This is a genomic window from Bordetella sp. 2513F2, from assembly GCF_054642735.1.
The window spans coordinates 1,499,331-1,555,731 of sequence record NZ_CM137755.1; the positions used below are offsets into that span (position 1 = coordinate 1,499,331).

Genomic DNA, 56,401 nt, shown 5'->3' on the forward strand with positions numbered 1-56,401 from the left:
CGATCGCCTCCACCCATGCCAGCTTGATGGTGCCGCCGCGCTTGGGCGCACCTTGTGCGAGGGCCGGCATGCCCACCGCCGATGCCGCCAGCAGGCCTGCGCCCGCGGAGGCCGCCTTGAGAAAACTGCGTCGCCCGAAATCGGCGGCAAGCGCCTGTGCCAGGCGGGCTTTGTGGTCGATCGTCATTGCGGATTTCCTTTATGAGGAAGGTCGGGGAGGTACAGCGCGTGCCTGCAGGAACTGCATCAATTCCGGTACGGTGGCCCGTACGTGTTGCCGCATGGCGGCTTCCGCCGTGTCGGGGTCACCGTGGCGCAGTGCGTCCAGCAGGTCGACGTGGTCGCCGCGGGCGCTCAGGGGCTTGTCCAGCGAGTTGAACCACAGCCGCATGTAGGGCTCGATCAGCGAGTGCAGCGCGGCAATGTGGCGCAGCAGGCGAGGCTGCCGGCACAGACCGCACAGGTGCTCGTGCAGGCCCCGGTGAGCCGTCGCCCAGTCGGACACGTTATCCAGGTGGTCGTCCATGCGGTCGAGCATGTGCTCCAGCGTCGCAATGGTGGCCGGTGTGAGGCTGGGCAGGGCCAGGCGCACCGCCAGGCCCTCCAGCACGGCCCGCATCTCGAATACTTCCTGCATTTCCGGAAGGCTCAGCCCGCTTACGCGGGCGCCCCGGTTCGGCCGCAGGGTGACGAGCCCCTCGGTGGCGAGCCGCCGGAATGCCTCGCGCACCGGCATGCGGCTGGTGCCGATTTCCGCCGCGATGTCTTCCGGAACCAGACGGTAGCCGGGCGGATAGACACCGGCGCATATCGCCGCATGGATGTGGCGATAGGCTTCGGCTTCGGCAGTCGTGGCCAACGGGTCGGTGTAGTTCGCTGTCGTCATGATGACCTGGTCTCCTCGCGCAGCATTCGCTGTCATTTTGGATACACAAATACGTATATATCTAGTGTGTGCACTGCAACATGCACGGGCAATTCGGACTAACGCTGAGCGGGTTTTCCCGGCAACCTGCCCTGGGGCGGCGCCACACGCGATGTCCCAGGGGGCCGACGTGCCCGGATATGACCGGCGCCAGCTTCCCCCGACCGCAGGCCGAGGGCGAGGCGCGGATTTCGGTAAACTCTCGGCGGTTCGCCTTCCGGCAAGTCTCCCCGCCCGTCCCACTCCTCCATGCCCCTCACCCATCTGCTGCTGGCTTTGTCCGTTGTTTTCATCTGGGGCACCAATTTCGTCGTCATCAAGTGGGGCTTGGCGGACTTTCCTCCTTTTCTCTTCTCCGGCCTGCGCTTTCTGCTGTCCGCCGTGCCGTGGGTGTTCTTCGTGGCGCGCCCGCCCGTGCCCTGGCCCCTCCTGGCGGGGGTCGGCACCTTGCTTGGCGCGGGCCAGTTCGGGCTGCTGTACTGGGCCATGCAGCACGACATTTCGCCCGGCCTGGCCTCGCTGGTCATCCAGGCCCAGGTGTTCTTCACGATCCTGCTTTCCATGGCGGTCGCCAACGAGCGCCTGCGTCCGCTGCAGCTGGGCGCCCTGGTCCTGGCCGTGGCCGGCTATGTCCTGGTTGGCTGGCACAGCATGGGCGATCCCCAGGCAGCGGTGACGCTGACCGGGTTCGGCATGGTGCTGGCCGCGGCATTCAGCTGGGCCTGCGCCAATACGCTGGTGCGGCGCGCCGGCAGGGTCAACATGCTGGCGTTCACGGTCTGGAGCTGCCTGTACGCGGTGCTGCCCGTGATGGCGCTGAGCGTCCTGCTGGATACGCCGGCCGCGATCGGGCATGCGCTGTCGCATGCCAGCCTGGACGGATGGCTCGCCCTGTTGTGGCAGGCGCTCGGCAACACCACCTTCGCCTTCGGCGTGTGGAACTGGCTGCTGGCGCGCCATCCGGCTGGAACGGTGGCGCCCATGGCGCTGCTGGTGCCTGTGTTCGGCATCGTGTCTTCGGCATGGCTGGTCGCCGAGCCGTTGCCGGCATGGAAGCTGTCGGCAGCCGCGCTCGTGCTCGGCGGGCTGCTTCTGAACCTGTACGCCGTGCGGCCGGAGAGGCCCAGGACCGCCTGACACAGCCGCAGCATGACGTTGTTCGAACATGTGCTCTTCCTGGGCAGCGTGGCGGTGGCCACCGTTGCCCAGACCCTGACCGGCTTCGCCTTCGGCCTGGTGCTGCTGGGGCTCACCGGCATCTTCACGTCCGTGCCGCTGATCGACATGGCCAACGTGGTCAACATGCTCACGCTGATCAATGCCATGGTGGCCCTGCAGCGGGGGCGCAGCGCCATAGCGTGGCGCCTGATGCTGCCCGCTTTCGGCAGCAGCCTTGCAGGCGTCGTGGCGGGCGTGCTGGTGCTGGGCCGACTCGACGGGCATATGGTGCTGGTGGGCCAGGCACTGCTCGGCATCACGATCCTGGTGTGCGCGCTGTTGCTGGTGGTGCGCGTGCAGCCTCTCCCGAGGGTGTCGCCGCGCTCCAGCTTCCTGTTCTTCGGCGGCGTGGCCGGCATGATGGGCGGGCTGTTTTCCAGCTCAGGCCCGCCGATGGTCTATCACCTGTATCGCCAGCCGTTGCCGCTGGCCACGGTGCGCAACAGCCTGGTGGCCTTGTTCGCCGTCAATGCCCTGCTGCGCCTGGGCCTGGTGGGCGCCCACGGCGGGCTGCACGCATCGTCGCTGTGGCTCAGCCTGGAGGCGATGCCGGTGGTCGTGGCCGCCACCTGGCTGACGCGCCGTTATGCCCCGGTCGACTCGCTGCAGTGGATCAAGCGGGCCGTGTTCGTATTGCTGTGGGCCGCGGGCCTGGGCCTGCTGGGCCCTGCGCTGCACCACCTGTTCTGAATCCTGCCTCTCGTCATGCCTGGGGAGGCGCTGCCGAGGCGCCGGCCGGCGGGGCAGGCTCCTGGGGTGTCTTCTGCTCTTCGCGCAGCACCATGGTCGCCGGCGGGGCGATGTCGAGTCCGGCCTCGCGCAGGCGCTGCAGTATGTCGAACAGCAGGCGGCTGCGCACGCCATAGGCGGCGCGGGGCGAGCCCACGTAGCCCACTGCATTGAACATCAGGTGCTGCCCTTCGATGCCGTCGAGGTATACGTCGGCCTCCGGCGACTCGAGGATCTCGGGCTGCGCGGCAAACGCCTCGAGCAGCAGCGTGCGCGTCCGTGCCGCGTCCGTGCCGAGTGGCATGGGCAGGCGGACCTGCACCCGCCCCAATGGGTTGGCGTGGGTGACGTTGCGTACCGTCTTCGTGATGAACTCGGAATTCGGCACGATCACGGTGGAGCGGTCCGCCATCTGGATCTCCGTGGCCCGCACGTTGATGCGCTGGATGTCGCCCTCGATGCCTCCCAGCGAGACCCAGTCTCCCACCTTCACCGGCCGTTCGGCCAACAGGATCAGGCCGGACACGAAGTTCTGCACGACCGCCTGCAGGCCGAAACCGATGCCCACCGACAGGGCGCTGGCGATCCACGCCACGCGTTCCAGGCTCACCCCGAGCGCGGAAAGACCCAGCGCCACGGAAACCACCACGCCGGCATAGCCGAACAGCGTGGCTGCCGAGATCTGCATGCCCGGATCCAGTTCGGTGGTGGGCAGGTAGCGCTTGCTGAGCCAACGCTTGAGCAGGCGCACGATCACCAGGCTCAGCACCAGCACCAGTGCCGCCTGCAGCAGCATGCCGGGACGCAGCTGCACTTCGCCGATCTGCAGCCCGCGGTGCAGCTGCTCGAGCCTGCGTGCCAGTTCCGCCGGGCCTTCGCCGAAGGGGCTGATGAGCATCACTGCCGCGATGAGGAGCAGCAGCACGCGGGCCAGGGCCGACAGCAGCACGGCTGCCTGGACGCGCAGGCGTGGCTGGGCCGCCGCATCGTTGCGGTGGCGGCCGGCCAGCAGCGTGCTGAAGCCGTCTTCCACCAGCACTGAAGCAAGATAGGCGGAACTCAGCACGACGAGGGCCCATATCACCTGGGTGACCAGGAATGTGCCGAATGCCGCGTAGCCCACCAGCAGGCCGAGCAAACCCGCGATCAGCGTCGCCCAGGTCAGGGTGATCAGCGTGGAAACCCAGAAAGGACGGGCAGGCGCCCGCTCTTCGCCGGCGTCGCGCGCGGCCTGCCGGCGCAGCCGTTCACCGTGGACCAGCGCGCCCATCGCGGCGGCGCCCAGCGCGGCGGCAGCCAGGCTGTTGAGGGCGATGGTCGTCGTCAGGCTGGCATTGAGCTGGGAGGGCAGCCGGCTGGCCAGCCACATGATGGGCACCAGTATCCCCAGCGTGGTGGGCAGCCAGCGCAGCCCCGCAGCGACGGCGTCCGGCATGGACGGCAGCCGCCAGGTCGGCCGGTGTGGCGAGAGCAGCGCATTGCCCAGGCCCGCCACGTAACCCGCCAGGAACAGGATGCCGACCCACTCATCCAGCAGGCCTATGGTGGTGCTGTCCAGGCCGCCGCCGCGCGTCAGGCCTTCCTCCAGCAACAGCCCTGAGATCCAGGGGGCTGCCGCGCTCAGCGCCAGCAGCGCAACGGCAAGGAACGAGCGGCGCAGGCGGCCTGGCGGCACCCGGGTGGCGGTGATGCGCAGCAGCACCTTGCCTATGCCGATGCGCAGGCCAAGGACCACGGCGATGCCAGCGAACAGCAGCAACCATACCGGCAGCGGCGTCGCGGCGGCGGCCGTGCGCAGTTGCCCCAGGAGGCGTTGCAGGCGTTCCAGGTCGCGCGGCAGTTCACGGCGCCATTCGGCCCAGAAGGCGGGCGAGAGCAAGGTACCCCGGCGTTCCCCCAGGCTCGCCTGGAACTGGTTGCGGCGCAGGCCCGAAATCTGCTCGGCCGTCTGGACGGCCTCGACGGAGAGCAGCCGCGCCAGCTTGACCTGGGCGTCCAGGTTGCGGTTGGCCTTTTCCAGTTCGGCGCGCTGTTCCGCGATGTCCGGCGCCTCCTTCTGGCCCTCGGCCAGCGGCCCCAGCTGCTGCAGGCGCGCCGTCACGTCCGCCAGTTGCGGTTCCAGCGCTTCAGCGAGGCCATCGGCCTGGGCCTGGATGTCGAGGGCGGTGGTGCGCCACTCCACCAATTGCGCGTCCTCGGGTTCGGCGTCGAGCTGCTTGCGGATGGTCTCGATGCGCTGGCGGGCCTGAGTGAGCTGGGTATCGGCATCGGCCACGGATTCGGGCTGCGCCCAGGCAGCCGGACCGCCCAGCAGGACGGAGAGCAGCACCAGAGTGCAGCCCAGCAGCCATTTCCACAGCCAGGCGTTCCTGGGGCTCGAAATAGGGCACGTCATCATACGTACGGGGGCGTCGACAGGAAAGCGGGCAGCATACAGGCAGGCCTGTGGAGGGGTGCGACAAAATCTGTCGGTGCGCAAGTGCCGGTGGCTCAGGGCGTGGCCAGCGTTTCGGCGCAGACCGCCAGCCAGGCGCGCGCCGCGTACGACAGGTAGCGGCCCCGGGCCCACACGTGTCCGACCTCCCACTGTACGCCGGAGCGGGCCAGGCGCACCATAGCCAATCCGCGCGGACGCAGCTGGCGCACCAGCGGCTCCGGCAGTACGGCCACGCCCAGGTCGGCCGCCGCCATGGAAGCCAGGAAGTCCCAGTGGGCGCTCTGCGCCGCCACGCGCGGCTGGAACCCGGCTTCGGCGCAGGCCTGGTGCAGCCGGCGGGTCAAGGCAAAGTCATCGGTGGGCAGCAGCAGCGGCACGTCTTTCAGCGCTGCCAGCGGCAGCGCGCTGCGCCCTGCCCAGGGCGCCCGCTGCGGGCCCACGGCCCACAGCGCGTGGCGGCCGAAGCGCCGGGCCTCCAGCGGGGCGTCCGGGTCCAGTGGCAGCACCGTCGCGCCGATTTCGAGTTCGCCGGAGGTCACCAGCCGCTCCACGGCCTGACCGGTGCCTTCGCGCAAGCTGAGGCGCACGCGCGGATGTTTCTCGCGGAAACGCTTGACCACCGGCGTGAACAGCACGTTGATCATCGGTGGAATGCCGACTTCCAGTTCGCCGTGCTCCAGGTCTGCTGCGGCGCGGACTTCGTGCGACAGTTCGCGCAGCAGGCCCAGCACCTGCAACCCGCGGTTATAGACGATCCGTCCCGTGTCCGTGGGCCGTGCCGTGTGTCCGTCACGGATCAGCAGCTGCGTGCCCACTTCCTCCTCGAGCTGCCGGATCATCTTGCTCACCGTGGACTGGGTCACGAACGACGTGCGCGCGGCCTGCGTGAAACTGGCCGTGCGCACCGTCTCGACGAAGTAGCGCAGGGCGCGGAGGTTGCTGACGGGCATGGAAAATGATGGAGAAAACGACTTGATCTGATGAGTTTAAGTCATTTTCTACAACAAACCCGACGTGCCTATACTCGTCCACAGCGCCGGTGCGCAATGCCACCGGCTCCGCCCATCATCGATAAGCGCCGCCCCGATCGGCCAGGCATGCCCGTATTGCAGCCGCGCCGCCGGGCGCAGCATCACGGGAGACATCATGTCCATCGAACGTATCCGCCATCCCGGCCTGCGCGGCCGCATCATGTCCGCCACCGAGGCGGCCCGCCTGGTGCGTGACGGGATGACGGTGGGAATGAGCGGCTTCACGCGCGCCGGCGACTGCAAGTCGGTGCCGGCTGCCCTGGCTGCCCGAGCGGCGGGGGAACCCCTGCGCATCACCCTCATTACCGGCGCCTCGCTGGGGCACGATACCGATCGCCATCTGGCGGAGGCGGGCGTGCTGGCGCGCAGGCTGCCATTCCAGGTCGATACGACGCTGCGGCGCCACATCAACCAGGGCGACGTCGCCTTCATCGACCAGCACCTTTCCGAAACGGCAGAGCAGCTGCGCGCCGGTCATCTGGCGCCGGTCGACGTGGCCATCATCGAGGCGGCCGCCATCACCGAGAGCGGCGCCATCGTGCCCACGATGTCGGTCGGCAATTCCGCGACCTTCGCCCGGCAGGCCAGGCACGTCATCGTCGAACTCAATCTCAGCGTGCCGGCGGCCATCGAGGGCCTGCACGACATCTACCTGCCGGAGGGCCGTCCGCGCGAGCCCATCGCGCTCACCCGGCCCGACCAACGCATCGGCCAGGCAGCGATCCCGGTCGATCCGGACCGCATTGCTGCCATCGTCGTCACGGACGCGCCCGACAGCCCGTCCAATGCACTGCCGCCCGACGAGGACACTGCCGCCATCGCGGGCCACGTGGTGGACTTCCTGCGCCACGAAGTGCGGCAAGGACGGTTGCCGGCGTCGCTGCTGCCCCTGCAGGCGGGCATCGGGACGATTGCGAACGCCGTGCTCCATGGTTTTGCGGACGCCGGTTTCGAAGACATGACGATGTACTCCGAGGTGCTGCAGGACAGCGCCATCGCGCTGCTCGATCAGGGTCGGCTGCGCTGCGCATCGGCCTCGTCCATCACGGTGTCCAGTGACGTGCACGAACGCATCCTGGCCAACATCGAGCACTACCGCGAGCGCATCGTGCTGCGGCCGCAGGAAATCAGCAACGCTGCGGAGGTGGTGCGCCGCCTGGGCGTGATCGCCCTCAACACCGCCCTGGAAGCCGACATCTACGGCAACGTCAACTCCACCCACGCGGGCGGCACGCACATGATGAACGGGATCGGCGGCTCGGGCGATTTTGCGCGCAATGCGCACCTGGCCTTCTTCGTGACCAAGTCGGTGGCCCGCGATGGCGCGATCTCCAGCATCGTGCCCATGGTGCCGCATGTGGACCACAACGAGCACGACGTGGACGTGCTCGTCACCGAGCGTGGGCTGGCGGACCTGCGTGGGCTGGCGCCGCGCGAGCGCGCGCGAGCGATCATCGCGAACTGCGTGCATCCCGACTACCAGCCGGCAATCCGCGATTATTTCGATCGCGCCTGTGTCCGGGGCGGACAGACGCCGCACCTGTTGCAGGAGGCCTATGCCTGGCACCTGCGCTACCAGGCCACGGGCAGCATGCGCGCCCTCGAGGATTGCCTGCGGGCCGCCTGAGCGACGGTCCGGGCCATCTACCTGTACGAGAAAAAAGGGCCGCCGCGCGGCAAGGCGCGGCGGCCCTTTTTGTCGCAGACCTCGGTCAGGCCTGGTCCGCGCCTGTGTCGCGGAAGCGGCGGAACAGCGTGGCCGCCAGGGGGCCCGAGATGTTGTGCCAGACGCTGAAGATGGCGCTGGGCACTGCCGCGAGCGGGGAGAAGTGCGCCGTGGCCAGGGCCACGCCCAACCCCGAGTTCTGCATGCCGACCTCGATCGACAGCGTCTTGCGCTGGGACACGGGCAGCCTGCAGGCCTTTGCCAGCAGATAGCCCAGCACCAGCCCCAGGCCGTTGTGCAGCACGACCACGGCGAAGATCTGCAGGCCGGTGGTGGCGATGCGCGGCTGGTTGCCCGCCACGACGGCCGCCACGATGGCAACGATGGCCACCACCGACACCAGCGGCAGCGCCTCGACGAAGACGCGGATGCGCTGCCCCATCAGGTATTGCGCCAGCACGCCCAGCGCGATCGGCAGTATCACCACCTGCACAATGGACCAGAACATGGCGGACGCGCTCACTTCGATCCACTGGCTGGCCAGCAGATAGATCAGCGCGGGGGTGACCACGGGAGCCAGCAGCGTGGCCACCGAGGTGATGGCCACCGACAGCGCCACATCGCCGCGGGCCAGGTAGGCCATCACGTTGGAGGCCGTGCCGCCCGGGCAGCAGCCCACCAGGATGACGCCTACGGCGATCTCCGGCGGCAGCGCCAGCAGTTTCGCCAGCAGCCAGGCCAGGGCTGGCATGATGACGAATTGTCCCGCGACGCCGATGGCCACGATGCGGGGCCGGCGCAGTACCTCGCGGAAGTCGTCTTTCGACAGGGTCAGCCCCATGCCGAACATGATGATGCCCAGCAATGGGACGATGTAGGCGCCCAGCCATTTGAACTGAGGCGGGGCAAGATAGGCCAGGACGGCAAACAGGAGCACCCAGAGGGCGAAAGTGTTGCCGATGAAGCGGCTCAGGCGTGCAAGGGCCTGCATGATGAGAGTTCCTCTACTTATATATCGATGGCGCGAACGAAGCTGCCGGCCGTGGGCGCGCATGGAGGGCGGGCCGGGGTGGCCGGGAAGCGGCAGGGCGGCGAGGGTGGGCGTGGCCCGGCTATGGGTGTGGCCAGGCGCGGTGCGTGCGCCCGGGTGGGGTGCAGCGGCCCGAGCAGAAGCGCCGGGTAGGCGCCGGGATGCAGCCGAAAGCGCGGGATTTTACGCGGTGTGCGTGCCGGATTCTCCGGCGTTGACCTGTTCCTGGGTCTGGCGCAGTTCCGCGTGCAGCCAGTCGCGCAGCGCCCGGAGCGGCGGCCACGCCTGCAGTTCCGGCCGATACACCAGGTGGTAGTTGAGGGAATCTTCATAGGGGATGCTGAGGTCCGACAGTTTGACGAGACGGCCGCTGGCCAACGCGTCGGCGGCCAGGATCTCGCGAGCCAGGGCCAGGCCCAGGCCATGCTCCGCTGCCTGCAGCAGCATGCCGGCGTCATTGAACGTGGCCACCGGCATGATCTGTACGGGTACGCCGGCGGCGGCGAACCATGCCTGCCACAGCGCTTTTTCGCCCAGCAGCGGTTCGCGCGCCAGTTCGCCGGGGTCGGCCTGGCGCAGCCGCATGGCCACCTGTGGCGACGCCAACACGATCATGGGCAGGGGCTGCGCCAGGAGGGGTTCGGCGAGCAGGCCGGCCCAGGGGCCGCGGCCGAAGCGCAGTGCTGCGTGGAATCCGTCGCGGCGCAGATCCACGAGGTTCTGCGACGCCTCGATCTCGAGCAGCAGGCTGGGGTGGCGCTGTCGCCACCGGCCCATGCGCGGCAGCAGCCAGCGCTGGGCAAAGGAAGGCAATACGGACACCCGCAGGGTCTGGTCCGAACCTCTTGCCGCGGCTTCGGCCGCCTGCAGGCCGGCGTCCAGGGAGTCCAGCGCGGCTTGCACGCCGTGCAGCAGCGCGGTGCCGGCCGCATTCAGTGCCACGCCGCGCCCGCGGCGTTCGAACAACGGAAATCCCAGCCGGTGCTCCAGCCCGCGTATTTGCTGGCTGACCGCGCTATGTGTCAGGTGCAGGCGCGCAGCGGCCGCCCGCAGGTTCTGCAGTTCGGCGACGGTCCGGAATACTGGCAGGGTATTGAGTGGGATTCTGGACATGATCGGTAAGTTTTACTACCCATCGTGGCGAGAATAAAGCGATATTCATGGGGAGATTGGACAGATATCCTGGATTTTCTTTCCATCCCAGGGAGTTCATCATGTCCGATCCAACTTCTTCCTTCGCCATTCATGTCATGGCGCACCGGGGCGGGTTGCTGCAACGCGCGGGGCTCGCAATGCGTGCCGCATGGCGAGGCTGGCGTCAAGGCGGGGCGTCACGGCTATGCCTGTCGGACCTTGATGACCACATGCTGAGCGATATCGGAGCCAGTCCGGAACTGCGCAGTCAGGCATGCAGCTTGCGGGCCGCCGACCGGATTGCCCTGCAGTATCCGGGCTGGTGACCCCTGCCGGCACTGCGGCGGAACCTGTGCTATAGTTCGCCCCCTTCGCAGCGAGCCCGGTGTTTTGGGTTTTGCGTGCGGGGCCCGGAGGTGGTTTAGGCACGGGGTTGGATGCAGTGGGGTTGATACGGCCCTGTTTGCGAAGTCCAAGATATCTGTGCTATAGTTTCGGGCTCGGCGGTTGAGTCGAACACAGGGTAAACCCTGGGCTTTACGGCCCGGTTCCTGGGGCGACGAGGCGGTCGAGGCAAGGCGGTTATGCAAGGCAGGGCGCAAGCCCGGGCGGGCAGATCGGCGCGGGCGGTGAGTGAATGTTGCGGCCCACGATGATTTGACAGCCTGAAAAAATGTCTTCATAATCTCGCTTCTTCGCTACTGACACAGCGCTGCAACAACAAGCGGTGCGGTGGAAGTGGGGAAGGGAAGCGAATACAGCAGTAGGCAGTACCCCGTTCTTTAACAACGAAACAACCGATAAGTGTGGGCGCTTGATGCGCAGCCGCACGGGTCGATGGGTGGTCTGGATCTCAGGATCTAGGTTGTTCATGGATCCGAACGCGCAAGTATCAAGAGCTCACAGAGAAGTAAGGTTTGAGGTTTCCGATTTATCGGGGATCGCGAGCCCTGCTTCCTTTGAGTCATGCGAAGCGCGGCGCATTTATGTGCTGCGTGAATTAAACAGAGATTGAACTGAAGAGTTTGATCCTGGCTCAGATTGAACGCTGGCGGGATGCTTTACACATGCAAGTCGGACGGCAGCACGGGCTTCGGCCTGGTGGCGAGTGGCGAACGGGTGAGTAATGTATCGGAACGTGCCCAGTAGCGGGGGATAACTACGCGAAAGCGTAGCTAATACCGCATACGCCCTACGGGGGAAAGCGGGGGACCTTCGGGCCTCGCACTATTGGAGCGGCCGATATCGGATTAGCTAGTTGGTGAGGTAACGGCTCACCAAGGCGACGATCCGTAGCTGGTTTGAGAGGACGACCAGCCACACTGGGACTGAGACACGGCCCAGACTCCTACGGGAGGCAGCAGTGGGGAATTTTGGACAATGGGGGCAACCCTGATCCAGCCATCCCGCGTGTGCGATGAAGGCCTTCGGGTTGTAAAGCACTTTTGGCAGGAAAGAAACGGCTCTGGCTAATACCTGGGGCAACTGACGGTACCTGCAGAATAAGCACCGGCTAACTACGTGCCAGCAGCCGCGGTAATACGTAGGGTGCAAGCGTTAATCGGAATTACTGGGCGTAAAGCGTGCGCAGGCGGTTCGGAAAGAAAGATGTGAAATCCCAGGGCTTAACCTTGGAACTGCATTTTTAACTACCGGGCTAGAGTGTGTCAGAGGGAGGTGGAATTCCGCGTGTAGCAGTGAAATGCGTAGAGATGCGGAGGAACACCGATGGCGAAGGCAGCCTCCTGGGATAACACTGACGCTCATGCACGAAAGCGTGGGGAGCAAACAGGATTAGATACCCTGGTAGTCCACGCCCTAAACGATGTCAACTAGCTGTTGGGGGCTTCGGCCCTTGGTAGCGCAGCTAACGCGTGAAGTTGACCGCCTGGGGAGTACGGTCGCAAGATTAAAACTCAAAGGAATTGACGGGGACCCGCACAAGCGGTGGATGATGTGGATTAATTCGATGCAACGCGAAAAACCTTACCTACCCTTGACATGTCTGGAATCCTGGGGAGACCTGGGAGTGCTCGCAAGAGAACCGGAACACAGGTGCTGCATGGCTGTCGTCAGCTCGTGTCGTGAGATGTTGGGTTAAGTCCCGCAACGAGCGCAACCCTTGTCATTAGTTGCTACGAAAGGGCACTCTAATGAGACTGCCGGTGACAAACCGGAGGAAGGTGGGGATGACGTCAAGTCCTCATGGCCCTTATGGGTAGGGCTTCACACGTCATACAATGGTCGGGACAGAGGGTCGCCAACCCGCGAGGGGGAGCCAATCCCAGAAACCCGATCGTAGTCCGGATCGCAGTCTGCAACTCGACTGCGTGAAGTCGGAATCGCTAGTAATCGCGGATCAGCATGTCGCGGTGAATACGTTCCCGGGTCTTGTACACACCGCCCGTCACACCATGGGAGTGGGTTTTACCAGAAGTAGTTAGCCTAACCGCAAGGAGGGCGATTACCACGGTAGGATTCATGACTGGGGTGAAGTCGTAACAAGGTAGCCGTATCGGAAGGTGCGGCTGGATCACCTCCTTTAAGAGCGAAGCGTCTGCGTGTTGAAGCGTCCACGCTTATCGGTTGTTTGTTGAAGGTATATGGCTGCTGGATCGACAAGTTGATCCGAGAGTTCGAAGAGTCTGGGGTCTGTAGCTCAGTCGGTTAGAGCACCGTCTTGATAAGGCGGGGGTCGTTGGTTCGAATCCAACCAGACCCACCAAGTATTGCCGGGGTCTGGGGTTGGTTGAGGCTGTCGGGGATATGGGGGTGTAGCTCAGCTGGGAGAGCACCTGCTTTGCAAGCAGGGGGTCATCGGTTCGAACCCGTTCACCTCCACCAGTTCTTGGCGGTGGGTGCGGGCGAGAGAGCGGTGGTTGTCGTCGGTTGGGTGTTGTGGGTTGGGTGTATCAGGCAGAGCATAACGATGAATGCTGCGAGGCAGTGTTGATCGTTGGGTTTTGCCCAATGAAGCTATATATCGTTCTTTAACAATCTGGAAGAAGCACAACGTAAAGTGTTCATCGAACATCGGCGCGAGCCGGTGGAGATGGATACGGGTTGTGATTGCATGATTTTGTTCCAAGTCTCAAGACTGGTTAAGTGAAAGCTTTGCCAGATGCTTTGAACTTATGAACGGCACAAGCGCGAATGAACAGCACCTATAAGACTTAAGTGTTATAGGATCAAGCGACTAAGTGCATATGGTGGATGCCTTGGCGATCACAGGCGAAGAAGGACGTGGTAGCCTGCGAAAAGCTGCGGGGAGCTGGCAAACAAGCATTGATCCGCAGATGTCCGAATGGGGAAACCCACTGCGCAAGCAGTATCCCTGGCTGAATACATAGGCCAGTGGAGGCGAACCGGGTGAACTGAAACATCTCAGTAGCTCGAGGAAAAGAAATCAACCGAGATTCCGAAAGTAGTGGCGAGCGAAATCGGAACAGCCTTTACGATTTAGCTTATAACTTAGCCGAACGGAATGGAAAGTCCGGCCGTAGCAGGTGATAGCCCTGTAGGCGAAAAGTTGTAGGTGGAACTAGGCGTAAGAGAAGTAGGGCGGGACACGTGAAATCCTGTCTGAAGATGGGGGGACCATCCTCCAAGGCTAAATACTCGTGATCGACCGATAGTGAACCAGTACCGTGAGGGAAAGGCGAAAAGAACCCCGGAAGGGGAGTGAAATAGATCCTGAAACCGTATGCATACAAACAGTCGGAGCCTCTTTAAGGGGTGACGGCGTACCTTTTGTATAATGGGTCAGCGACTTACATTCAGTGGCGAGCTTAACCGGATAGGGAAGGCGTAGCGAAAGCGAGTCCGAATAGGGCGTCTAGTCGCTGGGTGTAGACCCGAAACCAGATGATCTACCCATGGCCAGGTTGAAGGCACGGTAACACGTGCTGGAGGACCGAACCCACTAGTGTTGAAAAACTAGGGGATGAGCTGTGGATAGGGGTGAAAGGCTAAACAAATCTGGAAATAGCTGGTTCTCTCCGAAAACTATTTAGGTAGTGCCTCAAGTATTACTGCAGGGGGTAGAGCACTGTTATGGCTAGGGGGTCATGGCGACTTACCAAACCATGGCAAACTCCGAATACCTGCAAGTACAGCTTGGGAGACAGAGCACCGGGTGCTAACGTCCGGACTCAAGAGGGAAACAACCCAGACCGCCAGCTAAGGTCCCGAATTATCGCTAAGTGGGAAACGAAGTGGGAAGGCATAGACAGTCAGGAGGTTGGCTTAGAAGCAGCCACCCTTTAAAGAAAGCGTAATAGCTCACTGATCGAGTCGTCCTGCGCGGAAGATGTAACGGGGCTAAGCGATAAACCGAAGCTGCGGGTGTGTACTATGTACACGCGGTAGGAGAGCGTTCCGTAAGCCTGCGAAGGTGGCTTGTAAAGGCTGCTGGAGGTATCGGAAGTGCGAATGCTGACATGAGTAGCGATAAAGGGGGTGAAAAGCCCCCTCGCCGTAAGTCCAAGGTTTCCTGCGCAACGTTCATCGGCGCAGGGTGAGTCGGCCCCTAAGGCGAGGCAGAGATGCGTAGCTGATGGGAAGCTGGTTAATATTCCAGCACCGTCGTACAGTGCGATGGGGGGACGGATCGCGGAAGGTCATCAGGGTGTTGGAAGTCCCTGTTGCTGCATTGAAGATGGCGCTTAGGCAAATCCGGGCGCGTAAATCAAGGGTGTGGCACGAGCAGACACGTTCTGCGAAGTGATTGGAAGTGGTTCCAAGAAAAGCCTCTAAGCTTCAGCTGTACGAGACCGTACCGCAAACCGACACAGGTGGACGGGATGAATATTCCAAGGCGCTTGAGAGAACTCAGGAGAAGGAACTCGGCAAATTGATACCGTAACTTCGGGAGAAGGTATGCCCCGGTAGGGTGATGCGCCTGCGCGCTGAGCCTGATGGGGTCGCAGAGAATCGGTGGCTGCGACTGTTTATTAAAAACACAGCACTCTGCAAAGACGAAAGTCGACGTATAGGGTGTGACGCCTGCCCGGTGCCGGAAGGTTAAGTGATGGGGTGCAAGCTCTTGATCGAAGCCCCGGTAAACGGCGGCCGTAACTATAACGGTCCTAAGGTAGCGAAATTCCTTGTCGGGTAAGTTCCGACCTGCACGAATGGCGTAACGATGGCCACACTGTCTCCTCCTGAGACTCAGCGAAGTTGAAGTGTTTGTGATGATGCAATCTACCCGCGGCTAGACGGAAAGACCCCATGAACCTTTACTGCAGCTTTGCATTGGACTGTGAACCGGCCTGTGTAGGATAGGTGGGAGGCGCAGAAACCGAGTCGCCAGATTCGGTGGAGCCGACCTTGAAATACCACCCTGGTTTGTTTGCGGTTCTAACCTAGGTCCGTTATCCGGATCGGGGACAGTGCATGGTGGGCAGTTTGACTGGGGCGGTCTCCTCCCAAAGCGTAACGGAGGAGTTCGAAGGTACGCTAGGTACGGTCGGAAATCGTGCTGATAGTGCAATGGCATAAGCGTGCTTGACTGTGAGACTGACAAGTCGAACAGGTGCGAAAGCAGGACATAGTGATCCGGTGGTTCTGAATGGAAGGGCCATCGCTCAACGGATAAAAGGTACTCTGGGGATAACAGGCTGATACCGCCCAAGAGTTCATATCGACGGCGGTGTTTGGCACCTCGATGTCGGCTCATCTCATCCTGGGGCTGTAGCCGGTCCCAAGGGTATGGCTGTTCGCCATTTAAAGAGGTACGTGAGCTGGGTTTAAAACGTCGTGAGACAGTTTGGTCCCTATCTGCCGTGGGCGTTGGATACTTGACGGAGCCTGCTCCTAGTACGAGAGGACCGGAGTGGACGTACCTCTGGTGTACCGGTTGTCATGCCAATGGCATTGCCGGGTAGCTAAGTACGGAAGAGATAACCGCTGAAGGCATCTAAGCGGGAAACTCGTCTGAAGATTAGGTATCCCTGGGGGCTAGACCCCCCTGAAGGGTCGTTCGAGACCAGGACGTTGATAGGTCGGGTGTGCAAGCGCAGTAATGCGTTAAGCTAACCGATACTAATTGCCCGTGAGGCTTGATCCTATAACTCTCAAGTCTTAACACACATAGGCCGCTGTACCCACAGCGCAAGCCGTTCAATACGAAATCACACGCAACCCGCGTTGCCCCGCCGTGCGCACACCGCGCACCCCGCGCGCGCATCGCCACCGTTGTCGCTTCTTCCAGTTCCAAGCCGTTGACTCCCGCGTCAACCGCTTACCCGGTTACGCCTGACGACCATAGCAAGGTGGCCCCACTCCTTCCCATCCCGAACAGGACAGTGAAACGCCTTCGCGCCGATGATAGTGGACGTACGTCTGTGAAAGTAGGTCATCGTCAGGCTCTTATCCCCAAAACCCCCGCCATCAACCGGCGGGGGTTTTGCTTTTGGGGCAACGCTTGGAGAATTGGCCAGGCCAGATGGGGTGTGGCGGCCGTAGCCGCCCCTGATCTGCTATTGCTTGAGATCGAGCTTCGGCACCAGAGCCTTGAATGCTTCGTTCTGGCGGGCGATATCTGAGGTGAACTGCGGCGTGTCGGCCCACGATAGCGTCAGGTCCTGTTTGGTTACCCCGGCCTGGAATTCCGGAGTGTCGTAGACCTTCCTCGCGATGTCGCGCCACTCGTCCAGCGCTTCCTGGGGTGCGCCCTTGGGCAGGCCAATGCCGCGCCACACGCTGAATTGCAGGGCCGCATTCGTGGGGCCAGCTCAATTGGCAATTGCACGAGCATCTGTATCGGGCGGCGCAGCGCCCTGCAGCCCTCGGCATCGTGCGCATGCTGCATGAGAAGTCGGAGCGCTATTTCCGCTTCCAGGTCGTCAACGCGCCAATACGGCAGCAGGCGCATAGTGAGCACATGACGCTGATCGACTTGTGCCGCCACCGGCAGGTCGAGAAAGCCGGCGCCGCCCTCGAGAAACATATCGAAGACGCAGCGGGGCAGATATTGGCCATCGTCGCTCGCATCCTGGACAAGGACTTCGCCCGCTCGCGCTAGCACACATGCGCGCCCCGAACCCACCGCAGGGTTCGCGCAGCATCCCGCTCCTCAGTTCACCTTGGATCCACGTATGCCTGCCGGTCGATGCCGTGCCGCTGCAGCTTGTCGTAGAAGGTCTTGCGCGGCAGGCCGAGGTCTTGCAGCGTGGCCTTGACGTCGCCCCGGTGGCGCGCCAGCGCTTCGCGGATGAGCTGGGCTTCGTGCCGCTCCATGCGCTCGGGCAGTGTCAGCGTGTCCGAGGGCGCCGGCTTGGCGGGGCTGCCCACGGCGCCCGACAGTACGCCCAGGACGAAGCGCTCGGCGTAGTGGGCCAGTTCGCGGATATTGCCGGGCCAGTGGTGCTCGGCGAGGTGCCGGCGTACGTCTGCCGACAATGCCGGCAGTTCGCGCTGGAAGCGTTGCGCGGCGCGGCCCGCATAGTGCGCGAAGAGCAGGGGGATGTCTTCGCGGCGTTCCCGCAGCGGCGGCAGCCGCACGGTGACCACGTTGAGCCGGTAATACAGGTCTTCGCGAAAGGTCTCGCGCATTCCCGGGTCGCCCAGGTCCACCTTGGTTGCCGCCACCACGCGCAGATCCACCGGACGGATGTCGTTGGTTCCCAGTGGCGCCACCTGGCGCGTCTCCAGCACCCGCAGCAGTTTGACCTGCACGGCGGGAGCCATGCTTTCGATTTCGTCCAGGAACAGGGTGCCGCCGCTGGCATGTTCTATGCGTCCGATGCGCTTGCGCTGGGCGCCCGTGAATGCGCCGGCCTCGTGCCCGAAGAGTTCGCTTTCGATCACGCTTTCCGGCAGGGCGCCGCAGTTGATTGCCACCAGCGGATGTGCGTTGCGCCGGCTGAGGCGGTGCAGCAGCGTTGCCACGACTTCCTTGCCGGTGCCGGTCTCGCCTTCGATCAGCACGTCCACGTCGGCGTCGGCGATGTGGCGCAGGGTCTGCTTGATGCGCTGCATGGCCGGCGTGTTGCCGATGAAGGCCAGATCGCTGGCGGAGTCCTGCTCGACTGCGTCGCGCAGCCGGCGGTTGGCAAGTATGAGCCGCCGCTTTTCGGCGGCGCGCGCGATGGAGGCGATCAACAGCTCGCTGGGGTAGGGCTTGCTGATGACGTCATACGCGCCATCGCGCATCGCCTGCACGGCCATGGCGATATCGAAGTGGCCGCTGATCAGGATGACGGGAATGTCGGGATCGATGGCCCGCACGCGCTCGAACAGCTGCAGGCCATCGACTTCCGGCATGCGCACGTCGGTGACCAGCACGCCGCCGTAGTCGCGGTCCAGGTCCTGGAGCGCCGCGGGGGCAGAGGCGTATGCGCGGACCTGGATGTCGTGCAATTGCAGGGTCTGCGTGGTCGCCTGCAGGAGGTCGGTGTCATCGTCGACGAAGATGACTTCGGTGGCGGAGCGGCTATCGGTGTCGTTCATGATGGACAGGGGCGGTAATCAGGCTGTCGCGGCGCCTGCAGGCGCGCGACGCAGGGTCACGATGAAGCAGGCGCCGGATCCCGGCTCCGTGGGGGCTGCCGCAAGCGAGCCTCCGAGTTCGGCGAGTATGTCGCGCGAGATCACCAGCCCCAGGCCCAGGCCTTCGGGCTTGGTGGTGTGGAAGGGCGTGAAGAGGCGGGTTCGTACGTCTGCCGACAGGCCGGGCCCGGTGTCGGCGATGCTGATATCGACTTGCCCGGCCGTGGCGGATACCGTGACCCGGATGCGCGCCTCGGCTGCCGGCTGAGCGGCCATGGCTTCCAGTGCATTCTGCAGCAGGTTGACGAAGACCTGCTCCAGCCGGGCGCGATCCGCCATGACGTGCAGGGCGGCCGGCGGCGCAGCGTAGTCCAGCTTTACGCGATCGCGGCTGATGCGGGGCGACACCAGCATCATTGCGCCTTCCAGGACCGGGGCCAGGGGCACTTCGGCGACCCTGGTGCTGCTTTTGCGCGAGAACGTCCGCAGTTCTCCCGTGATGCGGCCGATGCGGTCGGTGAGCCGCGCGATGCGGTGCAGATTGTCTTGCGCAGTGCCGGTGTCGGCACGCTGCAGGAACCTGACCGCGTTGTCGGCGTAGTTGCGGATGGCGGCCAGCGGCTGGTTGATCTCGTGCGCCACGCCAGCCGCGACCTGGCCCAGCAGCGCCAGCTTGTTGGACTGCACGAGGTCTTCCTGCATCTGGTGCAGGCGCGCTTCGGCGCGCTGGCGCTCGTCCATCTGCGCCATCAGCTGGCGGTTGGCGAGGTCCAGCTGGAGGGTGCGCTGCCGCACCTGGGCCTCCAGCTCGGCGTTGCGGCGCGCCTGGTCTTCGGCGCGGCGGCGGGTGCGCCGGCGCCGCTGGTAGATGAGCGCGCACAGTGCCGCGACGGTGGCCAGTACCAGGAATGTATAGAGCCGTGCATTGGCTGCCGCCTGCCGCATGGGCCTCATGGCCGGTACCAGCAGGTGCAGGGTCCAGCCCGGCGTGTCGGCCACAGGCTGTGCCAGGTCCAGCAGCGTGCTTCCTGCAGGCAGGCCGGGCAGGGGTTCTTCGGTGCGCACCAGCTGTGCCGCGTCGGCACCGCCGTCGAGCCGGCTGAGGGGCATGGGCGCGAACGCCGCAGAGCCGAATTGCCTGCTGGCCTGCAATAGGCGCGAGGTGTTCTCCGGCAGCGGCGCCACGGCGCGAAAGCGCCAGGACGGCACGCTGCCCATCAGGACGACGCCGTTGGGGTCCGTGAGGTAGATCAGTGCGGGCAGGCGGCGCCAGTCGCGCTCCAGCACCGCGAACTCCATTTTCAGCACGATCACGCCCAGCAGGGTGCCGTCCGGGTCGTCGATGCGGCGGGACAGGTACAGGCCTGGCTGGCGGCTTACCGTGCCCAGGGCGAAATACTCGGCGCTGCCGGCTTGCACGGCTTGCTGGAAGTACGGACGAAAGCGGTAGTCCACGCCGACGAAACTGGTGGGTTCCAGCCAGTTGCTTGCGGCGATTGCCACGCCGTCTGCTCCCAGCAGGTAGATCACCGAGGCGCCCACGTCACGGTTGAGGCGCTCCAGCCTGCCATCCAGGGCGGCGACGCCGGCGGGTCTGCCGGGTTGCCGCAGTGCCTGCCGAACGTCGGAGTCCTCGGCCAGTACGCGTGGCACGGCGCGAAATCGCTCCAGGTAGCTGCGCAGGGCCAGCGTATTGAGCTGTGCAGTATTGGTGGCCTGTCGCGAGAGCTCGAGCAGGGCATGGCGGCTCGCCCATTGACCCACGGCAAGCAGGGCCAGGGCCGAGAGGATGAGCGCCATCAACGCCAGGAGCAGGCGCAGGGACACAGGGCGGGGGAAGGGGAAGGACGGCATGGTGTGCGGAAGTTCGCACATTATACCGGCGTTCCGTGTGGATTTCCGCCGCCCTGGGCCTGGGGGCCGAGGCCGCAAACGGGACAAAAGTCCACCAAAACAAGGGCTTGGTGATTGCCCGCCGCCTGGCATGGACTTTGCATGGAAAGTGCCAGGCCGCCGGACCGGCGGCGTGAACCATATCCGTAAAACACGCGCCGTGAAGCCAAACGGCGCATTCCCTGGTGGGGACAATTCAATGATGATCGAAAGCGATCCGGGCACAGCTGCGCCCGTGCGCAAGCCCAGGTTCTATCAAATCCTTTATGTGCAGGTGCTGTTCGCCATCGCGGTGGGCATTGCGCTGGGGCATTTCTGGCCATCGCTGGGCGAGGCCATGAAGCCGCTGGGCGATGGCTTCATCAAGCTGGTGAAGATGATCATCGCGCCGGTGATCTTCCTGACGGTGTCAACCGGCATCGCCAGCATGAGCGACCTGAAGAAGGTGGGACGCGTGGTCGGCAAGGCCATGCTCTATTTCCTGGTGTTCTCCACCCTGGCGCTCATCATCGGCATGGTGGTCAGCCACCTGGTCCAGCCGGGGGCCGGCATGCACATCAGCCCGGAGTCGCTCGATTCCAAGAGTGTGCAGGGCTATGTGAGCAAGGCGCACGACTCCACGATCACCGGCTTCATCCTGAACATCATTCCCACCACGATGTTCAGCCCCTTCGTCTCGGGCGACATCCTGCAGGTGCTGTTCGTGGCGGTCCTGTTCGGCATCGCCCTGGCCATCGTCGGCGAGCGTGCCCGGCCGATCACGGACTTCTTCACGTCGTTGTCGACCCCGGTGTTCAAGGTGGTGTCCATCCTGATGCGCGCCGCCCCGGTGGGTGCGTTCGGGGCCATGGCCTTCACCATCGGCAAGTACGGCATAGGCTCGGTGATCAACCTGGCGGCGCTGGTGGCCACGTTCTACCTCACCTCGATACTCTTCGTGTTCGTGGTGCTCGGCGCGGTGGCCCGCTACAACGGGTTTTCCATCGTGCGCCTGGTGCGCTACATCCGCGAGGAACTGCTGCTGGTGCTGGGCACCAGTTCATCGGAAGCGGCGCTGCCTTCGCTGATGCAGAAAATGGAGCGGGCCGGCTGCGCCAAGTCGGTGGTGGGCCTGGTCGTGCCGACGGGGTATTCGTTCAACCTGGACGGCACCAATATCTACATGACCATGGCGGCCCTGTTCATTGCCCAGGCCTGCGATATTCCGCTGTCGCTGGGCGACCAGATCCTGCTGCTGCTGGTGGCCATGCTGAGCTCCAAGGGTGCGGCGGGCGTGACGGGCGCCGGGTTCATCACGCTGGCGGCCACGCTGTCGGTGGTGCCTTCGATTCCGATCGCCGGCATGGCGCTGATCCTGGGCGTGGACCGTTTCATGTCGGAATGCCGCGCGCTCACCAATCTCGTGGGCAACGCCACGGCGGCAGTCGTGGTGGCCCGCTGGGAAGGCGAGCTGGACAAGGACCAGCTCGATGCCGCGATGCGCGGCGACTTGCCGCCGCATGACAGCGCGCCGTCCGGCGACCTGGCGGTGGCCCGGCAGGCGGGCTGAGCAAACGGGGCGCGCGGCGCCCCGTTTTTTCGCCTACGCAGGCGCCTGGCGTGAGGCCAGGGTGCGCCGCAATGCGGCGAAGAACAGTTCGGACTGCAGGCGCTCGCCCTGGACTTGGGCGGCCACCTGCGCCGCGATGGCCGGCGCCACCGGAGCCAGCGGCCTGCCGCTGGATGCCGCGATCACCTGCGCTGCACAGGCGCGCTCGAGATAGTAGAGATCGTCGTAGGCGTAGTCGATGCGCTCGCCGCATACCACCACGCCATGATTGCCGAGGAATGCGATGTCGGCGCCCCGCATGGCATGTGCAATGCGCTCGCCTTCGCCTGCGTCCAGCGCCAGTCCGTTGTAGGCGCCGTCGATGGCGATGCGCCCGTGGTAGCGCATGGCATTCTGCGACAGCGTGGTATCCAGCGCCCGGTCCGTGGTGAGGGTGAGCGCCGTGGCATAGGGCATGTGGGTGTGCAGCACGCAGGCCTTGCCCGCGATGCGGTGGATGGCCGCATGGATGAACATGGCCGTGGGCTCGACCTCGTGCCGGCCCGCGAGCTTGCGTCCCTCGGCGTCGACCAGCACGATGTCGTCGGCCTGCACTTCCTGCCACATGAGGCCGCGCGGGTTCAGCAGGAAGCAGTCGGCGTGGCCTGGTACCGCCACGCTGAAGTGGTTGCAGACGCCCTCGCCCAGCCCATGCAGGGCGGCGGCGCGCAGGGCCAGGGCCAGGTCCGCGCGCAGCGTGGCGACCGGCAGAGCATCGAAGAGGGCGTCGGCGTCGGGTAGGGCAGTCATGGCGGTCCTTGAGGGCGGTTGAGTGTCGGGGCCCGTCGGCATGCGCCGGAGGCTTCAGGGCAGTGCGATGCCTGCGGCGGCTAGCAGGCCGGCTGTCTCGAACAGGGGCAAGCCCATGACGCCGCTGTAGCTGCCGGAAATGTGCGCGATGAAGGTGCCGGCCAGGCCCTGGATGCCGTAGGCGCCTGCCTTGCCGTAGGGCTCTCCGCTGTCGCAATAGCGTTCGCGCTCCGCCACGGTGGTGGCGCGCATGCGTACCCGGGTGACGGACAGGGCCTCGTGCAGGGAGCCTGCCACGGCCAGCGCGACGGCGGTGCGGACTTCATGTTCGGTGCCGGACAGCATGGCCAGCATGCGCAGCGCGTCGGCGCGGTCCTGCGGCTTGCCGAGTATGCGGCCGTCGAGGATCACCGTGGTGTCGGCGGCCAGCACGGGCAGGCGGGGCAGGCCGGACTCCTGCATCCAGCGCTCGCCGCGCTCGGCCTTCTCGCGGGCGGTGCGGCGGACGTAGTCTTCGGGGCTTTCGCCGGGCAGTTGCGGTTCGTCCTCGCCCGGCGGGGCCGGCACGCGCAGCACCGCATGGGCCAGCCCGATCTGCTGCAGCAGTTCCCGGCGGCGCGGGCTGGCCGAGGCGAGGTACAGGCGGGCGGGTGTGTCGGGCTGATTTTCAGGCACGGTGATAGGGGTGGCCGGTCATGATGGCCCAGGCGCGATAGAGCTGCTCGGCGAGCAGCACGCGCACCATGGGGTGGGGGAGGGTGAGCGAGGACAGGCGCAGCTGTCCGTCAGAGGCATGCTTGAGGTCTGCATCCAGGCCGTCGGGCCCGCCCACCAGGAACGCCACGTCGCGCCCGCCGCCGCGCCACTGTTCCAGCTGCCGGGCCAGGCCTGCGGTGGTGAGGTCGCGGCCGCGCTCGTCCAGCGCCAGGCGCAGCGCTCCCGCCGGCAGTGCCGCCTCGATGCGGCGTGCCTCCGCCGCCATCATCTGTGCCGGCGTCTTGCCGGTGGTGCGGGGCTCAGGCTTGATCTCGCGCAACTCCAGCGCGCAGTCGGGAGGAAGACGTTTGGCGTAGTCGTCCCAGGCCGTCTCGACCCAGCCCGGCATGCGGGTGCCGACGGCGGCGACGATGAGCTTCATGGCGAGCGGTCAGGCGGGCTCGCCGCCCACGGCGGGACGGGTGGATTCCGGCAGCAGCTTGACGCGCACCGGCTTGCCGCCCCAGATTTCCTCGAGGTTGTAGTACTGGCGGATGGCCGGCTGCATGATGTGCACGACGATGTCGCCGAGGTCCACCACCACCCATTCGCCGGTGTCCTCGCCCTCCACCGTGATGCCGCTGAGCTTGAGCGCGCGGCCTCGGTCGGCCACGCTCGAGGCCAGTGCGCGCGTCTGGCGGTTGGAGGTGGCGCTGGCCAGCACCACCCGGTCGAACAGACTGGTGAGATGGGTGGTGTTGAACACCTGGATGTCCTGCGCCTTGACGTCTTCGAGAGCGTCGACGACGGCGCGTTGTAGTTTCTGTATGTCCATGATTTCCAAATGATAACCCGCCCGGCGGGCGGGCCGGTGCGGGCGTGTGTCGGGCCAGGCCCGGATCAGCGGTACAGGCCGTGGGTGGCGATGTAGGCAGCCACGTCGGGATGCAGCAGCCCGCCGGTGGAGTCGCCGCGGGCGAGTCGTTCACGGATGTCGGAAGCGGAGACGTCCATGGGCGTGAAGGGCAGGGCCTCCACCGCACGGTTGCGGGCCGCCAGGTAGCGTTCGAGCTCCTGCGGAGCGCGCAGCGGCGTACCCGGCCGGGTCGCGACCGCGAGGTCGACGCGCGCAGCGATCTCCTGCCATTCGCGCCAGCTGCAGAAATTGGCCAGCTGGTCGGTACCCAGCAGCCAGACGTAGGCGGCCGGGGGCAGCGCCCGGATGGTGTCGATGGTGTAGGTGGGGCCGCCTCGCGCGATTTCCATGTCGTTCACCGCCAGGTCGGGGTGATCCGCGGTGGCGAGCTCCAGCATGCGCAACCGGTGCTGCGGCGCGGCCTTGAGCGGTTCGCGCTGCCAGGGATTGGCGGCGGGCAGCAGCTGCACCTGCTTCAGGTCGAGGGAGCGCAAGGCGGCCAGGGCCAGGGCGACATGCGCCAGGTGTACCGGATCGAAGCTGCCGCCCAGCAGGCCGATGCGCTTCATGCCCAGTCCCGGGGCCTCAGGTAGTCCGACAATGCGGCCTCGGGCGTGCCGGGCTCGGGCTGCCAGTCGTAGCGCCAGCCGGCCAGCGGCGGCATGGAAAGCAGGATGGACTCGGTGCGGCCGCCCGACTGCAGGCCGAACAGGGTGCCGCGGTCGTAGAGCAGGTTGAATTCCACATAGCGGCCGCGCCGGTAGGCCTGGAAATCGCGCTCGCGTTCGCCGTAGGGAGTATTGCGCCGCCGTTCCACGATGGGCAGGTAGGCCGGCAGGAACGCGTCGCCCACCGAGCGCAGCAGGGCGAAGGAGGCATCGAAGCCCGGCGCGTTGAGGTCGTCGAAGAAGATGCCGCCCACGCCGCGCGTCTCGCCGCGGTGGCGCAGGTAGAAATATTCGTCGCACCAGCGCTTGTAGCGCGGGTAGTAGTCGGGGCCGTGCGGCGCCAGCGCGTCGCGGCAGGTGCGATGGAAATGCGCGGCGTCCTCGTCGTGCGGATAGTAGGGGGTGAGGTCCAGCCCGCCGCCGAACCAGAAGACGTCCTGTTCGTCGTGATCCGGGCGTGCCGCCGCCCGGAACATGCGCACGTTCATGTGGGTGGTGGGCACGTGCGGATTGCGGGGGTGCAGCACCATCGAGACGCCCATGGCCTCCCAGGGCCTGCCGGCGAGCTCGGCGCGGTGCGCGCTGGCCGAGGGGGGAAGCTGCCTGCCGGTGACGTGGCTGAACAGCACGCCGCCGCGCTCGAGCAGGCTGCCGCCTTCGATGAGCCGGGAAACCCCGCCCCCGCCTTCGGCACGCTCCCAGGCATCGGTGCGGAAGGGCTCGCCGCCGGCCTGCTCGAGGGCTTCGACGATGCGCGACTGCAGGCCGGTGAGATAGTCGCGGACGTGGGCGGTAGGCAGTGCGGGCATGGTCAGGCAGGGGTCTTGTTTTTCTGGTGCGCAGGCTTGAGCGCGCGCCAGCCGATGTCGCTGCGGTACTGGCGGCCGTCGAAGTGGATGGCCGAGACGGCCTCGTAGGCGCGGTCACGCGCGATGCGGATGGAGTCTCCGAGCGCGGTGACGCAAAGCACGCGCCCTCCGGTGGTCTTGAGTACGCCGTCCTCGCTGCGCGTGGCGGCATGGAACACCATGCAGTCTTCGGTTTCGGGCGGCAGGCCGGAAATGGTGTCGCCGGTTCGCGGCGTGCCGGGATAGTTGTGGGCGGCGAGCACCACGCCGAGTGCGGTGCGGCGGTCCCAGACGATGTCGGCCTGGTCCAGCGTGCCGTCCACCGCATGCTCGATGGCGTCGAGCAGGTCGCTCTTGACGCGCATCATGATCGGCTGGGTTTCGGGATCGCCCATGCGGCAGTTGAACTCCAGCGTCTTGATGGGGCGGCTGGGGTCGTCGCCCGGAGCGATCATGAGGCCGGCATACAGGAAGCCGGTGTAGGGAATGCCGTCGCGCGCCATACCCTGGACAGTGGGCAGGATGATTTCGCGCATGATGCGGTGATGCAGTTCCGGCGTGACGATCGGGGCCGGGGAATAGGCGCCCATGCCGCCGGTGTTGGGGCCGGCGTCGCCGTCCTGCAGGCGCTTGTGGTCCTGGCTGGTGGCCAGGGCCAGCACGTGGCGGCCGTCGCACATGACGATGAAGCTGGCTTCCTCGCCGACGAGGAATTCCTCGATGACCACGCGCGCGCCGGCTTCGCCCAGCGAGCCGTCGCCCAGCATGGCGTCGATCGCCGCATGGGCCTCCTCGAGCGTCATGGCGACCACCACGCCCTTGCCCGCGGCCAGGCCGTCGGCCTTGATGACGATGGGCGCGCCCTCTGCGTCGACATACGCGTGCGCCTGGGCCGGGTCGGTGAAGGTCTGGTAGCGGGCGGTGGGGATGCCGTGGCGGGCCATGAAGGCCTTGGCGTAGTCCTTGGAGCTTTCGAGCTGGGCGGCTGCGCGGGTGGGGCCGAAGATCTTGAGCCCCCGGGCGCGGAAGGTGTCGACCACGCCGGCGGCCAGGGGCGCCTCGGGGCCGACCACGGTGAGCGAGACGCCTTCGCGCTGGACGAAGTCGGCCAGTTCTTCGGCACGGGTCAGCGGCACGTTCTCGAGCAGGTCGCCGGTTTCGGTGCCGCCGTTGCCGGGCGCCACATAGACCTTGTGCACGCGCGGCGAACGGGCCAGACGCCAGGCGAGGGCATGTTCGCGGCCGCCCGAGCCGATTACGAGGAGTTTCATGTCATTGGGATTCTGAAGGTTGCCACTTTGCCCGTCGTGGAATCGGAGCCGTGCCCGGGGCGGGGGCCGGCGCAGGATCGTCCGGGGCGCACCGCCCCGGACGTCCGGCGGTAAGCATTTACTGCGCTTCGTCGAAGACGACGTTGGTATAGACCTCCTGCACGTCGTCCAGGGCGTCCAGGGCGTCGAGCAGCTTCTGCATCTTCACGGCGTCTTCGCCGGTGAGCTCGGTTTCGTTGAGCGCCTTCATGATGACGCCGTCGACCTCGGCCTTGAGGCCGGCCGCCTCGAATGCCTGCCGCACGGCGGCGAAATCGGCGGGCGCGCACAGGACTTCGATGACGCCTTCCTCGTCGGTGGCGACGTCTTCGGCGCCGGCTTCGAGGGCGGTCTCCATGACCTTGTCTTCGGAGGTGCCGGGGGCGAAGAGGAACTGGCCGCAATGCTTGAACATGAACGCCACCGAGCCTTCCTGGCCCAGGTTGCCGCCATGCTTGGCAAAGGCGTGCCGTACCTCGGCCACGGTGCGGGTGCGGTTGTCGGTCATGCAGTCGACGATGACCGCCGCGCCGCCGACGCCGTAGCCTTCGTAGCGGACTTCCTCGTAGTTGTCGCCATCGGCGCCGCCGGCCCCGCGCTGGATGGCGCGCTGGATGTTGTCCTTGGGCATGTTGGCGTCGGTGGCCTTGTCCCAGGCCATGCGCAGGCGCGGGTTGCTGTCGGGATCGGGGCCGCCGGCGCGCGCCGCCACGGTGATTTCACGGATGATCTTGGTCCAGAGCTTGCCCCGCTTGGCGTCCTGGCGGCCCTTGCGGTGCTGGATGTTGGCCCATTTGCTGTGTCCGGCCATGGCTTCTCGATGTATTTGTGTGCAAAGAGGCGTATTTTACCGTGCCCGCCGGGCCTGGCCGGGCAAACTGCAATCTGTGTTGCGGGCGCTACGCCACCGGCGCCCGCTGCGCTCTACACTTGGGGCCTCGCTCGTATCCTGCGGAGATCCTGAACCATGCCCGACCCCCTCATCATCGCCCGGAGCGCCGACACCCCGCTCGCCCTGCTGCCGGCCCTGGCCAACCGGCACGGCTGCATCACGGGCGCCACCGGCACCGGCAAGACCGTCACCCTGCAGGTGCTGGCAGAGCAGTTCTCGCGCATCGGCACGCCGGTCTTTCTTGCGGACATCAAGGGCGACCTCACCGGGATTTCGCAGGCCGGCGCCCCGACGCCCAAGCTGCAGGAGCGCCTGGCCCTCCTGGGCATCCCCGAGCCGGCCTGGGGCGGCTCCCCCACGGCCCTCTGGGACGTATTCGGCGAGCAGGGCCTGCCCGTGCGTGCCACCGTGTCCGACATGGGGCCGTTGTTGCTGGCGCGCATGCTGGAGCTGAACGATACGCAGGAGGGCGTGCTGGCCCTGGTGTTCAAGGTGGCCGACGACGAAGGCCAGCTGCTGCTGGACCTGAAGGACCTGCGCGCCATGCTGCAGAACGTGGCCGACCGCGCCGCGGAGATCAAGACGCGCTATGGCAATGTATCGGCGGTCACCGTCGGCGCGATTCAGCGCGGCCTGCTGCGCCTGGAATCGCAGGGCGCCGAGCAGTTCTTCGGCGAGCCCATGCTCGACGTGGCCGACCTGATGCGCACCGATGCCCAGGGGCGCGGCTACGTCAACATCCTGGCCGCCGACAAGCTGATGCAGTCGCCCAGGCTGTATGGCGTCTTCCTGCTGTGGCTGCTGGCCGACCTGTATGAAAAGCTGCCGGAGGTCGGCGACCAGCCGCAGCCCAAGCTGGTGTTCTTCTTCGACGAGGCGCACCTGCTGTTCGACGACGCGCCGCCGGCCCTGGTGGAGAAGATCGAGCAGGTGGTGCGCCTGGTGCGTTCCAAGGGCGTGGGGGTGTATTTCGTGACGCAGAACCCCATGGACATCCCCGAGAGCATCCTGGGCCAGCTGGGCAACCGGGTGCAGCACGCGCTGCGCGCCTTCACGCCGCGCGACCAGAAGGCCGTCCGCACGGCGGCCCAGACCATGCGGCCCAAGCCGGGGCTGGACGTGGAGGCGGCGATCACCGAACTGGGCGTGGGCGAGGCGCTGGTGTCGCTGCTCGACGAGAAGGGCAGCCCCATGCCTACCGAACGGGCGTGGATCGTGGCGCCCGGCAGTCGCATCGGCCCGGCCACCGATGCCGAGCGCAAGGCGCTGCAGCAATCCAATACGCTGGCCGGCAAGTATGCCCAGGCCGTGGATCGCGAGTCGGCTTACGAAGTACTCGCGGCGCGGGCCGCGGCCCCGGCCGCCGAAGCGCCCGCCGCCGGGCCGGCGGCCAGGCCGGGCGGAACGGGTGGCGCCGCCGCGCCGCAGGAAGGCGGGCTGATGCAGTCGGTGAACGAAGTGCTGTTCGGTTCGGTGGGACCGCGCGGCGGGCGCCGCGACGGCGTGGTGCAGTCGGTGGCCAAGAGCGCCATGCGCACCGTGGCGCGCGACCTGGTGCGCGGCGTGCTGGGCTCGCTGCTGGGGTCGCGGCGCCGCTAGCAGGCTTGCTGCAGCCCGCCGGCGGCCGTGGGCTCAGGCCGCCGCGACGTGGCGGGCCACGTCGTCCAACGTGCGCGCGAAGCGCTCGACCATGTCGCGCACCTCGGCCGGCTGGATGATGAGCGGCGGGCAGAATGCCACCGTGTCCTGGATGCCGCGCACGATCAGGCCGTGGTCGTGCGCGCGCTCGTAGGCATAGCCGCCGGCCTTGCCCAGTGGCTCGAACGGCTGCTTGCCTGCCTTGTCGGCAACCAGCTCCACGCCCGCGATCAGGCCCATGCCGCGCACTTCGCCCACCAGCGGGTGGTCGGCGTAGCCGTGCAGCAGCTCCTGCATGAGGGCGCCGACATCGGCGGCCTGGTCGATCAGCCCGCGCTCGTCGATGATGCGCAGGTTCTCCAGCGCCACTGCCGTGGCCACGGGATGGCCGCTGGCGGTGTAGCCGTGGCCGAACGTGCCCAGCACGCCGCTGTGCTCGCAGACGGGGCCCGCCACGCGCTCGTTGATCAGCACTGCGGCGAGCGGCTGGTAGGACGAGGTGATCTGCTTGGACAGCACCATGATGTCCGGGTCTATGCCGAGCGCCTCGGAGCCGAAGCGCGTGCCCAGGCGGCCGAAGCCCGTGATGACTTCGTCGGCGATCACCAGCACGTCGTGCTTGCGGCACACGGCCTGGACCTTCTGCCAGTAGGTGCGGGGCGGCACGATCACGCCGCCGGCGCCCATGACCGGTTCGCCGATGAAGGCCGCCACGGTATCCGGGCCTTCCTGCACGATGAGCGCCTCCAGTTCCTCGGCCAGCCGCGTGGCGTAGTCTTCCTCGGATTCGCCGGGCAGCGCATTGCGGTAATGGTGCGGGCATGAAACGTGGCGCACGGGGGCCAGGGGCAGGTCGAAGCCCTTGTGGTTGCCCGGCAGCCCGGTGAGGCTGGCCGAGGCCACGGTGACGCCGTGGTAGGCGCGCTGGCGGGCGATGATCTTCTTCTTGAGCGGACGGCCGAGCGCATTGTTGTAGTACCAGACCAGCTTCACCACGGTGTCGTTGGCCTCGGAGCCGGAGTTGGTGAAGAAGGCCTTGGACATGCGGCCGTCGGTATAGCCGACCAGGCGTTCGGCCAGCTCGATCACGGCCGGATGCGACTTGTGCGTGAACGTGTGGTAGTAGGGCAGCTGGCGCAGCTGCCGGTCGGCGGCGTCGGCCAGGCGCGGCTCGCCGAATCCGACCGCCACGCTCCAGAGCCCGGCCATGGCCTCGAGATAGCGGTTGCCTTGCTCGTCGTAGACGTAGATGCCTTCGCCGCGGGTGATGATGCGGGGCCCGGTTTCGCGGTGCCGGACGGCGTTGGTGTAGGCGTGCAGGTGGTACTGCACGTCCTGCTGCTGGGCTGGGGAGAGGCGGGACATGATGCGGTTCCGTGTGCGTGGGGCCCGCGGCGCGGGCTGTTATATCATCGCTGCATTATCCGCCAATCGGCGGCGCCGCGCGCCGCCCGCAACCTGTCCGGAACGCATGAAGATCATTTTCTCCACCAGTCATGACATCGAACCCGCGGAATGGCTGGATCCGCTCGCCGAGGCCCTGCCCGGCGCCGAGGTCGTGATGTGGCGCCCCGGGCAGGAGCCCGTGGACGCCGAGGTGGCGGTGGTGTGGAATCCGCCGGCGGCGCTGTTCGAGCGCGAGCGCAAGCTGCGCGTGGCCTTCAACCTGGGCGCAGGGGTGGATGCGCTGTTCCGGCTGCCGACCCTGCCGGCCGACCTGCCCATCGTGCGCCTCGAGGATGCCGGCATGGCGGTGCAGATGGCCGAATACGCCGCCTGGGCGCTGGTCCGCGCCAGCCGCCAGTTCGACGACTACGCCGAGCTGCAGGGCCAGCGCCGCTGGAAGCCGCTGCCGGAGATAGACCGCACGCAATGGCCGGTGGGCGTGCTGGGCATGGGCGTGATGGGTTCGCGCGTGGCGCAGACGCTCGCATCGCTGGATTATCCCGTGGCGGGCTGGTCGCGCAGCGGCAAGGCGCCCGAGGGCGTGGAATCCCATGCCGGCATGGCCGGGCTGCCGGCGTTCCTGGCCCGCACTCGGGTGCTGGTGAACACGTTGCCGCTCACGGACGAAACGCGGGATCTCCTGTGCCGCGACACGCTGTCGCAGCTGCTGCCGGGCGCCTACCTGATCAACATGGGAAGGGGCCAGCATCTGGTCGAGGAAGATCTGCTGGCGCTGCTCGACAGCGGCCACATGGCGGGCGCCACGCTCGATGTGTTCCGCGAGGAGCCCCTGCCGGCCGACCATTCTTTCTGGCAGCATCCGCGCGTGACCATCACCCCGCACGTGGCCGCGCTCAGCCTGCGCCGCGAGACCATCGCCCAGGTCGCCGACAAGATCCGCCGGTTCATGCGCGGCGAGCCCGTCACGGGCCAGGTGTCGCGCAACCGCGGCTACTGAAGCCGGCAGGCACGCCGGGCGCGTGCCGCGCCCGAACGCCTACAGCCGGATCCACGTGGACTTCAGCGAGGTGTACTTGTCCAGCGCATGCAGGGACTTGTCGCGTCCGAAGCCCGACTGCTTGACGCCGCCGAAAGGCACCGAGATGTCGCCGTCGAAATAGCAGTTGACCCACACCAGGCCCGCCCGCAGCCGGCGCGAGACGCGGTGCGCGCGCGACAGGTCGGCCGTCCACAGGCCCGAGCCCAGCCCGTACGCGGAACGGTTGGCCTGCGCCACTGCGTCGTCCTCGTGCTCGAAGCGGGTGACGGCCAGCACCGGTCCGAAGATCTCTTCGCGCACGATGGTCAGGTCGGGGCCGGCGCATTCGAAGATCGTGGGTTCCAGGTAGTAGCCGCCCGTCTCGCCCCGCACCTGCCGGCCGCCCAGCCGCAGCGTGGCGCCTTCGCGGGTCCCGCTTTCCACGTACTGCAGCACGCGCGCCAGCTGGCGTTCGTCGACGATGGCGCCCATGGGCGAGGCGGGGTCGAGCGGATTGCCGGGCTGCATGGTGCGTGCCAGCGCCTCCAGCTTCCCCATGAAGACGTCATAGATGCCCGACTGCACGTACAGGCGCGAGCCGGCGATGCACACCTCGCCCTGGTTGTTGAAGATGCCGATGGCCGCGGCAAGCGCGGCCCGGTCCAGGTCCGGGCAGTCGTCGAACACGATGTGGGGCGACTTGCCGCCGCACTCCAGCCACACCTGCTTGAGGTTGGACTGGCCGGAATACTGCATGAAGCGCTTGCCCGTGGCGGTGGAGCCGGTGAAGGCGAGGCAGTCCACGTCCATGTGCAGGCCGAGAGCCTGGCCGACGACGGGGCCGCGGCCGGGCACCACGTTGAACACCCCGGCGGGGATGTCGGCCTGCAGCGCCAGTTCGGCCAGCCGCAGCGCGCTCAGCGAGGATTGCTCCGCGGGCTTGAGCACCACGCTGTTGCCGGCCGCGAGGGCTGGCGCCACTTTCCAGGCCGACATCAGCAGCGGGTAGTTCCACGGCACCACGGCGGCGACCACGCCCAGCGGCTCCCGGGTGATGGTGGCCAGGCTGCCGGCGTCGGTGGGGGCGATCTCGTCGTACTGCTTGTCGATGGTCTCGGCGTACCAGGCGTAGGTGGTGGCCGTCTCGGGCAGGTCGAACAGCAGGGCATCGCCGATCGGCTTGCCCATGTCCAGGGTCTCGATCAGCGCGAGTTCCTCGGCGTGCTCGCGCACCAGTTCGGCCAGCCGCAGCAGGCGCCGCTTGCGCTCGCGCCGCGGCATGGCGGACCATGCGCCGGCGTCGAAGCTGCGGCGCGCGGCGGCTACGGCCAGGTCGACCTCGGCCGGCCCGCATGCCGCCACCTGGGTCAGCAGCTTGCCGTTGGCGGGGTTGATCGCATCCAGCGGCGCGTCGCCGCCGTCGTGCCAGCGGCCGTCGATCAGGGCGCGGTTGCGCAGCGCCAGGGACGCGGCGCGTTCTTCCCAGTAGGAAAGCGCGGGGAGAGAGCTCATGGACGACTCCGTGCGGAAAGGAGGAAAAGTCCGGCCGCGGCGATCAGGACCATGCCCGCCAGGGCGATCGAGTCGGGCGGCCGGCCGAACCAGAATGTGCTGTAGGCCACGGCCATCAGCAGCTGGCAGTAATTGAGCGGCGCCAGGCGGGAAGCCTCGACGCGCTGGAACGCTGCAATCAGCAGGACCTGGGCCAGGGCGTTGCACACGCCCACCAGCAGGATGAGCAGGCCGTCGCCCGGACCGGGCCAGGGATCCGGCAGGAAGAAGGGCGCGGGCAGGGCCGTCATGGCCAGGCAGACGAGGGCGGTGCTGGCATACTGCACGTGGCTCGGCACCCGGCCGGCCAGCTTGCGGGTGAGCAGCTGGAAGACCGCATAGCACACGGCCGATACCGCCATCAGCACGGTGCCCAGCAGCGGCAGCGCCGCGCCGGGGCGCACGATGAGCAGCATGCCGGCAAAACCGGTGGCCACCGCCAGCCACTGGACGACGCCGATCCGCTCGCCCAGCAGCCATGGCGACAACGCCACCATGATCAGCGGCGAGGTGAAGTAGATCGCGGTGGCTTCGGACAGCGGCATCCAGGTCAGCGCCGTCATGAAGCAGGTGCCCACGGTGCCCAGCGCCACGCCGCGCAGCACCAGCAGCCGCCGGTCGCGCGGGTCTGCCGGCAGCCGGGGCAGGCCGTGGCGCGCCAGCAGGAAGGCCGCGACCACGGTCACCGACAGATAGCGCGCCACGTTGAGAAAGGGCGCGGGGTATGTGGCCAGCAGATGCTTGGACGCCGCGTCGAAGGTGGCGAATGCCACCAGCGCGGCCAGGAACAGCAGCACGCCCGCGCGCTGTCGGCCGGCCGGCACCAGCGGCGCGGCGGGCGGGGCCGGCATGAGGCTATTGCCCGGCGACGCGCGCATGTTCCAGCATGGCTCCGAGCAGCACGTTGGCGCCGGCCTCGAGGTGGCGGGGATCTGCATCCTCGATCTCGTTGTGGCTGATGCCGTCCTTGCAGGGCACGAAGATCATGGCGGTGGGGCTGACCGTGGCCACGTAGACGGCGTCGTGGCCGGCGCCGGTGACGATGTCCTGGTGGCTGTAGCCGCGCCGGGCAGCCTGCCGGCGCACCGATTCGATCATGTCCGGCGCGAAAGGGGTGGGCGGGAAGTGCTGCACGTCGACCAGCTCGACCGAGACGGGGTGCCCGGTGGTACGGCCCTCCTGCAGCGCCTTGCAGGCTTCGCGCAGGCGCGCGTCCATCCGCGCCAGGCTGTCGGCGTCGGGGTGACGCATGTCCACGGTGAACGACACCTTGCCGGGGATCACGTTGCGCGAGGCGGGATGCACGTTGGCCACGCCCACGGTACCGCGTCCGCCGGGCGCGTGGTCCAGGGCGATGCGCACCACTTCCTGCATCAGGTGGGTGGCGGCATACAGGGCATCGCGCCGCATGGGCATGGGCGTGGGGCCGGCATGGGCCTCCATGCCGGTGACCGTGACGTCGTACCAGCGCAGGCCCAGCGAGCCCGTGACCACGCCGATGGTCTTCTGCTCCGCTTCCAGGATCGGCCCCTGTTCGATGTGCGCCTCGAAGTACTTGCCCAGCTTGCGCCGGCCCACCGGCTCGGTGCCGGCGTACCCGATCTTGCGCAGTTCGTCGCCGACGGTCTTGCCGTCCACGTCGCGGGAGGCCAGCACCTGCTCCAGCGGGAAGATGTTGCAGAATACGCCCGATCCCATCATGACCGGCACGAAGCGCGTGCCTTCTTCGTTGGTCCAGATGATGAGTTCCAGCGGCGCCTCGGTCTCGATGCCGCGGTCCTGCAGCGTGCGCATCACTTCCAGCCCGGCCAGCACGCCGAAGCAGCCGTCGAATTTCCCGCCCGTGGGCTGGGTGTCGATGTGGCTGCCGGTGGCGATGCACGGCAGGGCGGGGTCGCGCCCCGGGCGCCGGCCGAAGATGTTGCCGACCTGGTCCACCGTGATCTCCAGGCCGGCGTCCTTCATCCAGCCCACGACGAGGTCGCGCCCCTTGCCGTCGAGTTCGGTGAGCGCCAGGCGGCAATTGCCGCCCTTGGGCGTGGCGCCGATCTCGGCCAGGGCCATCAGCGAATTCCACAAGCGCTGGCCGTCGATGGAAATGTCGGGAAGCTGAGTCATCGCGTTCTCCTGTGAGGTTCAGGCCATGGCCGGCGCCACGCCCTGCATGAAGGCGTCCAGTGCCGGACCGATGGCGTCCACCATGAATCCGCCCTCCTGGACCACGACCGTGGGCAGCCCCACGGCATTGATGCGTTCGCCGAGATGGCGGTAGGCGTGCAGGTCGAGATTCAGCACGCTGATGGGGTCGCGCCTGTAGGTGTCGAAACCCAGGGCCAGCACCAGTGCGCGGGGGCGGTAGTCGCGCAGCGCCACCAGGGCGTTGTCGAGCGCCGCCAGGAAGACGTTGTCATCGGCGCCGTGCGGCAGGGGGAAATTCAGGTTGTAGCCGTGGCCGCTGCCGTAGCCGCGCTCGTGCGCATAACCCGTGTAGAAGGGGTAATAGCCGGCGGGATCCGCGTGCAGCGACAGGGTCATGACGTCGGCGCGATGGTAGAAGATGTTCTGCGTGCCGTCGCCATGGTGGGCGTCGACGTCCAGCACGGCCACGCGCTCGCAGCGCTGCGCCAGGCGCTGCGCCGCGGCGGCGCTGCTGTTGAGGTAGCAGAACCCGCCGGCGCGGTCGCGGTGTGCGTGGTGGCCGGCGGGTCGGCACAGCGCATACGCCACGCCGTCGTGCCGCAATACCCAATCGGCGGCGGCCACGGCGCTGTGCGTGGAGCGCAGCGCGGCGCGCCAGGTGTGCGGGCCGATGGGGCAGGACAGGTCGCTCAGGTAGTAGCCCGTTTCGGCCACGATGGAGCTGGACGGGCAGGGCCCGCGCGCGGCCTGGTCCATGCGTCCGTTGTAATAGGGCGAAAGATTGGGCAGCACCTCCGGACCGGGCTCCAGGCCCGAGCCGCGCAGCGCCTGCCAGCGGGTATAGGCATGCTCGAGGTAGTCGAGGTACTCCACCGTGTGCACCTGCTCCAGCGGAGCCCGGCCCAGGTCGGGCGGGGTGTCGGCGGTGATGCCGCGCGCCTGCAGGGTCGCGCGCAACGCCTGCGCGCGCGCCGGCACGTCGGCCGGCGCGCAAAGGCGCCCCAGCCGCATGAACTGCTGCGGTTCGTGCAGCAGCTGCTCCTCGGAGAAGAAAGCCTTCATGCAGGCGCTCCGGCCAGCTTGAGCTCGACCTCGACGAACACGAATTCGGTATCGGCAGGATTGATCACGTTGTGCTCCACGCCGACCGGCCGGTAGTACGACACGCCCCGCGTGAGCTGGCTGGTGACCTCGCCCTGGGCGGTCTCGAGCAGCAGCGGGCCGGTGGTCTGGGGCACGACCACGTAATGCATGCCGTGGCGGTGCCAGCCGGTTTCCGCGCCGGGCGGAAAGCGCCATTCGGTGACGGTGACGTACTCGTTGTCGATCTGCACGGTAGGGATGGCGGCGGGACGTTTCATGTCGGGGCTCCAGCGGAGATCAGGCGAGCAGGGCGGAGGAAAGCATGTCCAGCGCCTCTGCCATGACCGGTTCCGGAATGGTGAGGGGAAAGAGAAAGCGGATCACGTTGCCGTCGGTGCCGCAGGTCAGCAGCAGCAGGCCCTGTTCGAGCGCCCGCGCCTGGACCTGGCGGGCGAACTCGGCGCTGGGCGCATCGCTGCCCGGGTGGCGGAACTCCACCGCGACCATGCCGCCCAGGGCGCGCACTTCGGCGATTTCGGGGACTTCATGCCGCAGGCCCTCCAGGTGGTGGCGCACGCGGTTGCCCAACTGCACGGCGCGCTCGAGCAGGCCCTCGGATTCCAGCACACGGATGACTTCCAGCGCAGCGGCCACGGCCAGCGGGTGGCCGGCATAGGTGCCGCCCAGTCCGCCCGGGGGCGGGGCGTCCATGACACCGGCGCGTCCGCATACCGCGGACAGGGGCAGGCCGCCGGCCAGGCTCTTGGCCATGGCCGTGAGGTCGGGCGCGACGCCGTAGTGCTCCATGGCGAAGAACCGGCCGGTGCGTCCGAAGCCGGTCTGCACTTCGTCGGCGATCAGCAGGATCCCGTGGTCGTCGCACAGCGCGCGCAGCGCCCGCATGAATTCGGGCGGGCAGATGTTGAAGCCGCCTTCACCCTGTACCGGCTCGATGATGATGGCGGCCACGCGCGCCGGTTCGACCTGGGTACGGAACAGGTTGCGCAGCGCCGCCAGCGCGTCGTCGCTGGATATGCCGTGCAGCGCGTTCGGGTACGGCACATGATAGATGTCCGGGGGAAAGGGGCCGAACCCTGTCTTGTACGGCACTACCTTGCCCGTGAGGGCCATGCCCAGCAGGGTGCGGCCATGGAACGCCGCCCCGAAGGCCACGACGCCGGGTCGGCCGGTGGCCGCCCGGGCGATCTTCACGGCGTTCTCCACGGCTTCCGCGCCGGTGGTGAACAGCGCGGTCTTCTTGGGGAAGTCGCCCGGTACGCGCTGGTTGATCTGCTCCGCCAGTTCGACATAGCCGGCATACGGCACGATCTGGTAGGCCGTATGCGTGAAGCGCTGCATCTGCGCCTCGACAGCCTGCATGAGGCGGGGATGGCGGTGGCCGGTATTGAGCACCGCGATACCGCCGGCGAAATCGATGTAGCGGCGGCCTTCGATGTCCCAGAGCTCGGCGTTGTCGGCGCGGTCGGCGTAGAAATTGCACATCACGCCCACGCCGCGCGGCGTGGCTTCCTGCCTGCGGCGGCTGAGTTCGGCATTGTCCATGGTCAGGCCTGCGCCGTCTGCGCCTGGCTCGGGTCCCAGTGCTGGCCGGGCACCGCGGCGATGAGGCGCTGCGTGTAGGGATCCTGCGGGCGTTCGAAGATCTGCGCCGGGCTGCCGTATTCGACCACCTTGCCCTGGTGCATCACCAGCACAGAATTGCAGATCTGGGCGGCCACGCGCAGATCGTGGGTGATGAAGACCAGCGCGATCTGCAGGCGCTTCTGCAGGTCGGCCAGCAGCTGCAGCACCTGCGCCTGCACCGATACGTCCAGCGCAGACACGGACTCGTCGGCCACCAGCAGCTGCGGCTCCAGCGCCAGCGCGCGGGCGATGCCCACGCGCTGGCGCTGCCCGCCGGAGAACTGGTTGGGATAGCGGTCGTAGGCGGAAGGGTCCAGGCCCACCAGCGAGAGCAGTTCGCGGGCCCGCGCCTGCGCCTGGGCCCGCGGCACGCCGTTGGCAACCGGGCCGTCGCTGATGATGCGGCCTACGGTGTGACGGGGATTGAGCGAGGCGAAGGGATCCTGGAAGATCATCTGGATGTTCTTGCGCAGCGGGCGGAACTGGCTCTCGGGCAGCCCCGCCACATCCTGGCCGTCGAAGAGCAGGGCGCCGCCATCGACGCGGATCAGCTTGAGCAGGCACTTGCCGATGGTGGACTTGCCGGAGCCCGACTCGCCCACGATGCCCAGCGTCTCGCCGCGCCTTACCGAGAAGCTGACGTCGTCGACGGCATGCACCACCCGCTTGCGGCCCAGCCAGCCGCCGCCGGTGGCGTAGGTCTTGCGCAGATTGCGGACCTCCAGCAGCGGCTTGCCGGGCAGGCCGGCCGACGCCTGGTTGCCGCGGCCGTGCGGCACGGCCGCGATGAGGCGCCGCGTATACGGGTGGCTGGGGTGGTTGAGCACCTGTGCGGCCGGCCCCTGTTCGACCACCACGCCTTTTTCCATCACCGCGACACGGTGGGCGATCTCCGCCACCACGCCGAAGTCGTGGGTCACGAACATCACGCCCATGCCCTTTTCCTTCTGTATGCGTGCGATGAGGCGCAGGATCTGGGCCTGGGTGGTCACGTCGAGCGCCGTCGTGGGCTCGTCTGCGATCAGCAGGGCGGGTTCCAGGGCCAGCGCCATCGCGATCATCACCCGCTGGCGCTGGCCGCCGGACAGGCGGAACGGATAGACGTGGTAGAGCGTGTCCGGATCGGGCAGGCCGACGAACGCCAGCAGGTCCAGCACGCGGCGCTGGCGCTGCGCGCCGGGATAGGCGTTGTGCACGCGCATGACCTCCGCGATCTGGTCTCCCACCGTCATCAGCGGGTTCAGCGCCGACAGCGGTTCCTGGAAGATCATGGCCATGTCCTTGCCGCGCATGGCCTGCAGGCGGTCTTCGTCCAGGCCCAGCAGGTCCGTGCCGTTGAACAGGATCTGGCCGCGCTGCGGCGCGAGGTAGTCGGGCAGCAGGCCCATGATGGCATTGGCGCTCATGGACTTGCCGGAGCCCGATTCGCCGACGATGCAGAGGATCTCGCCGGCGTGGATGTCGTAGGAGACGTCCTGCACGGCATGGGGACGGTCGCCGCCGGGGGGCAGGGCGATGGTGAGGCCGCGTACCGACAACAGGGGAGTTTGCTGGCTCATGCCGGTTTCCTCATTCGCCGCGCTTGCGCAGCTGGGGATTGAGGGCGTCGTTCAGCCCTTCGCCTATCAGGTTGATCGCCAGGACGGTGAGCAGGATGGCCACGCCGGGCCAGACGCTCATCCACCAGGCTTCGCGGATCATGGTGCGCGCCGCGCCTATCATGAAGCCCCAGCTCATCAGGTTGCGGTCGCCCAGTCCCAGGAAGGACAGCGACGATTCGGTGAGGATGGCGGTGGCCACCATGAACGACGCGGACACGATGATGGGCGACATGGCGTTGGGCAGGATCTGCGTGCAGACGATGCGGCCGGGCGTCTGGCCGATGACGATGGCGGCCTGCACGAATTCGCGCTGCTTGAGCGTCATGAACTCGGAGCGCACCAGCCTGGCCGCAGGCGGCCACGACACGACGGCGATGGCGCCCATGATGGAGTACATCGACGGCCCGAGCACCGCCACCAGCACCACCGCCATCGCGAGCTGCGGGATGGTCTGGAAGAATTCGGTGAAGCGCATCAGCGCATCGTCCACGCGGCCGCCGCAATAGCCGGCCACGGCGCCGACCAGGATTCCGAAGGCCAGCGCGACGCCTGTCGAGAGCAGGCCGACCAGCAGCGAGGCGCGCGCGCCCCACACCAGGCCCGCGGTGATGTCGCGCCCCAGCATGTCGGTGCCGAACGGATAGGCCGCATCGGAGAACGGCGGTATCAGGGGGTCGGCCACCATTATCCAGGGCGAATCCTGGTACAGGACGGGAGCAAGAACCGCCATGGCCACCACCGCCAGCATGACGAGCAGGCCGGCCACCGCGCCATAGTTGCGCAGGTAACGTTGCATGAAGCGCTTCATGATGCGGCTCCCGGACCGGATCCCGCGGCGATGCGCGGATCGATCAGGCGGTACACGATGTCGGTGATTAGGTTGAAGACCACGACCATGATGGAGGTCACGAGGAACACGCCCAGCAGCAATTGGTAGTCGCGCTGCAGCAGCGCATCGAACATCAGGCGGCCGATGCCGGGCCAGGCAAAGACGGTTTCGGTGAGCACGGCGCCGCCCGCCATCTGGCCGAGCTGGATGCCCGCGAAGGTGATCACGGGCAGCAGCGCGTTGCGCAGCACGTGGGCCCGGATCACGCGGTTCGGGCTGACGCCCTTGGCGCGGGCCGTCTTGACGAAGTCCATGCCGATGACCTCGAGCATGGAGGCGCGCGTCAGGCGCACGTAGACGGCCATGAAGAAGCAGCCCAGGGTGACCGTGGGCAGGATGAGATGCTGCGCGATGTCGCCGGCGCGGGCAAGCCCCGTGAGGTTGCTGCCCACCGATTCCATGCCGAAGGCGGGCAGCCAGCCCAGCATCACGGAAAACAGCAGGATGCCCATCAGCGACAGCCAGAAGAGCGGCGTGGCATAGAGCAGCAGCGCGCCGGTCATCACGGTGCTGTCTATCCAGCGCCGCTTGTTGCGATAGCGCGCCCTGGCGGCCACCACGCCCAGCAGCACGCCCAGCACGAGGGAGAACACGAAGGCGCAGGACATCAGCAGGAAGGTGGCGGGCAGGCGTTCTAGTATCAGGTCGAGCACCGGCACGTGGCTGCGGTAGGAAAAGCCCAGGTCCAGCTGGACCACGCCCTTCAGATACAGGCCCAGCTGTGTCAGCACGGGCTTGTCCAGGCCGAACTGGCTGCGCAGCTGCTCGACGAAGGCCGCATCGCCCGCGCCGGCCTGCCCGGCGAGCACCACGGCGGGATCGCCGGGCGCCAGCCGTATCAGGAAGAAATTGATGATCACCACGCCCAGCACGACCACGAGTGCCTTGCCCACGCGCGCGGCAAAGAAGGACAGGAATTTCATTGGGTGCATCTCCTGGAGGCGCCGCGCGCGGGCGCCCCTGATCGTCCGGGCGGGACAGGGCCGTGCATGCGCCCGGCCCTGCCGTCGCCGCCGGACTCTACTTCTCGATGTAGACGTCGTCGAAGGTCTCGTTCAGGCCGATGGCGGTCTTGACGAGATTCTTGACCTTGCCCCGATACAGGGTGGGGAATTCCATGTCGACGAGGAAGCCATTGGCAATGTCTTCCACCAGTTTCTTCTGGATCTGCGTGTACAGCGCCTGGCGCTTGGCCGGGTCGACCTCGGACGAGGCCGCGTCCCAGACCTTGTCGAGCTCGGGGTTGTTGTAGCCCTGCACGTTGGCGAAAGGCGAACCCTTGACGATGTTGGAGGCCACGTAGAGGCGCTGCACGCCCAGCGCCGGATCGCCGTACTGGTAGATGAAGTTCATGGTCATGTCGAAGTCCCAGTTGCCCGTGCGGCTGGCCCAGCCGCCCGCGTCGGTGGCTTCGACGTTGACCTTGAAGCCCAGTTGCTCGAGCACCTGCTTGACGTACTCGCCGAGGCGGTCCCAGGTGGAGCCGTAGGGCAGGCCCAGCAGGCGGATGGTGTGGGCGGAAGGATCGATGCCGGATTCCTCCATGAGCGCGCGCGCCTTCTTCATGTCGTAGGTGATCGGCGGCATGTTCTTGTCATAGAACATCTCGGTCGTGACGAAGGGGCTGGTGGAGACCTGGCCCAGGCCGAAGAAGATGTTGTTGACGATCAGCTTGCGGTTGATCGCGGCCATGACCGCCTGGCGCACCTTGACGTTGTCGAAGGGCGGCTTGCGCATGTTGAAGATCAGGTAGGCCTGCGGCGAGAACATCTCCCAGCCCTGGGTGGTGTAGGCCACCCCGTCGATCGCGCGCAGGCGCTTCACGTCGACGTTGTCGATGTCGCCGCCGCGCAGCACGTCCACGCTGCCGCGCTCGAACGCCACGGCGCGCGAGGCGGAGTCCGGGATCACGTTGAACACCAGCTCGTCGAGGTAGGGCTTGCCTTCCTTCCAGTATTGCGGGTTGCGCGTCAGCTTGATGTATTCGCCGCGCTTCCATTCGCCGAACATGAACGGGCCGGTGCCGACGGGCTTCTGGTTCGCCGGGTTGGTGGCGTAGTCGGTGCCCTCATAGATGTGCTTGGGCATCATGGGGGCGAAGCCCGGCTCGAACATCAGCATGAAGGCCGGAAACGGCGACTTCAGCTTCATGACCACGGTGTGGTCGTCGACCTTCTGCACCGAATCGAGGAACTTGCCCAGGATCACACGCGCACGCGCATGGGTCTTGGGCAGCAGTTCGGTCATGCTGAAGACCACGTCGTCGGCCGTGAACGGCTTGCCGTCGTGCCACTTCACGCCTTCCTGCAGATGGAAGGTATAGCTCAGGCCGTCGGGCGAGGCTTCCCAGCTCTTGGCCAGTCCGGGCTGCGGCTTCAGGTCGAACGAATAGGTGAGCAGGCTTTCATAGATCTTGCCGGCCACGAACTGCGTGGGCGCCTGCTGGTTCAGGGCGGGCACGAGGATCGGCGGCTCGGGCTGCACGATCATGCTGAGCGTGCCGCCTCGCGTCTGGGCCTGCGCCTGGCTCAGCGGCAGGGCCGCAGCGAGGGCGAGGACGCCTAGGGTCAGTTTCAGGCATTGTTTGAGTTTCACTGCTGGCCTCCGGGCTGTGGGTGGGAAGGGACGGCGCATGGCGTCATGCGGGGAGAGGCGAAGCAGGGGGCCGTCTACAGGCCCGTCTTCGCTCCATGTCGCTTCCCGAGGTGCTGCGTTGGGACAGGTTCGGCAGGATGCTGCGTGGCGGTGCATGGCCTGCCTGACATGCACCGGAACGGAAACCCCGCGCGGGCGCGGCGGGGCTCAGCCGCCCGGGCCCCTTGCGAGGCAGGCGATTCGGGCAGCGCAAGCGTGCAGTGGCTGTGGACTCATGGTTTCCCCTTATGCGGTCATGGCCGCGTCATAAGTATCTGGTGTAGAGCAGCGTATCGAATCTTTGGTACTCTCGACAGGTCCACATCGCTTTTTGTTGATGGTGCCACTTTGAAAGCATTGGTCTTGTCCGAGTGCTTGCTGCAGCGTCTGGAACGCGGCAGTCCGGTGCCACTTTCGCGGCAGATCTACCAGATCGTGCGCGACCTCATCCTGTCCGGCGACCTGCCGGTCGGCACCAAACTCCCGGCAACCCGCGTGCTCGCCACCGACACGGCGCTGTCGCGCAATACCGTGCTGCATGCCTACGAACAGCTGCTGGCCGAGGGCTATCTCGTCTCTGCGTTCGGAAGTGGTACCTTCGTTTCCAACACGGTTCCGAGTATGCAGGAGCCACCCGGCCATCAAGTGCCGGTGGAGGGCGCGCCGTATGCCGGGGCCGGCCTGTCGCGTCGGGGAACGCGGCTGGTGCGCGAAGCGGGCGCTTCCGACCGCCAATGGGGCGCCTTCGTGCCGGGCGTGCCGGACGTTTCGCTGTTTCCCAGGTCGGTCTGGAACCGCCTGCAGAGCCGGCGCTGGCGCCAGCCCCGGGCCGAACTGCTGTCCTATGCGGACGGCGCCGGCTATCTGCCGCTGCGCCGGGCACTGGCCGAACACCTGAGGCTGGCGCGTTCGGTCAAGTGCGATGCCGACCAGATCGTGCTCACCGGCGGCAGCCACCAGGCCATCAGCGTGCTCGCCCGCCTGCTGGGCGACACCGGCAACAGCGCCTGGATGGAGGATCCCGGCTACTGGGGCGTGCGCTCGACCCTCACTGCGTGCGGGATCACGCCCGTACCGGTGACGGTGGACGAAGAGGGGATGGCGCCCACGGCGGCGCAGATGCAGGATCCGCCCCGCTTCATCTTCGTCACGCCTTCGCACCAGTATCCGCTGGGCATGGTGATGAGCCTGTCGCGCCGCCGCATGCTGCTGGAATACGCCCATACCCGCGGCGCCTGGATCGTGGAGGACGACTACGACAGCGAGTTCCGCTTCGCCGGCCGGCCCATCGCCTCATTGCAGGGGCTGGACCAGCACGAACGCGTGCTCTATGTGGGCACTTTCTCGAAAACCCTGTTCCCGGGCATCCGCATGGGCTATGTCGTGCTGCCCCGGCGTCTTGCGGGCCATTTCGCCACGGCGCTGTCGGAGCTCTACCGGGAAGGGCGGCTCATGGACCAGGCGGTGCTGGCGGACTTCATCGAGGGCGGGCACTACGCAGGCCACATCCGGCGCATGAAACAGCGCTACGCCGTGCGCCAGGGCCTGCTGCGCGAGGCCGTGGCGCGGCATTTCGGGGCGGACTGGCCGATTTCCACCAACGAGGCCGGACTGCATCTGGTGATGCACCTGCCCGAGGGCGCCGATGACCTCGGCATCTGCATCGCGGCGCGCACGCTGGGCCTGTACGTGCGGCCGCTGTCGCGCTATTACGCCGGAGAGCGCAGCGCGCGGCCCGGGCTGCTGCTGGGCTATGCCTGCGTGCCCGATGCGGAGATCGGGCCGGCCTTCGAGCGCCTGGTGCAGGTCATCACGCCGGCGCTGGAGCACGTGGAGCGCACGCAGCGCCGGCCGGTCTACACCGAACGCCTCAACGCCGAGGCCTGGAGCGGGGCCTGAGGCCCACTAGTGCGCTCCCGCGGCGGCTTCCGCGGCGCCGGAGCCGCCCTTGCTGGAGCGGGGCCGTGCGAACCACACCAGGCCGGTCAGGAGCAGGAAGATCACGGCAGAGGCGTAGAACACGTCCACCACCGACAGGGTGAAGGCCTGCGCGTCTATCATCCGGTCGACCAGCGTCAGCGCCTGCTGGTGCGTGACGCCCGCCGTATGCTGCAGCGTGGCCACGGTGTCGTCGAAAGCCTGCCGTCCCGGGCCCGCCACTTCGGTCAGCCGGGCGTGGTGCAGCGTGGCCCGGTTCTCCCACAGCGTGGTGGCGATCGAGGTGCCGAAAGCGCCGGCGGTGAGGCGCGCGAAATTGGACAGGCCCGAGGCGGCGGGTATGCGCCAGGGTTCCAGCCCGGACAGCGTGATCGAGGTCAGGGGCACGAAGAAGGCGGCCATGGCCGCGCCCTGGATGATGGTGGGCAGCATCAGGGCGCGCACGTCGGTGTCGGTGTTGAAGCCCGCGCGCATGAAGAACACGGTGGCGAAGATCAGGAATGCTGCCGTGACCAGCTGGCGCGGGTCGCGGGTGGCCAGCAGCTTGCCCACCACCGGCGTCAGCACGATGGCCAGCACGCCCACCGGCGCGGTGACCAGGCCGGCATAAGTGGCGGTGTAGCCCATGTTGCTCTGCAGCCAGAGCGGCAGCAGCACCACGTTGCCGAAGAACACCCCGTAGGCCACCGCCAGCGTGAGCGCGCCCACCGTGAAGTTGCGCACCTTGAAGAGCCGCAGGTCCACGACGGGATGCGCGTCGGTCAGTTCCCAGATCAGGAAGAAGACGAAGGCCACGAACGATATCAGGGCAAGCGTGATGACGACCGGGCTGGCGAACCAGTCCAGTTCCTTGCCCTTGTCCAGCATGATCTGCAGCGCGCCGACCCAGATCACGAGCAGCGCCAGGCCCACCTTGTCGATCGGCAGCCGATGCGTCACGGACTCGCGGTCCTTGTAGATGCGCCAGCTGATCCATGCGGCCAGCAATCCCACCGGCACGTTGATGTAGAAGATCCAGGGCCAGGTGTAGTTGTCGGAGATCCAGCCGCCCAGCAATGGCCCGGCCACCGGCGCGACCAGCGTGGTCATGGCCCAGATCGCCAGCGCCATGCCGGCTTTCTCCTTCGGGAAGCTCGCCAGCATCAACGTCTGGGACAACGGGATCATCGGCCCCGCCACGGCGCCCTGCAGCACCCGGAAGGCGATCAGCGCCTCGAGCGACGGCGAAAAGCCGCACAGCCAGGAGGCCAGCACGAACAGCAGCGTCGAAATCAGGAACAGCCGCACCTGGCCGAAGCGCTGCGTCAGCCAGCCGGTCAGGGGCACGGTGATGGCGTTCGCGACGGCGAACGAGGTGATGACCCAGGTGCCCTGGCTGGAGCTCACGCCCAGGTCGCCCGAAATGGTCGGGATGGACACGTTCGCGATCGACGTGTCCAGCACGTTCATGAACACCGCCGTCGACAGGGCGACGGAGCCCAGGATGCGCATGCCGCCTTCCAGCGGCGGATACGTCCGGGGTGGCGGGGCAGCCGGTGCGGTCCGGCGGGGCTCGGGCGTGTCGCTCATGATGCGAGATTGGTCTCGATGATCCTGGCGATGAGGGCCTCGACCTCATCGTGGGGGGGCTCGAAGGCCTGGGTGGACCAGGCGGCATCGGTGCGCTGTGCCTGCCGGGCCAGCGCCGCGTCGTCCTGCACGCCGACGTCGACCTCCACATCCATCGACAGCCCCACGCGCAGCGGATGCGCCTTGATCTCTTCCGGATCGAGCGCGATGCGCACGGGCACCCGCTGCACGACCTTGATCCAGTTGCCCGTGGCGTTCTGGGCGGGCAGCAGGGCGAAGGCGGCGCCCGTGCCTGCGTCCATGCCGACCACGGTGCCGTGATAGACCACGGCGTCGCCATAGAGATCGGCCTTGAGCGTGGCAGGCTGGCCGATGCGCATGTCGCGCAGCTGGCCTTCCTTGAAATTGGCTTCCACCCAGACCTGGTCCAGCGGCACCACGTTCATCAGCACCGACCCGGGCGCCACGTGCTGGCCCACCTGCACGCTGCGCCGCGCCACCATGCCCGACACCGGTGCGGGCAGCACGGTGCGCGACTTGGCCAGCCAGGCGCTGCGCAGCGCCGCGACGGCGCGGCGCACGTCGGGATGCTCGGCCACCGTGGTGCCCTCCGTGAGGGCCTGGTTGGTGGCGAGCCTGGCCTGCGAGGCGGCCAGCGCCGCCTGCGCCTGGGCCACGCCGGACTGCGCCGCCTTCAGCGCCGTCTGCGCATGCAGGATCTCCTCGCCGCTGACGCCGCCCGAGCGCGCCAGTTCCTGGCGCCGCTTGAGGTCGGCTTCGGCGCGCCGCAGGTCCGACTGGGCCCGGGCGATCTCGGCCCTGCGCACTTCCACGTCGGCCTCCAGGGCGGCATTCTGCACGTAGCGGGTGCGGACCTCGCGTACGGTCTGCGCCAGGGCGGCCTCGGCCTGTTGCAGGGCCACGTCTGCATCGGCCGGATCGATGCGCACCAGCGGCTGGCCCGCGGCGATGGTGTCGGTGTCGTCGGCTTCGATGGCGACCACGGTGCCCGACACCTGGGGCGTGATCTGCACCAGGTTGCCGTGGACGTAGGCATCGTCGGTGCTTTCGTAGTGCGCGCCGAAGAGCGCCCACCAGATGCCGTACACAATGGCGACCAGGATGAACACGCCGGTGGCCGTGAGCAGCAGGCGCTTGCGTGCGGGATGGGAAGTTGCGTTGTCGGTCATGATGACGTCGTCGGGAGATGTCTATCGGGTGGATACGGGAGTGGCCGGTGCGGCGCTGTCGCCGGGCAGGTAGCCGCCGCCCAGCGCATAGGCCAGGTCGGCATCGAGCTGGTAGGCGCGGGCCTGGAGGTCCGTTTCCAGGCGGCTCTGGTCCAGCACGCCGGTCTGCGCGATGAGCACCGACAGGTAGTTGCCCATGCCGGCGCGGTAGCGTTGCACCGCCAGGTCGTAGGCGGCGTCGATGGCCGCACGCGCTTCGTGCTGCTGTGCGCGTTCGCGCGATATCAGCCGCAGCGCATCGATGGCGTCGGCAGTCTGGCGGACCGCGTCGAGCACGGTCTGGTTGTAGTCGGACACGGCGGCATCCGCCTCGGCGCGCCGGCCCGACAGATTGGCGTTGAGCGCTCCGCCGTGGAAGATGGGCAGGGTGACGGCCGGTCCGATGCCGGCTGCGCGGCTGCCGGCATCCAGCAGCTGCCCTGTGCCCAGTGCCTGGAAGCCGGCGAAGGCCACCAGATTCACATTGGGGTAGAACTCCGCCTTGGCGGCATCGATGCGTCGCTGCGCGGCCTCGGCGCGCCAGCGGGCGGCCGTGATGTCGGGCCTGCGCCCGAGCAGCGCCAGCGGCACGGCCGAGGGCACGATGCCGGCCGGCGCCGTCAGCGGCACCGGCTGCAGCGCCTGGCCGCGGGCGGGACCGGCCCCGGCCAGCGCCGCCGCCTGGTTGCGCAGCTGGGCGATCGCGGTTTCGTTCTGCGTGAGCGCCACCTGCGCGGCGGCTCGGGCCGACTCGGCCTGCTTCACTTCGACCTGGGTATCCAGGCCGGCGCGCGCACGGCTGCGGGTGAGGTCCAGCACCTCGGTGCGTTGCGTGACGATGCGCTCGAGCACGGCGCGCTGCGCATAGGCGTTCTGCAGGTTCAGGTAGCTGCGCACCACCGCCCGCGCAATGAGGTTGCGGGCGGCCTGCGCGTCGGCCGAAGCCGCCTCGCGTTCCGACACGGCAGCGCGCAGCAGGGCCCGGTTCCTGCCCCAGAAATCCAGTTCATAGCTGAAGTCCAGGGCCAGCCGGTTGTCGCTGGCCACCGAGCCGCCCAGGGGCGCCGCGTAGATATAGTTCTTGGGCAGGTGTTCGCGCGTGAGGTCGTAGTTGGCGTCCACCTGGGGCATCAGGGGGGCGCGGGCGCCCGAGACCGCGGCGTTTGCGCTGGCCAGCCGCGCCTGCGCGGATGCGATGGAGGGGTTGTTGGCCAGCGCCTCGGCGACGAGCTGGTCTAGCTGCGCATCGCCGTAGCGGCGCCACCATTGCGCGTCGGGCCAGGTGACCTGCTCGGTGGCCAGCCCCAGGTGCCGGGCATCGAGCCGGGAAACCGGAGGCGCGGCCGGGTCCATCATCGCGCAGCCGCTCAGGGCCAATGCCAGCACGGCGAGTAGAGGGCGTTTCATCCTGACGATAAGCTGAAAGTTATTGATTGGACTGTATCTGACTAGGCAGGCATTATGGCGAAAAATTGGGGCGTATGCCGGAACACCCGGGACGCGGGCAGGGTCATGTCCGGCCCGGACCGCAGGGAAGCGATCCGTTGGCCAGCATGCGTTGCAGCAGATGCTTGAGCTGCGCCACTTCGTCGGCGGAGAAGCCGCGCAGGTGCTGGTTGAGCACTTTTGCGATATAGGAGGGGATGTGCCTGGCCTTCTCGCGCCCGCTGTCCGTGAGCATGATCCTGACGACCCGCCGGTCTTCCAGGCTGCGGGTGCGCTGCACCAGGCCCTTGGCCTCCAGCCGGTCGAGCGTGCGTGTCATGGCGCCCGTGTCCACCCCGTTCAGGCGCGCCAGCTCCGCCGATGTCTCGGCACGGCCCTGGTACAGCATGGCGATGGGCCGCCACTGGATGGCGGTGAGCTCGAGCTGGGCCATTTCCTGGTCGAGCGCCCGGTTCAGCGAGAGGTAGACCAGCTTGATGAGGAAGCCGGCATTGTCGTCGGTGATCTTCGGCGTGTCGCTGCGATAGTGCTGCGTGCCGTCGGACCTGGAGCGGAGGGTGTTCATGATGGCGCCGATTTTACTGCCTAGGCAGATACTGTCAATGTGTAATTTCGATGACAGCCGCCGCGGCCCGATGCGCTCAATTGCCCGGCTTGCGCAGGCCGGAAGCCACGATGGCGCAGAATATCAGCGCCGCGCCCGCCAGCATGCGCAGGGTGGGCTGCTGAGCGAACAGGATCCATGCGAAGCCGATGGCATATACCGGCTCGAGCGCAATCACCAGGCCGGCCGTGCGCGCATTGAGGCGCGCGAGGCTGGATACGAACAGGTAATGCGACAGCCCCGTGCAGAACACGCCAAGCAGGGCCAGCCACAGCCAGTCCGTGGCGGCGATCCCGCCGAGCTGTGCGGCAGCCGTCGGCAGCAGCACCAGCGCCACCACCACGTTCTGCCAGCAGGCCACCTGGATAGGGTCCATGCCCGTGGCGGCGCGGCGGTTGGTCAGGGCGAGCAGGGCGAACGACAGGCCCGAGAGCAGGCCCCACATCAGCCCCAGCGTGCCCTGGTCGGCCAGGTCGAAGGAAGGCGTCACGAGCACCAGGCCGGCGCTTACCAGCCCGAGCAGCAACCATTCGATCGCGCGCACGCGCTCGCGAAACACCAGGGCCTCGAGCAGGGTGATGAAGGCCGGGAAGCTGGCGAACCCCAGCGTGGCGATGGCGATGCCCCCCACCTTCACCGAGATGAAGAAGGTGACCCAGTGGCCGGCCAGCAGCGCGCCGGCAATCACCAGCACGAACAGCTGGGCCGGCGTGAGGACGCCCAGCAGGGGCCGGCGCTGCATGCGCGCGAAGAACCCCAGCGCCGCGACCGCGAAAACGGCCCTGCCGAGCGTGATCACGGCGGCGCTGGCCTGTATGAGTTCACCGAAGACGCCCGTCAGTCCGAAGAGCACGGCAGCAATATGGATATGAGCGAGGGCGCGTTGGCGGGTCATGCGTGGGCTGCGGAAATGCGTGCACGAAAGTGCGCGCGCAAACTAAAATCATCGCATGAATTCCGCAGCCCGCACCTTGCCCGCCTCCCTTTTCTCTCAAGCCTGGGCAGGGTTCGTGTTCGCGGGGCTGGGCGCGGTGCTCTTCGCGGGCAAGGCCATCGTCGTCAAATTCACCTACCGCTACGGCATCGACGCGGTCACGCTGATCGCATTCCGCATGCTGTTCTCCATGCCCTTTTTCGCCGCCATCGCCTGGTGGCAGTCGCGTCGCGCCGCGCGCGGCGAGCTTCCTGTGCTCACGGTGCGCGAGCGCATCCAGGTCTGCGTGCTGGGGCTGCTGGGCTACTACCTGTCGAGCTTCCTGGATTTCATCGGGCTGCAATACATCTCGGCCGGCCTGGAGCGGCTGATCCTGTTCCTCTCGCCTTCCCTGGTGGTGCTGCTCTCGGCGGCCTGGTTCCGGCGCAAGATCACCGGCCGGCAGTGGGGCGCCATGGCGCTGTCGTATCTCGGCGTGGTGCTGGTGTTTGCCCACGACCTGGGGCAGGGTGGCGGGGGCGGCGAGGTGCTCAAAGGGTCATTCTTCGTCTTCGCCTCGGCCCTCAGCTATGCTATTTACCTCATCTGCTCCGGCGAACTGGTCAAGCGGGTGGGCGCCACGCGGCTGGTGGCCTATGCCATGCTGGTGTCGTGCATCGCTTCCGTCATCCAGTTCTTCGTGGTCCATTCTCCCGAACAACTGGTGCAGCCTGCCGGGGTCTACGGTTATTCCGTGATCCATGCCGTATTCAACACCGTGGTGCCCGTCTTCATGCTGATGTGGGCCGTGGCGCTGATCGGCGCGCCCACGGCATCCCTGCTGGGCATGCTGGGGCCGGTGTCGGTGCTGTTCATGGCGGCCGCGTTCCTCGGCGAACCCATCACCGGGTGGCAACTGGCCGGCACCGCGCTGGTGCTGGGCGGAGTATTCGTTCTGACGGGCGGCCGCAAGCGCGCCGCCTGATGCGTTCATCGTTACATTGCAATTGCATAGGAGGCCCGCATGGCCAGCAATACCGTCAAGGCAGTCCGTCTCGAAACGCATGGAGGGCCGGAGGTCCTGAAGCTCGTCGACGTCGAGGTGCCTCCGCCGGCGCCCAACGAGGTCACGATCCGGCAGCACGCGGCCGGCCTGAACTTCATCGACATCTATTACCGCACCGGCCTGTATCCCCATCCCCTGCCGCACGGGCTGGGTTTCGAGGGTGCAGGCGTGGTCGAGGCGGTGGGCAGCGAGGTGCGGCACCTCAAGGCGGGCGACCGGGTGGCCTATGGCCAGAGCCCCATCGGCGCCTACGCCCAGGCGCGCAACGTGCCGGCCGCCCAGGTGGTCAAGCTGCCCAAGGGCATAGGCTTCGACGAGGCCGCCGCCCTGATGCTCAAGGGCCTCACCGTGCAGTATCTGTTCCGCCAGACCTACCGGCTGCAGGGCGGCGAGACCATCCTGTTCCATGCCGCGGCGGGCGGCGTGGGCCTGATCGCATGCCAGTGGGCCAAGGCCCTGGGCGTCAAGCTGATCGGCACGGTCTCCAGCCCCGAGAAGGCCGAGCTGGCGCGCGCCAACGGCGCGTGGGCCACCATCGACTATTCGCGCGAGAACGTGGTCGAGCGCGTGCTGGAGCTCACCGGCGGGAAGAAGGTGCCGGTGGTGTACGACGGCGTGGGCAAGGATACCTGGGAGACCTCGCTCGACTGCATCGAGCCGCGCGGCCTGATGGTCAGCTTCGGTAATGCGTCGGGTCCGGTCACCGGCGTGAACGTGGGCATCCTGAACCAGAAAGGCTGCCTCTACCTCACCCGTCCGTCGCTGGCCGTGCACGTCAACACGCCGGAGAAGCTCAAGGCGGCATCCGACGAGCTGTTCGGCCTGGTGCTGAAGAAGAAGATCAAGGTGCGCATCGACCAGCGCTATCCGCTGGAGCAGGCCGGCGAGGCGCACACTGCGCTGGAAGGCCGCAAGACCACCGGCGCCACCGTGCTCATGCTGGACTGATGCCCGGGTGCGCGGGCCGGCCACGGCCCGCGCGGCAGCAGGCCGGGCCGTGGCCGCGCCGGCGCGGCTGCTCTTCGGCGCCTCAGGCCACGCGCGCGTGCTGCAGGGCGGCGATGCGGGCCTGGATGGGAGGATGCGAGGAGAACAGCGCCGCAACGGCGCCCTTGCCGGCGATGCCCGAGGCCTGGAACGACTTGGGCAGGTCTCCCGGCTCGATGCCCCCCAGGCGGGCCAGGGCCCGCATCATGGGCTCGCGCGAACCCATCAACTGGGCAGAGCCGGCGTCGGCGCGGTATTCGCGCTGGCGCGAGAACCAGGCCACGATGATCGAGGCCAGCACGCCGAAGATGATCTCGCACACCAGCACCGTGATGTAGTAGCCCATCCCCACCCCGCGCTCGTTCTTGAATATGGCGCGGTCGATGAAGTAGCCGACCACGCGGGCGAGGAACACCACGAAGGTGTTCACCACGCCCTGGATGAGCGTCAGGGTGACCATGTCGCCGTTGGCGATGTGGGCGACTTCGTGTCCCAGCACCGCCGCCACTTCCTCTTCGGTCATGCTTTCCAGTAGCCCGGTGGAAACGGCCACCAGCGAATCGTTCTTGAAGGCGCCGGTGGCGAACGCATTGGGTGCGCCGTCGTAGATCGCAACTTCCGGCCGGCCGATGCCGGCGCGGTCGGCCAGCTGGTGCACCGTGTCGAGCAGCCAGACCTCGGTCTGGTTGCTGGGGGCGTTGGGGTCGATGACGCGCGCGCCGGTGCTCCATTTGGCCATCGGCTTGCTCATGAGCAGCGAGATGATCGCGCCGGCGAATCCCACCACGGCCGAGAACACCAGCAAGGCCGACAGGTTGAGCCCCTGGGCGGTGAGATAGCGGTCGACCCCCAGAATGCGCAGCGTGGCCGACAATACGACGACCACGGCGAGGTTGGTGACGACGAACAGGAAGATGCGTTTCATGCTTGTTGTATTCCTCTGCGAGCAGGACGTAACCCCGGAGTTGGACCATCGTGCCGCGCCAGGGTTCCGCGAAGGGGCCGGAGCAGGCTATCGGGGGGGAGTATAGTATCGCTTTCCCTCATCCCCACATTCCTCCCCGGTCGGTTTCCCCCATGCAGGCTCTCTGGATGTTGCTGGCGTCCGCCATGTTCGCCATCATGGGATCGTTCGTGAAACTGGCCGCCGAGCATGGGGCGTCGCTGGCCCAGGTGGTGCTGTTCCGCGGCCTGCCTTCGGTGGTGCTGCTGCTGGTCTGGGCACGCGCGGCCCGGCAGTCCATCGTGCCCACCAGCTGGCGCCTGCACGTTTGGCGCAACGTTGCCGGCGCCGCCTCCATGTGGCTGGGCTTCTTCGCCATATCCCACCTGCCGCTGGCCACGGCCACCAGCCTCAACTACACCGCGCCGCTGTTCATTGCCTGCTGGATGCTGGGCTGGGGCGGCTCGCAGCGCGATCCTGTACGCATCGTGGCCGTGGCCCTGGGTTTCCTGGGCGTGATCGCCGTGCTGCGCCCCAGCATCAATCCCGACCAGTGGCTGGCCGCCGCGCTGGGCCTGACGGCCGGCGCCACCTCGGCCGTGGCCATGCTGCAGATCCGCCAGCTCGGCCGTGTCGGCGAGCCCGAGTGGCGCACCGTGCTGTTCTTTTCCCTTTCGGTGTGCCTGACGAGTTTCGTGGGCCTGGTCTGGCAGGGCTGGGGGCAGGCCGACCTCATGGGCTATTGCGCCCTGTTCGGCGTGGGCGTCGCCGGGTTGTTCGGGCAGCTCGCCATGACGCGGGCCTTCGGGCAGGGCTCGGCCCTGTTGACGGCAGCCCTGCAGTACACCACCATCATTTTCGCGGCCCTCATCGGCCTGGGGTTCTGGGGCGATCACCTCGACGCCCTGGCCTGGGCCGGCATGGGCCTGATCATCTTCGCCGGGCTGCTTTCGGTGTGGCGCACGATGCGCGAGCCGGCCGCCTGACGCCACCAGGAGCAAGACAATGACGATGACCCTGATATCGGCCACGGACCTGGCGGCGCGCATCGAGGCCGCGCAGTCCGGTTCCGACGTGCTGCGGATCTTCGACGTGCGCCACGATCTCACGGACCACGAGGCCGGGCGCCGGGCCTATGCTGCGGGACATCTGCCGGGCGCCCGCTATCTCGACCATGAGCGCGAGCTGGCGGCGCCCCGCACCGGGGCCAACGGCCGCCATCCCTTGCCCGACCGCAGCGTGTTTGCCGGCCTCATGGCTGCCCATGGCGTGGAGCCCGGCACCCTGGTGGTGGCCTACGACGCCAGCGGCGGCATGTATGCCGCCCACTTGTGGTGGATGCTGCGCTGGATCGGCCACGGGCAGGTCGCGGTGCTCGATGGCGGCTGGCAGGCCTGGAATGCCGCCGGCCTGCCGGTGCAGGCCGGCCCGGCCACGTCCGTCCAGCCCCTGGCCGGCGTCAGCCCTGGAGAATCGCTGGTCGGCCAGGTCGATGCCCCGGCCGTGCTCGCCAATCTGGACCGGCCGGATTTCGTCGTGCTCGACGCCCGTGCCGCCAACCGCTATCGCGGCGAAGTCGAGCCCATGGATCCCGTGGCCGGACACATCCCAGGGGCGCTGAACCGGCCCAACGGCGAAAATCTCGAGGCCGACGGCCGCTTCAAGACGCCGGCCCGGTTGCGCGAAGAATTCGCGGCGCTGCTGAACGACCGCACCCCCGGGGACGTCGTGCACCAGTGCGGCTCGGGCATCACGGCCTGCCACAACCTGCTGGCCATGGAAATCGCCGGCCTGCATGGCTCGCGCCTGTATCCCGGCTCCTGGAGCGAGTGGGTGGCCGACCCGTCGCGGCCGGTGGCCAAGGGCTAGCCGGGGCCGTCG

General features: G+C 67.1%; 47 protein-coding genes, 2 tRNA genes and 3 rRNA genes (1 of these 52 running past the window's edge). 18 read left to right on the top strand and 34 right to left on the bottom strand.

The window, feature by feature from the left end:
• Both ACYBYQ_RS07110 and ACYBYQ_RS07115 read right to left on the bottom strand, forming a co-directional pair.
• Positions 1-187, bottom strand: partial view of an ABC transporter substrate-binding protein gene (locus ACYBYQ_RS07110; protein WP_459618058.1) — the start only. Its footprint begins 1,439 nt before the window's first position; 187 of the gene's 1,626 nt are visible here — the first part of the coding sequence; its start codon is at positions 185-187; the stop codon falls past the left edge of the window.
• 12 nt (positions 188-199) lie between these two features.
• Positions 200-886, bottom strand: a complete 687-nt coding sequence (locus ACYBYQ_RS07115; RefSeq protein ID WP_459618059.1) for a GntR family transcriptional regulator — start codon at positions 884-886, stop codon at positions 200-202.
• 288 nt (positions 887-1,174) lie between these two features.
• Here ACYBYQ_RS07115 and ACYBYQ_RS07120 point away from each other — a divergent pair, with 288 nt between their 5' ends.
• Positions 1,175-2,062, top strand: coding sequence for an EamA family transporter (locus ACYBYQ_RS07120; RefSeq protein ID WP_459618060.1), 888 nt, complete (start codon positions 1,175-1,177; stop codon positions 2,060-2,062).
• 12 nt (positions 2,063-2,074) lie between these two features.
• Positions 2,075-2,833, top strand: a complete 759-nt coding sequence (locus ACYBYQ_RS07125; RefSeq protein ID WP_459618061.1) for a TSUP family transporter — start codon at positions 2,075-2,077, stop codon at positions 2,831-2,833.
• Between the two features lie 13 nt (positions 2,834-2,846).
• Here ACYBYQ_RS07125 and ACYBYQ_RS07130 read toward each other — a convergent pair whose 3' ends face one another.
• Together ACYBYQ_RS07130 and ACYBYQ_RS07135 are read right to left on the bottom strand one after the other, a co-directional pair.
• A complete protein-coding gene (locus ACYBYQ_RS07130; RefSeq protein WP_459618722.1) occupies positions 2,847-5,267 on the bottom strand; it encodes a DUF3772 domain-containing protein in 2,421 nt (806 codons plus the stop codon).
• Between the two features lie 95 nt (positions 5,268-5,362).
• Positions 5,363-6,259, bottom strand: a complete 897-nt coding sequence (locus ACYBYQ_RS07135; protein WP_459618062.1) for a LysR family transcriptional regulator — start codon at positions 6,257-6,259, stop codon at positions 5,363-5,365.
• Between the two features lie 196 nt (positions 6,260-6,455).
• Between ACYBYQ_RS07135 and scpC the strand changes: the two genes are divergently transcribed.
• The gene (gene scpC, locus ACYBYQ_RS07140; protein ID WP_459618063.1) at positions 6,456-7,967 is read left to right on the top strand and encodes a succinyl-CoA:acetate CoA-transferase ScpC; all 1,512 of its coding nucleotides are present in this window, start codon (positions 6,456-6,458) and stop codon (positions 7,965-7,967) included.
• Between the two features lie 85 nt (positions 7,968-8,052).
• On the opposite strand, the gene ACYBYQ_RS07145 is transcribed toward scpC, so the two are convergent.
• A complete protein-coding gene (locus tag ACYBYQ_RS07145; protein ID WP_459618064.1) occupies positions 8,053-8,997 on the bottom strand; it encodes a bile acid:sodium symporter family protein in 945 nt (314 codons plus the stop codon).
• A 222-nt stretch (positions 8,998-9,219) separates the two neighbouring features.
• Positions 9,220-10,149 (bottom strand): LysR substrate-binding domain-containing protein, encoded by a 930-nt coding sequence (locus ACYBYQ_RS07150; protein ID WP_459618065.1) that lies wholly within the window; start codon positions 10,147-10,149, stop codon positions 9,220-9,222.
• A 101-nt stretch (positions 10,150-10,250) separates the two neighbouring features.
• Here ACYBYQ_RS07150 and ACYBYQ_RS07155 point away from each other — a divergent pair, with 101 nt between their 5' ends.
• The 6 genes from ACYBYQ_RS07155 to rrf all read left to right on the top strand — a co-directional run bounded on the left by ACYBYQ_RS07155 (position 10,251) and on the right by rrf (position 16,537).
• Complete coding sequence (locus tag ACYBYQ_RS07155) at positions 10,251-10,496, top strand: YjiS-like domain-containing protein (protein WP_459618066.1); 246 nt, start codon at positions 10,251-10,253, stop codon at positions 10,494-10,496.
• 687 nt (positions 10,497-11,183) lie between these two features.
• Positions 11,184-12,714 (top strand): 16S ribosomal RNA (locus tag ACYBYQ_RS07160).
• Positions 12,715-12,818: 104 nt separating this feature from the next.
• Positions 12,819-12,895 (top strand) — tRNA-Ile (locus tag ACYBYQ_RS07165).
• A gap of 43 nt (positions 12,896-12,938) precedes the next feature.
• Positions 12,939-13,014, top strand: a tRNA-Ala gene (locus tag ACYBYQ_RS07170).
• A 342-nt stretch (positions 13,015-13,356) separates the two neighbouring features.
• Positions 13,357-16,237, top strand: a 23S ribosomal RNA gene (locus ACYBYQ_RS07175).
• Between the two features lie 187 nt (positions 16,238-16,424).
• A 5S ribosomal RNA gene (gene rrf / locus ACYBYQ_RS07180) occupies positions 16,425-16,537 on the top strand.
• The 16S, 23S and 5S rRNA genes sit together here with 2 tRNA genes alongside, the layout of an rRNA operon.
• A gap of 112 nt (positions 16,538-16,649) precedes the next feature.
• Here the strand turns inward: rrf and ACYBYQ_RS07185 are convergent.
• Positions 16,650-16,871, bottom strand: coding sequence for a hypothetical protein (locus tag ACYBYQ_RS07185; RefSeq protein ID WP_459618067.1), 222 nt, complete (start codon positions 16,869-16,871; stop codon positions 16,650-16,652).
• A gap of 44 nt (positions 16,872-16,915) precedes the next feature.
• Between ACYBYQ_RS07185 and ACYBYQ_RS07190 the strand changes: the two genes are divergently transcribed.
• Positions 16,916-17,194, top strand: coding sequence for an FCD domain-containing protein (locus tag ACYBYQ_RS07190; RefSeq protein ID WP_459618068.1), 279 nt, complete (start codon positions 16,916-16,918; stop codon positions 17,192-17,194).
• A 56-nt stretch (positions 17,195-17,250) separates the two neighbouring features.
• Here ACYBYQ_RS07190 and ACYBYQ_RS07195 read toward each other — a convergent pair whose 3' ends face one another.
• Both ACYBYQ_RS07195 and ACYBYQ_RS07200 read right to left on the bottom strand, forming a co-directional pair.
• The gene (locus ACYBYQ_RS07195) at positions 17,251-18,621 is read right to left on the bottom strand and encodes a sigma-54-dependent transcriptional regulator (RefSeq protein WP_459618069.1); all 1,371 of its coding nucleotides are present in this window, start codon (positions 18,619-18,621) and stop codon (positions 17,251-17,253) included.
• Between the two features lie 18 nt (positions 18,622-18,639).
• On the bottom strand, positions 18,640-20,535 hold the full coding sequence (locus ACYBYQ_RS07200; protein WP_459618070.1) for a sensor histidine kinase: 1,896 nt from the start codon (positions 20,533-20,535) through the stop codon (positions 18,640-18,642).
• A 220-nt stretch (positions 20,536-20,755) separates the two neighbouring features.
• On the opposite strand from ACYBYQ_RS07200, the gene ACYBYQ_RS07205 reads away from it, so the two are divergent.
• Positions 20,756-22,102 (top strand): dicarboxylate/amino acid:cation symporter, encoded by a 1,347-nt coding sequence (locus tag ACYBYQ_RS07205; protein ID WP_459618723.1) that lies wholly within the window; start codon positions 20,756-20,758, stop codon positions 22,100-22,102.
• 33 nt (positions 22,103-22,135) lie between these two features.
• On the opposite strand, the gene ACYBYQ_RS07210 is transcribed toward ACYBYQ_RS07205, so the two are convergent.
• The 8 genes from ACYBYQ_RS07210 to ACYBYQ_RS07245 all read right to left on the bottom strand — a co-directional run bounded on the left by ACYBYQ_RS07210 (position 22,136) and on the right by ACYBYQ_RS07245 (position 28,140).
• A complete protein-coding gene (locus ACYBYQ_RS07210) occupies positions 22,136-22,891 on the bottom strand; it encodes an aldolase (protein WP_459618071.1) in 756 nt (251 codons plus the stop codon).
• 54 nt (positions 22,892-22,945) lie between these two features.
• Positions 22,946-23,566: a Maf family protein gene (locus ACYBYQ_RS07215; RefSeq protein ID WP_459618072.1), complete on the bottom strand. Its 621-nt coding sequence runs from the start codon at positions 23,564-23,566 to the stop codon at positions 22,946-22,948.
• Positions 23,559-24,029: a 23S rRNA (pseudouridine(1915)-N(3))-methyltransferase RlmH gene (rlmH, locus tag ACYBYQ_RS07220; RefSeq protein WP_459618073.1), complete on the bottom strand. Its 471-nt coding sequence runs from the start codon at positions 24,027-24,029 to the stop codon at positions 23,559-23,561. The genes ACYBYQ_RS07215 and rlmH overlap by 8 nt, the downstream gene beginning before the upstream one ends.
• 9 nt (positions 24,030-24,038) lie before the next feature.
• Complete coding sequence (rsfS, locus tag ACYBYQ_RS07225; RefSeq protein WP_459618074.1) at positions 24,039-24,422, bottom strand: ribosome silencing factor; 384 nt, start codon at positions 24,420-24,422, stop codon at positions 24,039-24,041.
• A gap of 65 nt (positions 24,423-24,487) precedes the next feature.
• Positions 24,488-25,072 carry a nicotinate (nicotinamide) nucleotide adenylyltransferase gene (gene nadD, locus ACYBYQ_RS07230; RefSeq protein WP_459618075.1) on the bottom strand — a complete coding sequence of 195 codons (585 nt, stop codon included), beginning with the start codon at positions 25,070-25,072 and terminating at the stop codon, positions 24,488-24,490.
• Positions 25,069-25,980 carry an oxygen-dependent coproporphyrinogen oxidase gene (gene hemF / locus ACYBYQ_RS07235; RefSeq protein ID WP_459618076.1) on the bottom strand — a complete coding sequence of 304 codons (912 nt, stop codon included), beginning with the start codon at positions 25,978-25,980 and terminating at the stop codon, positions 25,069-25,071. The genes nadD and hemF overlap by 4 nt, the downstream gene beginning before the upstream one ends.
• Before the next feature lie 2 nt (positions 25,981-25,982).
• Positions 25,983-27,290 (bottom strand): phosphoribosylamine--glycine ligase, encoded by a 1,308-nt coding sequence (gene purD, locus ACYBYQ_RS07240; RefSeq protein ID WP_459618077.1) that lies wholly within the window; start codon positions 27,288-27,290, stop codon positions 25,983-25,985.
• 118 nt (positions 27,291-27,408) lie between these two features.
• Positions 27,409-28,140: a YebC/PmpR family DNA-binding transcriptional regulator gene (locus tag ACYBYQ_RS07245; RefSeq protein WP_459618078.1), complete on the bottom strand. Its 732-nt coding sequence runs from the start codon at positions 28,138-28,140 to the stop codon at positions 27,409-27,411.
• Between the two features lie 156 nt (positions 28,141-28,296).
• Here ACYBYQ_RS07245 and ACYBYQ_RS07250 point away from each other — a divergent pair, with 156 nt between their 5' ends.
• Positions 28,297-29,820: a helicase HerA-like domain-containing protein gene (locus tag ACYBYQ_RS07250; protein ID WP_459618079.1), complete on the top strand. Its 1,524-nt coding sequence runs from the start codon at positions 28,297-28,299 to the stop codon at positions 29,818-29,820.
• Between the two features lie 33 nt (positions 29,821-29,853).
• Here ACYBYQ_RS07250 and ACYBYQ_RS07255 read toward each other — a convergent pair whose 3' ends face one another.
• Entirely contained in the window at positions 29,854-31,224 is a 1,371-nt protein-coding gene (locus ACYBYQ_RS07255; RefSeq protein WP_459618080.1) for an aspartate aminotransferase family protein, read from the bottom strand.
• Between the two features lie 106 nt (positions 31,225-31,330).
• On the opposite strand from ACYBYQ_RS07255, the gene ACYBYQ_RS07260 reads away from it, so the two are divergent.
• Positions 31,331-32,263 (top strand): 2-hydroxyacid dehydrogenase, encoded by a 933-nt coding sequence (locus ACYBYQ_RS07260; protein ID WP_459618081.1) that lies wholly within the window; start codon positions 31,331-31,333, stop codon positions 32,261-32,263.
• 39 nt (positions 32,264-32,302) lie between these two features.
• Here the strand turns inward: ACYBYQ_RS07260 and ACYBYQ_RS07265 are convergent, their stop codons facing one another.
• The 10 genes from ACYBYQ_RS07265 to ACYBYQ_RS07310 all read right to left on the bottom strand — a co-directional run bounded on the left by ACYBYQ_RS07265 (position 32,303) and on the right by ACYBYQ_RS07310 (position 43,786).
• Complete coding sequence (locus tag ACYBYQ_RS07265; RefSeq protein WP_459618082.1) at positions 32,303-33,796, bottom strand: aldehyde dehydrogenase; 1,494 nt, start codon at positions 33,794-33,796, stop codon at positions 32,303-32,305.
• Positions 33,793-34,686 (bottom strand): DMT family transporter, encoded by an 894-nt coding sequence (locus ACYBYQ_RS07270; protein WP_459618083.1) that lies wholly within the window; start codon positions 34,684-34,686, stop codon positions 33,793-33,795. The genes ACYBYQ_RS07265 and ACYBYQ_RS07270 overlap by 4 nt, the downstream gene beginning before the upstream one ends.
• Before the next feature lie 4 nt (positions 34,687-34,690).
• Entirely contained in the window at positions 34,691-35,953 is a 1,263-nt protein-coding gene (locus tag ACYBYQ_RS07275; RefSeq protein ID WP_459618084.1) for a Zn-dependent hydrolase, read from the bottom strand.
• Positions 35,954-35,971: 18 nt separating this feature from the next.
• Positions 35,972-37,036, bottom strand: a complete 1,065-nt coding sequence (locus tag ACYBYQ_RS07280) for a histone deacetylase family protein (protein ID WP_459618085.1) — start codon at positions 37,034-37,036, stop codon at positions 35,972-35,974.
• The gene (locus ACYBYQ_RS07285) at positions 37,033-37,335 is read right to left on the bottom strand and encodes a cupin domain-containing protein (protein ID WP_459618086.1); all 303 of its coding nucleotides are present in this window, start codon (positions 37,333-37,335) and stop codon (positions 37,033-37,035) included. The genes ACYBYQ_RS07280 and ACYBYQ_RS07285 overlap by 4 nt, the downstream gene beginning before the upstream one ends.
• Positions 37,336-37,354: 19 nt before the next feature.
• Positions 37,355-38,620: a 4-aminobutyrate--2-oxoglutarate transaminase gene (gene gabT, locus ACYBYQ_RS07290; RefSeq protein ID WP_459618087.1), complete on the bottom strand. Its 1,266-nt coding sequence runs from the start codon at positions 38,618-38,620 to the stop codon at positions 37,355-37,357.
• Positions 38,621-38,622: 2 nt separating this feature from the next.
• The gene (locus ACYBYQ_RS07295; protein ID WP_459618088.1) at positions 38,623-40,260 is read right to left on the bottom strand and encodes an ABC transporter ATP-binding protein; all 1,638 of its coding nucleotides are present in this window, start codon (positions 40,258-40,260) and stop codon (positions 38,623-38,625) included.
• A 10-nt stretch (positions 40,261-40,270) separates the two neighbouring features.
• Positions 40,271-41,110 (bottom strand): ABC transporter permease, encoded by an 840-nt coding sequence (locus ACYBYQ_RS07300; protein WP_459618089.1) that lies wholly within the window; start codon positions 41,108-41,110, stop codon positions 40,271-40,273.
• Positions 41,107-42,123 carry an ABC transporter permease gene (locus tag ACYBYQ_RS07305; RefSeq protein WP_459618090.1) on the bottom strand — a complete coding sequence of 339 codons (1,017 nt, stop codon included), beginning with the start codon at positions 42,121-42,123 and terminating at the stop codon, positions 41,107-41,109. Before ACYBYQ_RS07305 ends, ACYBYQ_RS07300 begins: the two co-directional genes overlap by 4 nt.
• Before the next feature lie 88 nt (positions 42,124-42,211).
• The gene (locus ACYBYQ_RS07310; RefSeq protein ID WP_459618091.1) at positions 42,212-43,786 is read right to left on the bottom strand and encodes an ABC transporter substrate-binding protein; all 1,575 of its coding nucleotides are present in this window, start codon (positions 43,784-43,786) and stop codon (positions 42,212-42,214) included.
• A gap of 387 nt (positions 43,787-44,173) precedes the next feature.
• On the opposite strand from ACYBYQ_RS07310, the gene pdxR reads away from it, so the two are divergent.
• On the top strand, positions 44,174-45,724 hold the full coding sequence (gene pdxR, locus ACYBYQ_RS07315) for a MocR-like pyridoxine biosynthesis transcription factor PdxR (RefSeq protein ID WP_459618092.1): 1,551 nt from the start codon (positions 44,174-44,176) through the stop codon (positions 45,722-45,724).
• A 6-nt stretch (positions 45,725-45,730) separates the two neighbouring features.
• Here the strand turns inward: pdxR and ACYBYQ_RS07320 are convergent, their stop codons facing one another.
• The 5 genes from ACYBYQ_RS07320 to ACYBYQ_RS07340 form a co-directional block, all read right to left on the bottom strand.
• On the bottom strand, positions 45,731-47,332 hold the full coding sequence (locus ACYBYQ_RS07320; RefSeq protein WP_459618093.1) for a DHA2 family efflux MFS transporter permease subunit: 1,602 nt from the start codon (positions 47,330-47,332) through the stop codon (positions 45,731-45,733).
• On the bottom strand, positions 47,329-48,522 hold the full coding sequence (locus ACYBYQ_RS07325; RefSeq protein ID WP_459618094.1) for an HlyD family secretion protein: 1,194 nt from the start codon (positions 48,520-48,522) through the stop codon (positions 47,329-47,331). Before ACYBYQ_RS07325 ends, ACYBYQ_RS07320 begins: the two co-directional genes overlap by 4 nt.
• A 21-nt stretch (positions 48,523-48,543) precedes the next feature.
• Positions 48,544-49,968, bottom strand: a complete 1,425-nt coding sequence (locus tag ACYBYQ_RS07330) for an efflux transporter outer membrane subunit (RefSeq protein WP_459618095.1) — start codon at positions 49,966-49,968, stop codon at positions 48,544-48,546.
• Positions 49,969-50,071: 103 nt separating this feature from the next.
• Entirely contained in the window at positions 50,072-50,572 is a 501-nt protein-coding gene (locus ACYBYQ_RS07335; RefSeq protein WP_459618096.1) for a MarR family winged helix-turn-helix transcriptional regulator, read from the bottom strand.
• Between the two features lie 76 nt (positions 50,573-50,648).
• Positions 50,649-51,506 carry a DMT family transporter gene (locus ACYBYQ_RS07340; RefSeq protein ID WP_459618097.1) on the bottom strand — a complete coding sequence of 286 codons (858 nt, stop codon included), beginning with the start codon at positions 51,504-51,506 and terminating at the stop codon, positions 50,649-50,651.
• Positions 51,507-51,561: 55 nt separating this feature from the next.
• Between ACYBYQ_RS07340 and ACYBYQ_RS07345 the strand changes: the two genes are divergently transcribed.
• The gene (locus tag ACYBYQ_RS07345; RefSeq protein ID WP_459618098.1) at positions 51,562-52,509 is read left to right on the top strand and encodes a DMT family transporter; all 948 of its coding nucleotides are present in this window, start codon (positions 51,562-51,564) and stop codon (positions 52,507-52,509) included.
• Positions 52,510-52,548: 39 nt separating this feature from the next.
• On the top strand, positions 52,549-53,538 hold the full coding sequence (locus tag ACYBYQ_RS07350; RefSeq protein WP_459618099.1) for a quinone oxidoreductase family protein: 990 nt from the start codon (positions 52,549-52,551) through the stop codon (positions 53,536-53,538).
• 82 nt (positions 53,539-53,620) lie between these two features.
• On the opposite strand, the gene htpX is transcribed toward ACYBYQ_RS07350, so the two are convergent.
• The gene (gene htpX, locus ACYBYQ_RS07355) at positions 53,621-54,502 is read right to left on the bottom strand and encodes a protease HtpX (protein WP_459618100.1); all 882 of its coding nucleotides are present in this window, start codon (positions 54,500-54,502) and stop codon (positions 53,621-53,623) included.
• A gap of 152 nt (positions 54,503-54,654) precedes the next feature.
• Here htpX and ACYBYQ_RS07360 point away from each other — a divergent pair, with 152 nt between their 5' ends.
• Positions 54,655-55,506: a DMT family transporter gene (locus ACYBYQ_RS07360; RefSeq protein WP_459618101.1), complete on the top strand. Its 852-nt coding sequence runs from the start codon at positions 54,655-54,657 to the stop codon at positions 55,504-55,506.
• Between the two features lie 19 nt (positions 55,507-55,525).
• Positions 55,526-56,389, top strand: coding sequence for a sulfurtransferase (locus ACYBYQ_RS07365; protein ID WP_459618102.1), 864 nt, complete (start codon positions 55,526-55,528; stop codon positions 56,387-56,389).
• Positions 56,390-56,401: the final 12 nt, after the last annotated feature.

Coding starts and splice junctions, on each gene's coding strand:
- gabT (WP_459618087.1), bottom strand. CDS start 38,620: ATGGACAATGCCGAACTCAGCCGCCGCAGGCAGGAAGCCACGCCGCGC.
- ACYBYQ_RS07155 (WP_459618066.1), top strand. CDS start 10,251: ATGTCCGATCCAACTTCTTCCTTCGCCATTCATGTCATGGCGCACCGG.
- ACYBYQ_RS07335 (WP_459618096.1), bottom strand. CDS start 50,572: ATGAACACCCTCCGCTCCAGGTCCGACGGCACGCAGCACTATCGCAGC.
- ACYBYQ_RS07340 (WP_459618097.1), bottom strand. CDS start 51,506: ATGACCCGCCAACGCGCCCTCGCTCATATCCATATTGCTGCCGTGCTC.
- ACYBYQ_RS07195 (WP_459618069.1), bottom strand. CDS start 18,621: ATGAACGACACCGATAGCCGCTCCGCCACCGAAGTCATCTTCGTCGAC.
- ACYBYQ_RS07295 (WP_459618088.1), bottom strand. CDS start 40,260: ATGAGCCAGCAAACTCCCCTGTTGTCGGTACGCGGCCTCACCATCGCC.
- hemF (WP_459618076.1), bottom strand. CDS start 25,980: ATGCCCGCACTGCCTACCGCCCACGTCCGCGACTATCTCACCGGCCTG.
- ACYBYQ_RS07365 (WP_459618102.1), top strand. CDS start 55,526: ATGACGATGACCCTGATATCGGCCACGGACCTGGCGGCGCGCATCGAG.
- ACYBYQ_RS07250 (WP_459618079.1), top strand. CDS start 28,297: ATGCCCGACCCCCTCATCATCGCCCGGAGCGCCGACACCCCGCTCGCC.
- rsfS (WP_459618074.1), bottom strand. CDS start 24,422: ATGGACATACAGAAACTACAACGCGCCGTCGTCGACGCTCTCGAAGAC.
- ACYBYQ_RS07350 (WP_459618099.1), top strand. CDS start 52,549: ATGGCCAGCAATACCGTCAAGGCAGTCCGTCTCGAAACGCATGGAGGG.
- ACYBYQ_RS07130 (WP_459618722.1), bottom strand. CDS start 5,267: ATGACGTGCCCTATTTCGAGCCCCAGGAACGCCTGGCTGTGGAAATGG.
- ACYBYQ_RS07210 (WP_459618071.1), bottom strand. CDS start 22,891: ATGACTGCCCTACCCGACGCCGACGCCCTCTTCGATGCTCTGCCGGTC.
- ACYBYQ_RS07255 (WP_459618080.1), bottom strand. CDS start 31,224: ATGTCCCGCCTCTCCCCAGCCCAGCAGCAGGACGTGCAGTACCACCTG.
- ACYBYQ_RS07205 (WP_459618723.1), top strand. CDS start 20,756: ATGATCGAAAGCGATCCGGGCACAGCTGCGCCCGTGCGCAAGCCCAGG.
- scpC (WP_459618063.1), top strand. CDS start 6,456: ATGTCCATCGAACGTATCCGCCATCCCGGCCTGCGCGGCCGCATCATG.
- htpX (WP_459618100.1), bottom strand. CDS start 54,502: ATGAAACGCATCTTCCTGTTCGTCGTCACCAACCTCGCCGTGGTCGTC.
- rlmH (WP_459618073.1), bottom strand. CDS start 24,029: ATGAAGCTCATCGTCGCCGCCGTCGGCACCCGCATGCCGGGCTGGGTC.
- ACYBYQ_RS07200 (WP_459618070.1), bottom strand. CDS start 20,535: ATGTGCGAACTTCCGCACACCATGCCGTCCTTCCCCTTCCCCCGCCCT.
- ACYBYQ_RS07145 (WP_459618064.1), bottom strand. CDS start 8,997: ATGCAGGCCCTTGCACGCCTGAGCCGCTTCATCGGCAACACTTTCGCC.
- ACYBYQ_RS07120 (WP_459618060.1), top strand. CDS start 1,175: ATGCCCCTCACCCATCTGCTGCTGGCTTTGTCCGTTGTTTTCATCTGG.
- ACYBYQ_RS07275 (WP_459618084.1), bottom strand. CDS start 35,953: ATGACTCAGCTTCCCGACATTTCCATCGACGGCCAGCGCTTGTGGAAT.
- ACYBYQ_RS07285 (WP_459618086.1), bottom strand. CDS start 37,335: ATGAAACGTCCCGCCGCCATCCCTACCGTGCAGATCGACAACGAGTAC.
- ACYBYQ_RS07135 (WP_459618062.1), bottom strand. CDS start 6,259: ATGCCCGTCAGCAACCTCCGCGCCCTGCGCTACTTCGTCGAGACGGTG.
- ACYBYQ_RS07125 (WP_459618061.1), top strand. CDS start 2,075: ATGACGTTGTTCGAACATGTGCTCTTCCTGGGCAGCGTGGCGGTGGCC.
- ACYBYQ_RS07305 (WP_459618090.1), bottom strand. CDS start 42,123: ATGCACCCAATGAAATTCCTGTCCTTCTTTGCCGCGCGCGTGGGCAAG.
- ACYBYQ_RS07300 (WP_459618089.1), bottom strand. CDS start 41,110: ATGAAGCGCTTCATGCAACGTTACCTGCGCAACTATGGCGCGGTGGCC.
- ACYBYQ_RS07115 (WP_459618059.1), bottom strand. CDS start 886: ATGACGACAGCGAACTACACCGACCCGTTGGCCACGACTGCCGAAGCC.
- ACYBYQ_RS07360 (WP_459618101.1), top strand. CDS start 54,655: ATGCAGGCTCTCTGGATGTTGCTGGCGTCCGCCATGTTCGCCATCATG.
- ACYBYQ_RS07265 (WP_459618082.1), bottom strand. CDS start 33,796: ATGAGCTCTCTCCCCGCGCTTTCCTACTGGGAAGAACGCGCCGCGTCC.
- ACYBYQ_RS07150 (WP_459618065.1), bottom strand. CDS start 10,149: ATGTCCAGAATCCCACTCAATACCCTGCCAGTATTCCGGACCGTCGCC.
- ACYBYQ_RS07245 (WP_459618078.1), bottom strand. CDS start 28,140: ATGGCCGGACACAGCAAATGGGCCAACATCCAGCACCGCAAGGGCCGC.
- ACYBYQ_RS07345 (WP_459618098.1), top strand. CDS start 51,562: ATGAATTCCGCAGCCCGCACCTTGCCCGCCTCCCTTTTCTCTCAAGCC.
- ACYBYQ_RS07280 (WP_459618085.1), bottom strand. CDS start 37,036: ATGAAGGCTTTCTTCTCCGAGGAGCAGCTGCTGCACGAACCGCAGCAG.
- purD (WP_459618077.1), bottom strand. CDS start 27,290: ATGAAACTCCTCGTAATCGGCTCGGGCGGCCGCGAACATGCCCTCGCC.
- ACYBYQ_RS07320 (WP_459618093.1), bottom strand. CDS start 47,332: ATGAGCGACACGCCCGAGCCCCGCCGGACCGCACCGGCTGCCCCGCCA.
- ACYBYQ_RS07330 (WP_459618095.1), bottom strand. CDS start 49,968: ATGAAACGCCCTCTACTCGCCGTGCTGGCATTGGCCCTGAGCGGCTGC.
- nadD (WP_459618075.1), bottom strand. CDS start 25,072: ATGAAGCGCATCGGCCTGCTGGGCGGCAGCTTCGATCCGGTACACCTG.
- ACYBYQ_RS07260 (WP_459618081.1), top strand. CDS start 31,331: ATGAAGATCATTTTCTCCACCAGTCATGACATCGAACCCGCGGAATGG.
- ACYBYQ_RS07270 (WP_459618083.1), bottom strand. CDS start 34,686: ATGCCGGCCCCGCCCGCCGCGCCGCTGGTGCCGGCCGGCCGACAGCGC.
- ACYBYQ_RS07325 (WP_459618094.1), bottom strand. CDS start 48,522: ATGACCGACAACGCAACTTCCCATCCCGCACGCAAGCGCCTGCTGCTC.